Origin of the sequence: Oleiagrimonas citrea, assembly GCF_012395255.1 — a bacterium.
GTDB classification, from domain to species: Bacteria; Pseudomonadota; Gammaproteobacteria; order Xanthomonadales; family Rhodanobacteraceae; genus Oleiagrimonas; species Oleiagrimonas citrea.
In genome coordinates, this window is the sequence record NZ_JAAZQD010000003.1 from 110,888 (window position 1) to 167,561 (window position 56,674).

Annotated in this window: 54 protein-coding genes (2 of these 54 cut by a window edge); 37 read left to right on the forward strand and 17 right to left on the reverse strand. The window is 65.7% G+C overall.

The annotated features are described in order from the left end of the window. Positions 1–240, reverse strand: the 5' end (the start) of a protein-coding gene (locus HF690_RS07590) for a DUF2147 domain-containing protein (RefSeq protein ID WP_113063413.1). 285 nt of this gene lie to the left of the window's left edge; the window shows 240 of its 525 coding nt (coding positions 1–240); it begins with the start codon at positions 238–240; its stop codon lies beyond the left edge, outside the window. A 185-nt stretch (positions 241–425) separates the two neighbouring features. Between HF690_RS07590 and apbC the strand changes: the two genes are divergently transcribed. The 3 genes from apbC (at position 426) to HF690_RS07605 (ending at position 2,715) form a co-directional block, all read left to right on the forward strand. Next, entirely contained in the window at positions 426–1,523 is a 1,098-nt protein-coding gene (apbC, locus tag HF690_RS07595) for an iron-sulfur cluster carrier protein ApbC (RefSeq protein WP_168609026.1), read from the forward strand. Positions 1,524–1,607: 84 nt separating this feature from the next. Continuing rightward, positions 1,608–2,174 (forward strand): dCTP deaminase, encoded by a 567-nt coding sequence (dcd, locus tag HF690_RS07600; protein WP_113063971.1) that lies wholly within the window; start codon positions 1,608–1,610, stop codon positions 2,172–2,174. Between the two features lie 52 nt (positions 2,175–2,226). Further along, positions 2,227–2,715, forward strand: coding sequence for a hypothetical protein (locus tag HF690_RS07605; protein ID WP_240151679.1), 489 nt, complete (start codon positions 2,227–2,229; stop codon positions 2,713–2,715). Positions 2,716–2,743: 28 nt separating this feature from the next. Here the strand turns inward: HF690_RS07605 and HF690_RS07610 are convergent, their stop codons facing one another. Both HF690_RS07610 and HF690_RS07615 read right to left on the reverse strand, forming a co-directional pair. Continuing rightward, a complete protein-coding gene (locus HF690_RS07610) occupies positions 2,744–3,160 on the reverse strand; it encodes an HIT domain-containing protein (RefSeq protein ID WP_168609027.1) in 417 nt (138 codons plus the stop codon). A 14-nt stretch (positions 3,161–3,174) separates the two neighbouring features. After that, positions 3,175–5,280, reverse strand: coding sequence for a diguanylate cyclase (locus tag HF690_RS07615; RefSeq protein ID WP_168609028.1), 2,106 nt, complete (start codon positions 5,278–5,280; stop codon positions 3,175–3,177). Between the two features lie 109 nt (positions 5,281–5,389). Between HF690_RS07615 and rimO the strand changes: the two genes are divergently transcribed. Beyond that, a complete protein-coding gene (gene rimO, locus HF690_RS07620) occupies positions 5,390–6,706 on the forward strand; it encodes a 30S ribosomal protein S12 methylthiotransferase RimO (protein WP_113063410.1) in 1,317 nt (438 codons plus the stop codon). Positions 6,707–6,811: 105 nt separating this feature from the next. Beyond that, positions 6,812–7,330: a hypothetical protein gene (locus HF690_RS07625; protein ID WP_168609029.1), complete on the forward strand. Its 519-nt coding sequence runs from the start codon at positions 6,812–6,814 to the stop codon at positions 7,328–7,330. A gap of 37 nt (positions 7,331–7,367) precedes the next feature. On the opposite strand, the gene greB is transcribed toward HF690_RS07625, so the two are convergent. The 3 genes from greB to HF690_RS07640 are packed head-to-tail and all read right to left on the reverse strand — an operon-like array spanning position 7,368 to position 10,653. Beyond that, positions 7,368–7,880, reverse strand: a complete 513-nt coding sequence (gene greB / locus HF690_RS07630; RefSeq protein WP_168609030.1) for a transcription elongation factor GreB — start codon at positions 7,878–7,880, stop codon at positions 7,368–7,370. Continuing rightward, positions 7,877–9,151 carry a hypothetical protein gene (locus tag HF690_RS07635; protein ID WP_168609031.1) on the reverse strand — a complete coding sequence of 425 codons (1,275 nt, stop codon included), beginning with the start codon at positions 9,149–9,151 and terminating at the stop codon, positions 7,877–7,879. Before HF690_RS07635 ends, greB begins: the two co-directional genes overlap by 4 nt. Further along, positions 9,148–10,653, reverse strand: a complete 1,506-nt coding sequence (locus HF690_RS07640) for a helicase HerA-like domain-containing protein (RefSeq protein WP_168609032.1) — start codon at positions 10,651–10,653, stop codon at positions 9,148–9,150. The genes HF690_RS07635 and HF690_RS07640 overlap by 4 nt, the downstream gene beginning before the upstream one ends. 213 nt (positions 10,654–10,866) lie before the next feature. Here HF690_RS07640 and HF690_RS07645 point away from each other — a divergent pair, with 213 nt between their 5' ends. Then, positions 10,867–12,297 carry a transglycosylase SLT domain-containing protein gene (locus HF690_RS07645; RefSeq protein WP_240151680.1) on the forward strand — a complete coding sequence of 477 codons (1,431 nt, stop codon included), beginning with the start codon at positions 10,867–10,869 and terminating at the stop codon, positions 12,295–12,297. 60 nt (positions 12,298–12,357) lie between these two features. Here the strand turns inward: HF690_RS07645 and HF690_RS07650 are convergent, their stop codons facing one another. Next, on the reverse strand, positions 12,358–12,822 hold the full coding sequence (locus HF690_RS07650) for a hypothetical protein (RefSeq protein WP_193568435.1): 465 nt from the start codon (positions 12,820–12,822) through the stop codon (positions 12,358–12,360). Positions 12,823–12,955: 133 nt separating this feature from the next. Further along, the gene (gene asd, locus HF690_RS07655; protein ID WP_168609034.1) at positions 12,956–13,795 is read right to left on the reverse strand and encodes an archaetidylserine decarboxylase; all 840 of its coding nucleotides are present in this window, start codon (positions 13,793–13,795) and stop codon (positions 12,956–12,958) included. 103 nt (positions 13,796–13,898) lie between these two features. On the opposite strand from asd, the gene prmB reads away from it, so the two are divergent. From prmB to HF690_RS07695, 8 genes are all read left to right on the forward strand, one after another. Next, the gene (gene prmB / locus HF690_RS07660; RefSeq protein WP_168609035.1) at positions 13,899–14,828 is read left to right on the forward strand and encodes a 50S ribosomal protein L3 N(5)-glutamine methyltransferase; all 930 of its coding nucleotides are present in this window, start codon (positions 13,899–13,901) and stop codon (positions 14,826–14,828) included. A 63-nt stretch (positions 14,829–14,891) separates the two neighbouring features. Beyond that, a complete protein-coding gene (gene aroC, locus HF690_RS07665; protein ID WP_168609036.1) occupies positions 14,892–15,980 on the forward strand; it encodes a chorismate synthase in 1,089 nt (362 codons plus the stop codon). A 69-nt stretch (positions 15,981–16,049) separates the two neighbouring features. Then, positions 16,050–17,078 (forward strand): aspartate-semialdehyde dehydrogenase, encoded by a 1,029-nt coding sequence (locus HF690_RS07670; protein ID WP_113063401.1) that lies wholly within the window; start codon positions 16,050–16,052, stop codon positions 17,076–17,078. Beyond that, positions 17,079–17,366 carry a hypothetical protein gene (locus HF690_RS07675; RefSeq protein ID WP_113063400.1) on the forward strand — a complete coding sequence of 96 codons (288 nt, stop codon included), beginning with the start codon at positions 17,079–17,081 and terminating at the stop codon, positions 17,364–17,366. Positions 17,367–17,517: 151 nt separating this feature from the next. Beyond that, positions 17,518–19,983, forward strand: a complete 2,466-nt coding sequence (locus HF690_RS07680; protein WP_168609037.1) for a motility hub landmark protein FimV — start codon at positions 17,518–17,520, stop codon at positions 19,981–19,983. A gap of 95 nt (positions 19,984–20,078) precedes the next feature. Further along, a complete protein-coding gene (gene truA / locus HF690_RS07685) occupies positions 20,079–20,846 on the forward strand; it encodes a tRNA pseudouridine(38-40) synthase TruA (protein WP_113063398.1) in 768 nt (255 codons plus the stop codon). Then, positions 20,843–21,484 carry a phosphoribosylanthranilate isomerase gene (locus HF690_RS07690; RefSeq protein WP_168609038.1) on the forward strand — a complete coding sequence of 214 codons (642 nt, stop codon included), beginning with the start codon at positions 20,843–20,845 and terminating at the stop codon, positions 21,482–21,484. The genes truA and HF690_RS07690 overlap by 4 nt, the downstream gene beginning before the upstream one ends. Continuing rightward, complete coding sequence (locus HF690_RS07695) at positions 21,481–22,500, forward strand: cupin-like domain-containing protein (protein ID WP_338042890.1); 1,020 nt, start codon at positions 21,481–21,483, stop codon at positions 22,498–22,500. The genes HF690_RS07690 and HF690_RS07695 overlap by 4 nt, the downstream gene beginning before the upstream one ends. Positions 22,501–22,625: 125 nt before the next feature. Here HF690_RS07695 and HF690_RS07700 read toward each other — a convergent pair whose 3' ends face one another. Next, positions 22,626–23,525 (reverse strand): LysR family transcriptional regulator, encoded by a 900-nt coding sequence (locus tag HF690_RS07700; RefSeq protein WP_168609039.1) that lies wholly within the window; start codon positions 23,523–23,525, stop codon positions 22,626–22,628. Positions 23,526–23,626: 101 nt separating this feature from the next. Here HF690_RS07700 and trpB point away from each other — a divergent pair, with 101 nt between their 5' ends. The 5 genes from trpB to HF690_RS07725 all read left to right on the forward strand — a co-directional run bounded on the left by trpB (position 23,627) and on the right by HF690_RS07725 (position 29,038). Further along, entirely contained in the window at positions 23,627–24,847 is a 1,221-nt protein-coding gene (trpB, locus tag HF690_RS07705) for a tryptophan synthase subunit beta (protein WP_168609040.1), read from the forward strand. Beyond that, complete coding sequence (gene trpA / locus HF690_RS07710; protein ID WP_240601670.1) at positions 24,844–25,656, forward strand: tryptophan synthase subunit alpha; 813 nt, start codon at positions 24,844–24,846, stop codon at positions 25,654–25,656. Before trpB ends, trpA begins: the two co-directional genes overlap by 4 nt. A 54-nt stretch (positions 25,657–25,710) precedes the next feature. Continuing rightward, positions 25,711–26,577, forward strand: a complete 867-nt coding sequence (gene accD, locus HF690_RS07715; protein ID WP_113063395.1) for an acetyl-CoA carboxylase, carboxyltransferase subunit beta — start codon at positions 25,711–25,713, stop codon at positions 26,575–26,577. 342 nt (positions 26,578–26,919) lie between these two features. Then, positions 26,920–27,936, forward strand: coding sequence for a helix-turn-helix domain-containing protein (locus tag HF690_RS07720; RefSeq protein WP_168609042.1), 1,017 nt, complete (start codon positions 26,920–26,922; stop codon positions 27,934–27,936). A gap of 142 nt (positions 27,937–28,078) precedes the next feature. Continuing rightward, the gene (locus HF690_RS07725) at positions 28,079–29,038 is read left to right on the forward strand and encodes an OmpA family protein (protein ID WP_168609043.1); all 960 of its coding nucleotides are present in this window, start codon (positions 28,079–28,081) and stop codon (positions 29,036–29,038) included. Between the two features lie 83 nt (positions 29,039–29,121). On the opposite strand, the gene HF690_RS07730 is transcribed toward HF690_RS07725, so the two are convergent. Then, complete coding sequence (locus HF690_RS07730) at positions 29,122–30,228, reverse strand: hypothetical protein (protein ID WP_168609044.1); 1,107 nt, start codon at positions 30,226–30,228, stop codon at positions 29,122–29,124. A gap of 166 nt (positions 30,229–30,394) precedes the next feature. Here HF690_RS07730 and HF690_RS07735 point away from each other — a divergent pair, with 166 nt between their 5' ends. The 6 genes from HF690_RS07735 (at position 30,395) to HF690_RS07760 (ending at position 34,122) form a co-directional block, all read left to right on the forward strand. Beyond that, positions 30,395–30,826, forward strand: coding sequence for a DUF4399 domain-containing protein (locus HF690_RS07735; RefSeq protein WP_113063390.1), 432 nt, complete (start codon positions 30,395–30,397; stop codon positions 30,824–30,826). Between the two features lie 65 nt (positions 30,827–30,891). Next, the gene (gene gltX, locus HF690_RS07740; RefSeq protein WP_168609045.1) at positions 30,892–32,298 is read left to right on the forward strand and encodes a glutamate--tRNA ligase; all 1,407 of its coding nucleotides are present in this window, start codon (positions 30,892–30,894) and stop codon (positions 32,296–32,298) included. A gap of 39 nt (positions 32,299–32,337) precedes the next feature. After that, the gene (locus tag HF690_RS07745; protein ID WP_168609046.1) at positions 32,338–32,625 is read left to right on the forward strand and encodes a hypothetical protein; all 288 of its coding nucleotides are present in this window, start codon (positions 32,338–32,340) and stop codon (positions 32,623–32,625) included. 36 nt (positions 32,626–32,661) lie between these two features. Further along, positions 32,662–33,135, forward strand: a complete 474-nt coding sequence (locus tag HF690_RS07750; RefSeq protein WP_168609047.1) for a transcriptional repressor — start codon at positions 32,662–32,664, stop codon at positions 33,133–33,135. A 319-nt stretch (positions 33,136–33,454) separates the two neighbouring features. Next, positions 33,455–33,898 carry a MerC domain-containing protein gene (locus HF690_RS07755; protein ID WP_113063386.1) on the forward strand — a complete coding sequence of 148 codons (444 nt, stop codon included), beginning with the start codon at positions 33,455–33,457 and terminating at the stop codon, positions 33,896–33,898. A gap of 83 nt (positions 33,899–33,981) precedes the next feature. Further along, positions 33,982–34,122 (forward strand): 30S ribosomal protein THX, encoded by a 141-nt coding sequence (locus HF690_RS07760; RefSeq protein WP_113063385.1) that lies wholly within the window; start codon positions 33,982–33,984, stop codon positions 34,120–34,122. 106 nt (positions 34,123–34,228) lie between these two features. Here HF690_RS07760 and hutI read toward each other — a convergent pair whose 3' ends face one another. The 3 genes from hutI to HF690_RS07775 all read right to left on the reverse strand — a co-directional run bounded on the left by hutI (position 34,229) and on the right by HF690_RS07775 (position 39,009). After that, entirely contained in the window at positions 34,229–35,470 is a 1,242-nt protein-coding gene (gene hutI / locus HF690_RS07765) for an imidazolonepropionase (RefSeq protein ID WP_168609048.1), read from the reverse strand. A 9-nt stretch (positions 35,471–35,479) separates the two neighbouring features. Next, entirely contained in the window at positions 35,480–37,054 is a 1,575-nt protein-coding gene (locus tag HF690_RS07770) for a chloride channel protein (protein ID WP_168609049.1), read from the reverse strand. A 371-nt stretch (positions 37,055–37,425) separates the two neighbouring features. Further along, the gene (locus tag HF690_RS07775; RefSeq protein WP_113063381.1) at positions 37,426–39,009 is read right to left on the reverse strand and encodes a bifunctional GNAT family N-acetyltransferase/carbon-nitrogen hydrolase family protein; all 1,584 of its coding nucleotides are present in this window, start codon (positions 39,007–39,009) and stop codon (positions 37,426–37,428) included. A 74-nt stretch (positions 39,010–39,083) separates the two neighbouring features. Here HF690_RS07775 and HF690_RS07780 point away from each other — a divergent pair, with 74 nt between their 5' ends. Beyond that, positions 39,084–40,442 (forward strand): formimidoylglutamate deiminase, encoded by a 1,359-nt coding sequence (locus HF690_RS07780; protein WP_168609050.1) that lies wholly within the window; start codon positions 39,084–39,086, stop codon positions 40,440–40,442. On the opposite strand, the gene HF690_RS07785 is transcribed toward HF690_RS07780, so the two are convergent. Continuing rightward, positions 40,432–41,088 carry a hypothetical protein gene (locus HF690_RS07785; protein WP_168609051.1) on the reverse strand — a complete coding sequence of 219 codons (657 nt, stop codon included), beginning with the start codon at positions 41,086–41,088 and terminating at the stop codon, positions 40,432–40,434. The two genes, HF690_RS07780 and HF690_RS07785, sit on opposite strands and share 11 nt — an antisense overlap. A 73-nt stretch (positions 41,089–41,161) precedes the next feature. Continuing rightward, positions 41,162–42,073 (reverse strand): LysR family transcriptional regulator, encoded by a 912-nt coding sequence (locus HF690_RS07790; RefSeq protein WP_113063378.1) that lies wholly within the window; start codon positions 42,071–42,073, stop codon positions 41,162–41,164. Positions 42,074–42,254: 181 nt separating this feature from the next. Between HF690_RS07790 and HF690_RS07795 the strand changes: the two genes are divergently transcribed. From HF690_RS07795 to HF690_RS07825, 7 genes are all read left to right on the forward strand, one after another. Beyond that, complete coding sequence (locus HF690_RS07795) at positions 42,255–43,244, forward strand: aldo/keto reductase (RefSeq protein WP_168609052.1); 990 nt, start codon at positions 42,255–42,257, stop codon at positions 43,242–43,244. 65 nt (positions 43,245–43,309) lie between these two features. After that, positions 43,310–44,041 carry an SDR family NAD(P)-dependent oxidoreductase gene (locus HF690_RS07800; RefSeq protein WP_168609053.1) on the forward strand — a complete coding sequence of 244 codons (732 nt, stop codon included), beginning with the start codon at positions 43,310–43,312 and terminating at the stop codon, positions 44,039–44,041. Between the two features lie 188 nt (positions 44,042–44,229). Then, positions 44,230–45,480, forward strand: a complete 1,251-nt coding sequence (locus HF690_RS07805; protein ID WP_205300813.1) for an MFS transporter — start codon at positions 44,230–44,232, stop codon at positions 45,478–45,480. Between the two features lie 240 nt (positions 45,481–45,720). Further along, the gene (locus HF690_RS07810; protein ID WP_168609054.1) at positions 45,721–46,458 is read left to right on the forward strand and encodes an ABC transporter ATP-binding protein; all 738 of its coding nucleotides are present in this window, start codon (positions 45,721–45,723) and stop codon (positions 46,456–46,458) included. Continuing rightward, positions 46,455–48,821 carry an FtsX-like permease family protein gene (locus HF690_RS07815; RefSeq protein WP_168609055.1) on the forward strand — a complete coding sequence of 789 codons (2,367 nt, stop codon included), beginning with the start codon at positions 46,455–46,457 and terminating at the stop codon, positions 48,819–48,821. The genes HF690_RS07810 and HF690_RS07815 overlap by 4 nt, the downstream gene beginning before the upstream one ends. Before the next feature lie 16 nt (positions 48,822–48,837). Next, complete coding sequence (locus HF690_RS07820; protein ID WP_168609056.1) at positions 48,838–50,037, forward strand: efflux RND transporter periplasmic adaptor subunit; 1,200 nt, start codon at positions 48,838–48,840, stop codon at positions 50,035–50,037. Between the two features lie 229 nt (positions 50,038–50,266). Beyond that, positions 50,267–51,784 (forward strand): SulP family inorganic anion transporter, encoded by a 1,518-nt coding sequence (locus HF690_RS07825; RefSeq protein WP_168609057.1) that lies wholly within the window; start codon positions 50,267–50,269, stop codon positions 51,782–51,784. A 19-nt stretch (positions 51,785–51,803) separates the two neighbouring features. Here the strand turns inward: HF690_RS07825 and HF690_RS07830 are convergent, their stop codons facing one another. Then, on the reverse strand, positions 51,804–53,060 hold the full coding sequence (locus HF690_RS07830; protein WP_168609058.1) for an alkaline phosphatase family protein: 1,257 nt from the start codon (positions 53,058–53,060) through the stop codon (positions 51,804–51,806). 45 nt (positions 53,061–53,105) lie between these two features. On the opposite strand from HF690_RS07830, the gene HF690_RS07835 reads away from it, so the two are divergent. From HF690_RS07835 to HF690_RS07850, 4 genes are all read left to right on the forward strand, one after another. Continuing rightward, positions 53,106–53,474, forward strand: coding sequence for a hypothetical protein (locus tag HF690_RS07835; protein WP_168609059.1), 369 nt, complete (start codon positions 53,106–53,108; stop codon positions 53,472–53,474). A 90-nt stretch (positions 53,475–53,564) separates the two neighbouring features. Next, positions 53,565–55,235 carry a urocanate hydratase gene (gene hutU / locus HF690_RS07840; protein ID WP_168609060.1) on the forward strand — a complete coding sequence of 557 codons (1,671 nt, stop codon included), beginning with the start codon at positions 53,565–53,567 and terminating at the stop codon, positions 55,233–55,235. A gap of 124 nt (positions 55,236–55,359) precedes the next feature. After that, positions 55,360–55,593: a hypothetical protein gene (locus HF690_RS07845; RefSeq protein ID WP_168609061.1), complete on the forward strand. Its 234-nt coding sequence runs from the start codon at positions 55,360–55,362 to the stop codon at positions 55,591–55,593. 75 nt (positions 55,594–55,668) lie between these two features. Then, the gene (locus HF690_RS07850; RefSeq protein ID WP_168609062.1) at positions 55,669–55,818 is read left to right on the forward strand and encodes a hypothetical protein; all 150 of its coding nucleotides are present in this window, start codon (positions 55,669–55,671) and stop codon (positions 55,816–55,818) included. Positions 55,819–55,867: 49 nt separating this feature from the next. Here HF690_RS07850 and HF690_RS07855 read toward each other — a convergent pair whose 3' ends face one another. After that, positions 55,868–56,674, reverse strand: partial view of a GGDEF domain-containing protein gene (locus HF690_RS07855; protein ID WP_205300814.1) — the 3' portion only. It continues 354 nt past the right edge of the window; only the last 807 of its 1,161 coding nucleotides appear in the window; the start codon falls outside the window, past its right edge; it ends in the stop codon at positions 55,868–55,870.

Here is a 56,674-nt window from a genome sequence, read left to right on the forward strand (position 1 = left end):
GTGGCGCTTGCCGTCGCACTTCTTGCACAGCGGATGCGGGCCATCGTCGGACTTCAGCACCTGCAGGATCTTGCCTTCCAGCACGCCGTTGTGCTCGGTGAGCTGGACGATGGCCTTGGCCTGGCCGGTGTCGTCGTCGATGGTCTTCCAGGTGCCCACGGGCGAGTGGGTGGCGGCCAGGGCCGGAAGGCTGGCGAGCAGCAAAGCGGCGGTGGCGAGGGTTTGGCGCAAGGACAGCATGATCGTCTCCTCCCATACGTAGACGTATGGCTTCGAGCGTGCCCAGTGCCGGCGGCCAGGTCAAGCTGCATCGCGCCATGCGGCGAGGGCTGCTGCGATAGAAGTCGATGCCGGGTGCCATCCGTGCCTCTCCGGCTTGACGTCTGCGGCATAATGGAGAGTGAACTTCGCCTGTGAAACCTCCCATGACTGCTCTTGATCAAGACCGGGTTCGCAAGATCCTGGACGGTGTCGTCGATCCGCATACCGGCGCCGGCTTCGGCGGCTGTGTCCGCGCCGTGGGCGTGGACGGCGCGCGCGTGTCGGTGGATCTGCAACTGGCCTACCCCGTGCAGGGAGCGCGCGAGGATCTGTCGCGCCGGGCGCGCGAGGCGCTGGAAGCCGATGCCGCGATCGACAGCGCGGTGGTCTCGATCACCAGCCGTGTGCAGTCGCATCAGGTGCAGGGCAAGCTGGCGCCGCTGGCGGGGGTGAAGAACATCATCGCCGTGGCCTCGGGCAAGGGTGGCGTGGGCAAGTCCACGGTCAGTGCGAACCTGGCGCTGGCGCTGGCTGCCGAGGGCGCGCGGGTCGGTGTGCTGGACGCCGACATCTACGGCCCCAGCCAGCCACGCATGCTGGGTGCCGAGGGCCGCCCGGACTCGCCCGATGGCAAGACCATCGAGCCGAAGACGCCGCATGGTCTGCAGATGATGTCGATCGGCTTGCTGGTCGAGGAAGAGACGCCGATGATCTGGCGCGGCCCGATGGTCACGCAGGCGTTGACGCAACTGCTCAACGACACACGCTGGAACGCGTTGGACTACCTGATTCTCGATCTGCCGCCGGGCACCGGCGACATCCAGCTGACCATGGCGCAGAAGATTCCGGTGGCCGGCGCGGTGATTGTCACCACGCCGCAGGACATTGCCCTGCTGGATGCACGCAAAGCATTGAAGATGTTCGAGAAAGTCGAGGTTCCGGTGCTGGGTATCGTGGAGAACATGGCGACCCACGTGTGCTCGAACTGCGGTCACGAGGAGCACATCTTCGGCGAGGGTGGCGCGGCGCGCATGGGCGAGCAGTACGAAGTGCCGGTGCTGGGCAGCTTGCCGCTGGACATCCGCATCCGCGAGCAGGCCGACAGCGGCGCGCCGACCGTGGTGGCGATGCCGGAGTCCGACCTGACCGCGCGCTACCGCGAGATCGCACGCAACACCGCAGCGCGATTGTCGCTGCGGCCGCGGAACAAATCGCTGGGACTGGGCAAGGTGGTGGTGCAGGGCGCGCCGCCGCAGCACTGACCGGTTTCATTCTGGCGGCGTCTCGCGCGAGCAGGTATGTTGCGCGGATCGCCGCCGACCTTCATTGCACGGGACTTCGCACACGTGAGCATCAAATCCGACAAGTGGATCCGCCGCATGGCCGAGGAACACGGCATGATCGAGCCGTTCGAACCGGGTCAGATCAAGGATCGCGATGGCCGCAAGCTGGTGTCCTACGGCACCTCCAGCTACGGCTACGACGTGCGTTGCGCTGACGAGTTCAAGATCTTCACCAACATCAATTCCAGTGTCGTCGACCCCAAGTCGTTCGATGCCGGGAGTTTCGTGGACGTTAAGGCCGACGAATGCATCATTCCGCCGAATTCGTTCGCGCTGGCGCGCACGGTGGAATACTTCCGTATTCCGCGCAAGGTACTGACGATCTGCCTGGGCAAGAGCACGTACGCGCGCTGCGGCATCATCGTCAACGTGACGCCGCTGGAGCCGGAATGGGAAGGCCACGTGACGCTGGAATTTTCCAACACCACGCCGCTCCCGGCGCGGATCTACGCCAACGAGGGCGTGGCGCAGATGCTGTTCCTGGAGTCGGACGAAGAGTGCGAGACCAGCTACCGCGACCGCGGCGGGAAGTATCAGGGCCAGCGCGGCGTCACCCTGCCGCGTACCTGAGCCGCGCTACACTGCACACTGTATTGACGTTGCACCGTCGGAGAACATGCACATGAATCGAGTAAACCACCTGCTGTCGCGTGCCGCCCTGCTGGCGATGCTCGCCGCCGCCCTGCTCGTGAGCGCCTGCAGCAGCGGCGTGAAGGGTTCGGATGCGACCCAGGTCGCGAAGAATTTTCCGGTAACGGTGGAGGCGTACAAGAGCGGGCAGTTCCTGCTCGACGGCGCGGTGCTTTCGGCCATGGATCTGGGTAGCCATTTCGCCTACCTGCGCGATCAGGGCCAGCTGCCCAAGCGCGTGCTGCTCAAGCGCAGCGACAAAACCAAGATCCACAAGAAGCACCTGATGGCGATGGCGCGCATGGAACTCGATTACGGGTTTGCCGTGTACTACGAGAAGAAGGGCGAACTGATGCGCCTGGCGATTACGGACAAGAAGGACATCCCTCAGCTGCAGCAGCACGAGGACGGTCCTCCGCTGCCGGATCGCTTGAAGGGTCAGACCGCCCGCGGCGGAAATCATTTCCCGACCGGCAACTGAGCCAGTCTTCGGTAGACCGGGCAGCTCGCTAGGGCGAGGGTTTCAGCATCCCGGACAGGGCGCGGACGAGCGCCGACGCACGTTCCCGGTCATAGGGTCGGGACGTGCCGCTTCCCCACACCGGACCGGGCCAGGCGTCGTCGCCCTGCGTGCGCGCGACAACGTGCACATGCAACTGGCGCACGATGTTTCCCAGCGCGCCGACATTGAGCTTGTCCACCTGGACACAGGCGCGCAACGCGTGGCTGCATTGTCCGATTTCCTCGAGCAGCTGCATGCGCCGGTCGAGGTCGAGCTGGTCGATCTCTTCCAGGTCAGGCAAGGCCGGCACCAGAATCAGCCAGGGAAAGCGTGCGTCGTTCATCAGGCGAACGCTGCAAAGGTCGAGATCGGCGACAGGCAGCGTGTCCTGTTCCAGGCGTGTGTCGAGCGAAAAAGTCTTCATGAAGTGGGCTGTGCTCAGATGCTCTGCTGGCGGAAGATTCGGTTGCGGCCGTGCGCCTTGGCCTGGTACATGGCTTGATCGGCGGCGCCCAGCAGCGCCTTCAGCGTGCGTGGCTCGCACTCCGAAAGTGTGGCGATGCCGATGCTCACGGTGATCGGATTCTGCGCTTCGGGATTGATCTGCGCCATGGCGCGAGTCATGTGCTGCCGCAGGGTTTCGGCGATGCGCGCGGACTCGTCCGCGGAGAGGTCGAACAAGGCCACGAGGAATTCCTCGCCGCCGAAGCGACCGATCAGCTGTCCGGGTCCCAGGTGTTCGAGCACGCTGTGCGTGCCGGTGCACAGAACCTGATCGCCGAACAGGTGACCGAGGCGATCGTTGATCTGCTTGAAGTGGTCGAAGTCGATCAGGAGTACCGATACGTCGCGCCCGCGACCGATATGCCGCTCCAGCTTCTGCAGCATATGGCGTCGATTGCACACGCCGGTCAGCGGATCGCGCGTGGCCAGACGATACAGCTTGCGTGACTGCTCGCGCAGGGTGCCGTTGACCTCTTCGAGGGCATGGCGAGCGCTTTCGACCTCGCGGTGCTTGTGCGCGAGTTCGCGATTGAGCCGATAGGTGGCACGGTAGCGGTTCCAGATCACGGCGAGCAGGGCGATCAGGGACAGGGCCAGCGCTATGACCAGATCTCTTGTGCGGCGATGCTGCCGCGCGCGGGCCAGGTTTTCGGCATTGTCGCGGGTCAGCAGTTCAATGCGTTCATCGTAGTGTTGCCGTTGATAGAGACTCTTCAGCGCGGCGATGCGCTGCGCGCTGCGCGTGCCGACCAGGTCTTCGCGCAATTGCGTGTATTTGCGCAGCGCATGCAAGGCGCCAGCCTGGTCGCCGAGTCGGGTGGTGATGTGCTCGCGCAGATGCCAGGCGTCGGTCAACAGCGGCATCATGCGAGCGTCGTCGAGCAGGTTGATGGCTTCTTCGACGCGGGTGTTGGCCACTTGTACGGCATTGCCTGCGAGGTCGGTGCGCGCCAGCGTCAGCAGGGCTCCGGCGATCACCTCGGTTTGTGCGGTTTCGCGACCGGCTTGCAGGGCGGCTTGCAGTGGCGGGATGGCTTCGGCGTGACGACCGAGTCCGTTCAACGCGCGCCCCAGCTGCAGTCGGTCCAGCGCGACATAGGCGCGGTTCCCGAGACTTTGATCCATGCTGAGCGCCTGGCTGGCGTGAAGGCGCGCTTCGGCGTATTCCCCGATGTCGTTGAGGAAGACCGCGTAGCTGCCGAGCACGCTGGCCAGCGATGCGGGAATCGGGCGCATGCGTGCAGCCTCCAGCGCCTTCTGGAAGTGCAGGCGTGCCTGATCCGTGTCGGCCAGTTCGCGATACAGCAGCGCCAAGTTGCGGTAGGCGATATCGAGGTGCGCCCGATCCGGCTGTCGCAGACGGATCTGCAGGGCATCGTGCTGCAGGGCCAGGGCGCGGACGAACATACCCTGGTCACGTCGCGTGGTGCCGAGGTTGGCGAGCGACTCGGCTTCGCCTGCGCGATCGTCCAGTTTGCGGCGCAGTGTCAATGCGCGCTGATGATAGTCGGCCGCCTCGACCAGTCGGCCGTGCCGCCGCGCGGCCGTGCCCAGCAGGTTGTAGGCAATGGCGGTGTAGGCCGGAGCGTTCGCTTGCTCGGCCAAGCCCAGCATGCGGACGCCCAAGGCGTGCAGTTCGCGGTAGCTCCCATCCAGCGTGTGCAGCTCGCCCTGGGCATGCAATGCGGCCAGTTGCGTACGCTGATCGCCTCCCCGCGCGGCTTGTGCGTACAGGCGCTCCCAGGAGCGTTCCGCATCCAGCGGCGCGCCGAGCGCGGTCTGCAGCGTGGCTTGCAGATACAGGGCGTCGCGCTGCAGCGGCGGAAGGTCCCGCAACCATGGTTCGCAGGCGTCGATGAGCTGGATCAGAAGGGCGGAGGCCGGGCGTGCAGCGCGCGCAAAATCGACGCTGGCAGCCACCGGGTCGCTGGCGTCGGCATGGCTGCAGCACAGCATGCTCAGACCGATCAGCCACGCGCGAACACGTGCACGCAGTGGTGCGCGCGGTCGAGCGGGCAGGGCGAGAGTGGTGTCGTGCACGCTGCATCCCCTTCTAGGCGACTCGATTGTACTCGAGACGCAAGGCAGGAAGACCGGCCGAAACCCCTGTAGAATAAATCGTTTGCTTCCGCGCGACCAAAGAACGCTCATGTCGAGAGAACATCCGAAAGTCGGTTTCGTCAGCCTGGGTTGTCCCAAGGCCCTGGTCGATTCCGAGCGCATCCTGACCCAGCTTCGCGTCGAGGGCTACGACATCGTGCCCAGCTATGACGCCGCCGACGCCGTCGTGGTCAACACTTGTGGCTTCATCGATGCTGCCGTGCAGGAATCGCTGGACGCCATCGGCGAGGCGCTGCACGAGAACGGCAAGGTCATTGTCACCGGCTGTCTGGGCAAGCGCTCGGAACTGATCCGCGAAGCCTATCCGGAAGTGCTGGCGATCAGCGGTCCGCAGGACTACGCCAGCGTCATGGATGCCGTGCACACCGCGCTTCCGCCGCGCCGCGACCCGTTCGTCGATCTGATGCCGGACACCGGCGTCAAGCTGACGCCGAAGCACTACGCGTATCTGAAGATCGCCGAGGGCTGCAATCACAACTGCAGCTTCTGCATCATTCCGTCGATGCGCGGCCGCTTGGTCAGCCGTCCGGTGAACGAGGTGCTGAGCGAGGCCGAGAAGCTGGTGCGCGGCGGCGTGAAGGAGCTGCTGGTCATCAGCCAGGACACCAGCGCCTACGGCGTCGACACGCGCTACGCCGAGCACGTCTGGCGCGACAAGGCCTACCGCACGCGCATGACCGAGCTGTGCGAGGGGCTGGCCGAACTGGATGCGTGGGTCCGTCTGCACTACGTCTATCCGTACCCGCATGTCGACGAACTGATGCCGCTGATGGCCGAGGGCAAGATCCTTCCGTATCTGGACATTCCGTTCCAGCACGCCAGCCCGCGCATCCTCAAGCTCATGAAGCGACCCGGCAACATCGAGCGCACGCTGGAGCGCGTGCAGGCCTGGCGCCGCGAGGTGCCGGAGCTGACCCTGCGCAGCACCTTCATCGTCGGTTTTCCCGGCGAGACCGACGCCGAGTTCGAGGAGCTGCTGGACTTTCTGCGCGAGGCTGAGCTGGATCGCGTCGGCGCGTTCGCCTATTCGCCGGTCGACGGTGCGGCGGCCAACGCGCTGCCCGATCCGATCGACGAGGAACTGAAGGAAGACCGCCTGGAGCGCTTCATGCAGGTGCAGGCGGAGATTTCCGCCAAGCGTCTGCAGCGCCGCATCGGACAGACCATGCAGGTGCTGGTGGACGAGGTCGGCACGGGCGGCGCGCTGGCGCGTTCGGCGGCCGACGCGCCGGAAATCGATGGCGTGGTGCGCATTGCCGACGGCCATGACCTGAAGCCGGGGCAGTTCGTGCAGGTGCGCGTGGAAGATGCGGATCAGCACGATCTGGATGCGCGCCTGGTCTGACGGTCAGGCGCCCGTCGCGACGGGCGCCTACGGCGTTTAGGCGGACGTCATGATCGGGCGTCCGCACTCCGGTACAGTCGGCTTATTCCACAAGGAGTTCTGCCGATGCACGCACGCCACGCCCGTTTCCTTTCCGCCCACCGCGCCATGTTCCTGCTGCGTTGGGCGGCGATGCTTCTGTTGCTGGCGCCTGTGCTGGGCATGGCGCAGGGCGTCTCACAGCGCCTGAGCGCGTCCGACCGCGCCGAGATTTCCAACTTCCAGCTCAATCAGGACGTGCTGGCGCGCTTGCAGGCGGTGACCGCCGATGGCAAGGCCATGCACGTCAAGAAGTCGCAGCTCGACATGAGCAAGGTGCATACGCTGGACGACATGGCCGATCAGCTGGTCTCCGTCGACCCGCGCATCAAGCCGCTGCTGTCCAAGCACGGCTTCACGCCGCATCAGTTCGTGGTCGCCAATCTGGCGCTGGTGGGTACGGCGATGGCGGTGCGCATGGAGCGCGATCCGAAGATGGCCAAGTACATCGACACCAGCAAGCTCAATCAGCACAACGTGCAGTTCTACAAGTCCCACGAGGCGCAGATCCTGCGCATGATGCAGCAGAGCCAGGGCGACCAGTAAGCGCATCCGGACCGGCGCGGTGCGAGGCCGCGCCGGTTCAGCGATCCTCGCGGTCGTAGCGGACGTCGATCACGATGTAGGTGGTCACGCCAGCGGGCAGATGGGCCTCGAATTCGTCGTCCACGCGCTGCTTGAGCGCGGCGCGCGCCAGCGGCGAGTCGATGCTGATATGACCCAGTCGCGCGTTCGTCTCGTCCGGCCCGACGATGCGATAGCGCACGACATCCCCGCTTTCGGCGTTCTCCAGTTCGATGTGCGCGCCGAAGAAAATGGTGTCCGTGCGCGTCGGCACGGCATCGGCGACGCGCAGCGAAGGAATGCGCTTGCTCAGATACCGCACGCGCCGGTCGATCTCGCCGAGCTGCTTCTTGCGGTAGGTGTATTCGGCGTTCTCCGAACGGTCGCCCTCGGCGGCGGCCGCGGCCAGCGCCTTGACCACCTCGGGGCGCTTGCGGTGCCACAGTTCGTCCAGTTCGGCCTTCAGTCGCTCGAAACCTTCGCGAGTGATGATCGCCGTCGAGCGCGGCGGAGGGGGGCGCCAGCGGCTCATGCAGTCGCTCCGCCGCGGTTCGGGTGCAGGTCGTGGGCGTGCAGGAACGCTTCGATCTCGGCGCGTTCGGGGCGATCACCAAACGCCTGCAGCAGCTTGTTCGCAAGCACGCCTGCTTCGGCGGCCTGGCCCATGCGCTCGGCCAGTAGACGCGCCGCCAGCAAGCCGTAATACGGTGCTCGGCCATCACGCGGCCAGCGGTTGGGGTAGCCGCGCGCCAGTTTCAGCGCCAGTTGCGTCATCCCTTGTGCTGCCGCGGCGTCGGCCAGGCGCGCGGCGCTCTCCGGTTGGTCGGGCATGAAGTTCGGATCCAGGTGGATGCATTCGGTGGCCAGACGCAGCGCTGGGCGCACCTGGTCCTCATTCAGCAACAGGGCGAGATGGCTCTGTGCGTAGCGCAGCAGCGCGTCGCGATCTCCGCGCTGGCGCAGCAGGTTGCGATGCGCCTCGAACAAGCTCGCGGTGGGATGCCGCTCGCGAAGTCGGTCGCGCAGCAGGCTTTCGGCGGTGCCGTGCTCGTTGTCGGCGATCAGTTCGGCCACGTCGCGCAGCAGATCGTCGTCTTCATTGCGGCCGCTGGCGGCGGACAGCACGTCGGCGTCGGGCTGATGGCCGAGCTCTTCGTGATGTTTGTGTATCAGCACGCCGAGCAGGTGGAACTGCAGCAAGCACAGATAGATCACCAGCGTGAACCACAGTGCATGCCCAAGCCAGCTGCCTGCGACGATGTAGCCGATGTAGCTGAGGTACTCGAGCAGGCCGACAAACACCGGCAGCAGATAGGCCGGTCCGAAGACATAGATGGCGCGGCCCCAGCGTGCCGGATGCAGCGCGCCGAGCAGGCTGTCCTCGAAGGCCAGCGCAGTGGCGATGACGGGGAGCAGCACGATGAAGGCCAACAGCACCAGCCAGGCCATCGGGTGCGGCATCAGGGCGATGTAGAGCGCGGTGTAGCCCAGCTTCTGCAGCACCAGCATGGTGATGGCCGGGGCATAGTCGCCGTACATCGTGATTTCCGGTGGATCGGCGTAGCCGTCCGCGGTGCGGCGCAGACTTTCCATCGCGTACAGGATGATGCTGGCCCAGACCACCTGGCCGGCCGCGAAACTGACCAGGCCCGGCAGCAAGTCGGTGAGGATGTGCGCGATGCTCAGCGCCACCAGCGTCGGCAGCGCCGCGTTGCGCAACGGATACAGTGGCGAGCGGAAAAAGCGCTCGCTCAGCGGCGTGCGGGCATCGACGATGTCTGGATGCGTGGATCGGGCATTCATGAGCGGCGCGACCCGCCGAGGATGCCGCCCAGCACACCGCGCAGAATCTGCCGGCCCAGGCCGCTGCCGACGCTGCGAAGCATGGACTTGCCCATGGCCTCGAGCATGCCCTGACGCCGCCCGGTGCCCAGCATGGCGTCGCGCAGCGCGCCGCCCCAGCCGCCTTCTTCGGCCTGGGCCTTGGTCTGTTTTGCGGCTTTTTCAGGTTCGTCGGCGGCTTTCTCGTCGGCGCGCCGGGCCAGCATCTCGGCGGCGGAGTCGCGGTTGACCGGCGTGTCGTACTTCGGTCCCACCGGCGAGCGCGAAGCGACCTGTCTGCGTTCGTCCTCGGTGATCGTGCCGATGCGGCTGACCGGCGCGACCACCAGCACGGGTTCGACCGGACTCGGCACGCCGCGGTCGCGCAGCGTGGTCGCCAGCGCCTCGCCGACGCCGAGCGTGGTGATGACCTCGGCCACATCCACCTTCGGATTGACCGGGAAGGTCTCGGCAGCGGCCTTGATCGCCTTGCGGTCGCGCGGTGTGAAGGCGCGCAGGGCGTGCTGCACGCGGTTGCCGAGCTGACCGAGGATGTCGTTGGGCACGTCGTCCGGATTCTGCGAGCAGAAGTACACGCCCACGCCCTTGGAGCGGATCAGGCGGACCACCTGTTCCACGCGCTGCAGCAGGGCGGGGGGGCACTCGTCGAACAGCAGGTGCGCCTCATCGAAGAAGAACACCAGCTTCGGCGCCTCGGCATCGCCGACTTCCGGCAGCCGTTCGAACAGTTCCGACAGCAGCCACAGCAGGAAGGTCGAATACAGGCGCGGTTTCAGGATCAGCTGGTCGGCGGCGAGGATGTTGATGACGCCGCGGCCGGACATGTCCTGGCGCATCAGATCGGCGAGGTCCAGCGCCGGTTCGCCGAAGAACTGCGTGGCGCCGTCCTTCTCCAGCTGCAGCAGGCTGCGCTGGATGGCACCGATGCTGGCCTTGCTGATCAGTCCGTACTGTGCCGAGATCTCGCTGGCGTGCTCGGCGGCGAACTTCAGCAGCGAACGCAGGTCGTCCAGGTCCAGCAGCAGCCAGCCGTTGTCGTCGGCGACGCGGAACGCCACGTCGAGCACGCCTTCCTGGGTGTCGTTGAGCTCCATCACCCGCGCCAGCAGGGTCGGGCCCATTTCCGAGATGGTGGTGCGCACGGGATGGCCGAGCCGGGCATAGAGATCCCAGAAGACCACCGGGTTGGCGCTGGGCGACCAGCCGTCCAGCCCCAGCTTGTCCAGGCGTGCCCTGAGTTTTTCACCGGGTGCGGGGGCAGGCTGGGACAGACCGGCCAAGTCGCCTTTCACGTCCGCCAGGAACACCGGTACGCCGCGCCGCGAGAAGCCTTCCGCCAGCACCATCAGGCTGACCGACTTGCCGGTGCCGGTGGCCCCCGCGATCATGCCGTGACGGTTGCCGAAGCGCGGTTCGAGTTCTACCGCGGCGGCGTCGTTCTTGCCGATCAGTATGTTGTCCATCTGTCCGCCTCCCGGCTCGTGAGTCTTCGATTCTAGTCTGCTTCCGGTCGATGAAAACCCATCGGTTCACTTGAGCCGTTGTCGGAGGGCAGATACGGTAACGGGCTTTACGCCATGCCTGTTGTGTAGTTCATGATCCGATTGTCTCGGCTTGCCCGGTTTCTGCTTCCGCTCACCGTTTCGGGAATCACGCTGCTGTCCGGTTGCGCCGGAATGTCGTCGTCCACGCGTGCCTCGGGTGCGGATGGTGCGGCGAGCGCGCCGGTGAACGAGCAGCAGGTCAATGCGCTGTACGCGCAGCTCGATCAGGCCAGCGGGCAGTACGAGGATGCGCTGCAGTTGGCCCGCAGTGGCGACAAGAAACAGGCTGATCAGACGCTGGACGAGACCTTGGATCAGCTCAAGGATGCTGCCGCGAAGTGCGGCGATACGCCCGGCTGCGATCCGCAGCGTTTCTTCTCGGTGTTCGACCACCTGCTGCGTCTGAAGGACGGCAGCTTCATCGCCGGCGACGAAGGTGACACGCTGCCGGACACGCCCGATGCGGGAGTGGCCGGCGATGCCTCTTCTCCGGTCATCCAGGCGTTGCCGCGCGCGCAGCAGAGTGTCACATTGCTGCGTGGGCACAAGCTGTCCGACCTGATCGCGATGAACGGTCCGGTCAAGGCCGCGCTGGAAGAATGGTTGACCTGGCTGCGTCCGCAACTCATGAACGCGTACGTCAACTACGAATACATGCGCTACGAGATGTGGCCGGCCTACCGCAAGGCGGATCTGCCCGAGGCCATCCTGTTCGGCATTCTGGCCAAGGAGTCCGGCGGCAAGGTGCATGCAGTGTCGCGTTCCGGAGCTGCCGGGCCGCTGCAGTTCATGTATTCGACCGGCCGCCGTTTCGGCCTCGGCACGGTCGACGGTTTCGACCAGCGTTTCGACCCGGCGCTGTCGGCCAAGGCCAACGCGGCCTACATGGACGAACAGCTGAAGGTCTTCAACGACAATCTGGAGCTGACCCTGGCGGCCTACAACGGCGGTGAGGGCCGCGTGCGGCGTCTGGTCGACGGTCGCGACAACATCAGCTTCTACGACCCGAAGATCTATTTCTCGCTGCCGGCGGAGACTCGCGACTACGTGCCGATGGTGCTGGCGGCGGCATGGCTGTTCCTGCATCCGCACCGGTATCACCTGAAGTTCCCGCATCTGGACGTGCGTCCGGGTCATATCGTGCTGCAGCGTCCGGCATCGTTGTCCGAGCTGACCGTGTGTCTGGGCGAGGCCGGGGGCAAGCAAGACGGCTGGTTCCGCGTGCTGCGCAATCTCAATCCGCGTCTCAATCCGCAGAAGGCGCAGCCCGAGGGCGCGCGCCTGAATGCGCCGAAGGTGCTGGAAAAGGCCTATGCGGCCAGTTGCACGGGTGGGCACTGGCCCGAGCTGGCGGCCGATCTGCATGCCGCGAGCGACCCGACGATGCCGGCCTGGATGCGGATGCGCCATTATCGCGTGCGTCGCGGCGACACGCTCAGCGGCATCGTGCGACGTCTGGGGTGCTCGAATCTGCGGACAGTGGCGCGCATGAACCATCTGCACCCGCCGCATTACGCGATCCGTGCCGGACGCAGGTTGAAGCTGCCGCGCTGCAGGCGCTGATATTGCCTGGCATGGCCCCCTCTCCCTGGCGGGCCATGCGCAGCGCGAACGCCGGGGAGATCAGGCCACGGCGGCAGAAGTCGAAGAGGAATCGGAAGCGGCGGATTCCGTCGTGGCGGTGGATTCGCCGAGCCGCTCCTTGAGTTGTCGAACCACGCGCATGACCTGGCGGTGCAGGTCGGCGGCGCCGGGTGCGTCAGAGGCATTCGTCTCGTGGTAGATCACTGCCAGCCAAAGCCCGATGCCGCGCATGCGCACCTGCGGATTGTCCGAGCGTACGCGGGTGATGCCGATGTCGGCGCCGGAGCCCCAGGCGGTGGTTTCGTCCTCGGGCGGGGTGCCGTACATCCACGGTGGATCGCAGCGCGAGGCGAGTTCCAGTTCGCGAGCCGTGATGCTGGCGACCTGACGCCCCATCGGGGCGGGCAGGGCGAAGATCGCGTTCTCGATCTCGCGCAGTTGGCGACCCAGCTTCATCATTCGAGTCATCGCGAGAATGCGATTGACGACCTGTATCGGCTTCACCCCGGTGTTCCTCCACGTGCCAACGCCAGCAGGCGCATATCAAGCGTGAAAGCCGAGCATAGCCAGAGCTGAGCGGGAAATCTATCCCTTTGCGTCACAAACTGACGCGTTACGTCAGTTTGAGGGCGTGGGTCTACACGTGGCCGATCCGTTGACGGACCTGGACCGGTTGCTGGCTGTGCAGCGCCGGATCCAGTTCGCCACTGCCTTCAGGCAGCAGAACGATGACTGTCGATCCCATGTTGAAACGGCCCATTTCCTGGCCGCGCGCGAGCCGGATGCCGCGACCGCTGGCGTCGCGATCGGTGATGCGGCTGGCATAGGGCGGGATGGTCAGACCGTCCCAGACCGTGGATACGCTCGAAACCAGGATCGCGCCGACCAGGATTACCGCGAACGGGCCGTGTTCGCCGCGGAAGTGGCAGATCAGGCGCTCGTTGCGCGCGAACAGGCGCGGAATCGCCTCGACCGCGAACGGTGCGACGCTGAAGATGCGCCCCGGCACGTGGCGGGTCGAGACCAGCTCGCCGTCCATCGGCATGTGCACGCGGTGGTAATCCCGTGGGGACAGGTACACGGTGGCGAAGTGACCGTGGCGGTAGGGGCCGGCTGCGGCTTCGTCGGCGAGCAGTTCGGCGGCGGTGTAGGACTGCCCCTTGGCCTGGAAGATGCGGCCCTCCTCGATACGCCCGGCCTGGCTGATGCGGCCGTCGGCCGGCGAGACGATGCTGCGCGGGTCGGCGTCCAGCGGCCGTGCATCCGGTTTCAGCTCGCGCGTGAAGAACTCGTTGAAGTGCGCATAGGCGCGAGGATCGGGCTGTGCGGCCTGACGCATGTCGACGCCGTATCGCCGCACGATCTGGCCGATCAGGAAGTTCTTCCAGGGCGCCCATGTCCAGCGCGTCGCCCAGTAGACGATGCGCGACAGGAAGCGGTGCGGGAGCAGGTATTGGAGCAGGACCTTGGATTTCATCCGCGAAGTATAGGGGCTGGGCGGCGCGCGCGGTCGGTTCGGTGCCTGTTTCGCGCGCCCGGCTCCTCTATACTTGTGCGTCGTTTTTCTAGGGCTGCGCCGCGTGACCGCCGAACTCGCCACCATCGTCGACTTCATCCGCTACGGCGCCAGCCGTTTCTCCGCTGCCGAGCTCATGTACGGCCATGGCCAGGACAGCGCCATCGACGAGGCTACGCAGCTGGTGCTCGCGGCGCTGCACCTGCCGCCGGATCTGCCGCCAGCCTATGGCGCCGCGACCCTGACCGCGCAGGAACGCACGGAAGTACTGGCGTTGATTCAGCGCCGTCTGCACGAGCGCGTGCCGGTGGCCTATCTGGTCGGTGAGGCCTGGTTCGCGGGGCTGAAGTTCAAGTCCGACGCGCGCGCCCTGGTGCCGCGCTCGCCGATCGCCGAGCTGATCCAGAACGGCTTCTCGCCCTGGCTGGATGGACGCGAGATCGAGCGCGCACTGGACATGTGCACCGGGTCGGGCTGCATCGGCATCGCCATGGCGGCGTACCAGCCGGACTGGCGCGTGGACCTGGTCGATGTCAGCGAGGATGCACTGGCGCTGACCCGCGAGAATATGGCTTTCCAGCATGTCGATGCGAATCGTGTCCGTGCCGTCCAGTCGGACCTTTTCGATGCGCTGGACGGCGAGCGTTACGACCTCATCGTTTCCAATCCGCCGTATGTCAGCCAGGCCGAGTACGACGCGCTGCCGGGCGAGTACGCGCACGAGCCGCAGTTGGGTCTGACCTCGGGCGAGGACGGACTGAACCTGTGCCTGCGCATGCTCGACGAAGGCGCCGAACACCTCACCGAGCAGGGGCTGATGATTGTCGAGGTAGGCAACAGCGAACATGCGCTGAGCGCATTGCTGCCCGAGGTGCCGTTCGTGTGGCTGGAGTTCCAGACCGGTCCCATGGGCGTGTTCGCGATCGAGCGCCGCGACCTCGTCGAGCATGCCGATGCGATCCACGCGGCCGCCGCAAAGCGCGCGAAGGCATAAGCGGGGCTTGCAAGCGCGCGCGGAACGACCGACGCTAGCGTATTCGCGCCACTCGAATCAGCCATGTCCAGCAACGCATTCGGCAAACTGCTCACGGTGACGACCTTCGGCGAAAGCCACGGGCCGGCCATCGGCTGCGTGGTGGACGGTTGTCCGCCGGGTCTTGTGCTCGACGCCGGCGATTTCGCGTCCGATCTGGCGCGGCGCGCCACGGGCAAGTCGCGCTACACCTCGCAGCGCCGCGAGGCGGACGAAGTCGAGATCCTGTCCGGCGTGTACGAGGGCGCGACCACCGGCACGCCCATCGCGCTGCTGATCCGCAACACGGACGCGCGTTCCAAGGACTATTCGGAGATCGCGCGCACCTTCCGTCCCGGCCATGCCGACTACACGTACTGGCACAAATACGGCGTGCGCGATCCGCGCGGCGGCGGACGCAGCTCGGCGCGCGAGACCACCATGCGCGTGGCGGCGGCGGTGATCGCCAAGAAATGGCTGGCCGAGCATCACGGCGTGCGGGTGCGCGGGCATCTTTCCGCGCTCGGCGAGCTGACCCCGCGCGCGTTCGACTGGGACGCGGTCGAGGCCAATCCGTTCTTCTGGCCCGACGCCGGCATGGTGTCGGAGCTGGAGGCTTACATCACCGCGTTGCGCAAGTCCGGCGATTCGGTCGGTGCGCGCGTGGACGTGGTCGCCGAGGGCGTGCCGCCGGGCTGGGGTGAGCCGGTCTACGGCAAGCTCGACGCCGAGCTTGCGTCGGCGCTGATGAGCATCAACGCGGTCAAGGGGGTGGAGATCGGCGACGGTTTCGCGGCCGTGTCGCAGAAGGGCAGCGAGCATCGCGACGAAATCACCGCCGACGGATTCCTGTCCAACCACGCTGGCGGCATTCTCGGCGGCATTTCCAGCGGCCAGCCGGTTCGCGCCTCGATCGTCCTGAAACCGACGTCCAGCATCCTGATTCCCGGCCGCAGCGTGGATCTCGACGGCCAACCCACCGAGGTGGTGACCAAGGGCCGTCATGACCCTTGCGTCGGCATCCGTGCCACGCCCATCGCCGAGGCGATGATGGCACTGGTGCTGATGGATCACGCCCTGCGCCATCGCGCGCAATGCGGCGACGTCGGCGACATCCGGCCTCGTATCGCCTGAATGTCGCCCCACGCCCGCCCGCACCCGTTTGTACGCTTCCCCTGAAAATCTCCGAGATGTCCTGAACCCATGAGTCGCAAGAGCAGCTACAACATTGCCGTCGTGGGCGCCACCGGCGCCGTGGGCGAAACCCTGCTGGCCCTGCTGGCCGAACGCGAAGTGCCCGTGGACACGCTGGTGCCGCTGGCCAGCGAGCGCTCGGCAGGCGGCACAGTCGAGTTCGGCAGCAAGGAAATCATGGTTCGCAATCTGGCCGACTATGATTTTGCGGATATCGATATCGCCTTCTTCTCCGCCGGCGGTGCGGTCAGTCGCGAGCACGCACCGCGTGCGGCGGCGGCTGGCGCGGTGGTCATCGACAACACCTCGGAATTCCGCAATGACGAGGACGTGCCGCTGGTGGTCAGCGAGGTCAATCCGCACGCCATCGCCGAATACGAGCGCCGCCGCATCATCGCCAATCCCAACTGCTCGACCATGCAGATGATGGTCGCGCTGGCGCCGATCCATCGCGCTGTCGGCATCGAGCGCATCAATGTGGCGACCTATCAGTCGGTGTCCGGGGCGGGGCGTTCGGGCATGGAAGAGCTGGGGCGTCAGACCGCTGCGCTGCTGAACTTCCAGAAACCCGAGATCGACAAGTTCAGCAAGCAGATCGCGTTCAATGTGATCCCGCACATTGACGTGTTCATGGACAACGGCTACACCCGGGAAGAGATGAAGATGGTCTGGGAGACGCGCCGGATTCTGGAAGACGCGTCGATCCAGGTGAACCCGACCGCCGTGCGGGTGCCGGTGTTCTACGGCCATGCGGAAGCCGTGCACATCGAGACCCGCGACAGGATCACCGCCGAGCAGGCGCGTGAACTGCTGGCGCAGGCGCCGGGCGTCGTGCTGATGGATCAGCGCAAGGACGGGGGATATCCCACGCCGGTCGGCGACGCCGCCGGCAAGGATCCGGTGCTGGTCGGCCGCATTCGCGAGGACATTTCCCACCCCAACGGACTGGACTTATGGGTGGTGGCCGACAACATCCGCAAGGGCGCGGCGCTGAATGCCGTGCAAGTGGCACAGATTCTGATCGAGGAGTACCTGTAAATGATGTCAGGCAAACGTTGGGGATGGATGCTGCCCGGACTGCTTCTGGCGGGCGCGTGCATGGCACAGGCCGGGAGCGGTTCGACGCAGACGCAGCTGAAGCAGATGCAGAAGAAGGTGGCCCAGCAGCAGGCGCAGGCCAAGGATCTGCAGCAGCAAGTCGAAGATCTCAAGCAGCGTAATGCATCCGAGCAGGCCGACCTGGCCAAGCGCGACCAGGAGATCGCGCGTCTGAAGGCGCTCCTGTCCAAGCAGAAGGGCGCAGCGCCCGCGACTTCGTCCAAGTAGGCGAAGAACTTCTCGTTTCATCGCTCCGGACACGGAATCTGGTGTGTCCGGGTTGGTGGAAATCGTATTTGTGAACTAAAGTTACGATATTGTTGTAAAGTCGCGTCGAGATTGCTGACGTGTCTTTGACGTCGTGAGTGGGGAGCACTCGATGAACCGGTCCTTGAAGCTGTCGATCCTGGTGGCTTTGACGTTGAGCAGTACCCAGGCGCTTGCGCTTGGTCTGGGTCAGATCCGTGTCAAATCCGCATTGAACAAGCCGCTGGTGGCGGAAATTCCGCTGCGCACCGATTACCCGGGCGAGGCGGACAAGATGCAGGTCTCGCTGGCCTCGAACGACCAGTTCGCGCGCGCAGGCCTGGACCGCATGAGCCTGACGGTCCAGCTCAAGTTCAAGGTCACCACCAATGCGGCGGGGCAGAAGGTCATTCTGGTGACCTCCGACCAGCCGGTGCGTGAATCGTTCCTCGATTTTCTGGTCAAGGTCACCTGGCCGCGTGGTCAGCTGCTGCGTGAATACACGGTGCTGCTGGATCCGCCGGAAGCCGTGGCCACGACGCGCCTGCAGGGGGCGGTTGCACCGTCTGCGCCGGCGCCCGCTCCGCGCAAGCCGGTGCCGAAACCGGCGCCGCCTGCGGCACCTGCACCGAAACTGGCGGCCCCTCGCGCTGCCAGCGCGCCGCCGGCACACAAGCCAGCACCAGCACCAGCACCTGCACCTGCACCTGCACCTGCGCCTGCGCCGTCCGCGCCGCAGGGCGGGCAGTACGGTCCGGTGCATGCCGGACAGACGCTGTGGGGCATCGCAACCAAGATGCGTGACGCCAATGTGAGCGTCAATCAGATGATGCTGGCTCTGCAGTCGGCCAATCCGGACGCGTTCTACAAGAACAACATCAACGCGCTGAAGCGCGGTGCGGTGCTGCGCATTCCGACGCGTGCCCAGCAGCAGGCCATGACCGCTGCGGCGGCCGTGGCCGAGGTGCGTCGACAGAATCGGGACTGGAGCGCGGCCGCTCCCGGGCATCCGACCATGATCGGATCCGCGGGTGGAGCGAATACGACGGCATCGAGACGATCGAATGCCGCGCGCGGCTCGGCCGCTGCGGGTGCGGGCGGCGATCAGCTGAAACTCGTGCCGCCCAGCCAGGGCGGCGAGAGCACCGGCGCGCGTGCCGGTTCGGCCAAGGGCAGTGATCAGGTCACGGTCGCGCAGCTGCATCAGGACATCGCGCGAACCAAGGAGGCGCTGTCCAGCGCCAAGCAGCAGACGGCCGATTTGCAGACGCGCCTGAAGAGTCTGAAGGACATCCAGGACAAGAACGACCGCCTGATGAGCCTGAAGAACGCCGAGATCGCCGAACTGCAGAACAAGCTTGCCGCCGCTGGCCAGCCGGTGCCGGGCGCGTCGAGCGCCATGCCGGCCATGAGCGGAAGTGTGGCCGGCGCCGCCAAGGCATCCACGGCCATGACGCCAGTTGCGGCCGCTTCGGTTGCTGCTTCGTCGAGCGCGATGAAGACGTCTGCGGCCAGCAAGCCGGTGCCCGCCAAGAAGGCGGCCGCCAAGCCGGCGCCGGCTCGTGCCGTGGCACAGCCCTGGTATGCCTCGCTGCTGGGGTCGCTGTGGGCGAAGGTCGCCGCCGCGATCGTGGTCGTGCTGGCTCTGCTGATGCTGCTGCTGCGCAGCCGGCGCGGAAAGAAGGTCGAGTCGGTTGCGGGTTCGTCGTCGCTGGCGGACCAGTTCGGCGATTCGCCGCTGGGCGATGCGCCGGCCGACGATTTCGACGAAGAGCAGGATGCACTGCTGCGCGAGTTGGCGGAGAGTCCCGACGACATCGGTCTGCATCTGGAGCTGGTGAGCCTGTACTACGCGCGTCGTGACGTCGAGCATTTCGAAGCGGCGGCCGAGGCGATGTACACGCACGTCAGCGATCCGCAGCAGCCGGAGTGGCAGGACGTGGTGACGATGGGCGAAGAGCTTTCGCCGGACTACCCGCTGTTCGCTGGCGGCGCCGAAGCCTATGCGCCGGTGGTGCCGGACGATGCGCCTTCCCAGCAGGATGAAGCGCCGCAGGATGCTGCGGCGGCCGAGGAGCCGATTTCCGAATACTCCTACGATTTCGACCTCACGCCGGAAGCGGCCGAAGCGCCCAAGCCGGAACCGGAGGCTCCCAGCGAGGATGAATACGACGCGCTGCCGCCTTTGCCCGGCGAGGAGACGCCTGCGCCTGTAGCCGACCTGGGCGACGAGATCGAAGGCTTCGAATTGCCGGAGATCGAGCCGGAACCGGAGGCCGACGTGTCGCCGGTGACCGAGCCGGACATGACGCTGGATCTCGAGTCCGTGCCCGGACTGGAGCCGGAGCCGGAATCCGCGCCGGAACGCGAGTCCGAGCCGATGATGGAGTCGTTCGATCTGGATATCGACGAGGAAGAGAGCGACGCACCGGCCCCGGGGCTGGGCGGCGATGCCGTCGACACCAAGATCGATCTGGCTCGCGCCTACATGGACATGGGTGACCCGGACGGCGCTCGCGCCATGCTCGAAGAAGTGCTTGCCGAGGGCAGCGGGCCGCAGCGCGATGTCGCGCAGAAGCTGCTCGACGAGCTCGACTGATTCCATCGCGCTCTGTGGATTTCGACGCCGGCCCGCCGACACGGAGCCGGCGTCGTTGTATTCTGGCGCGCTGATTCCGCACATCACGGTTACACATGCGTATTGCCCTGGGTATCGAATACGACGGCACCGACTTCATGGGCTGGCAACGGCTGAGCCACGGTCCGACCGTGCAGTCCGCTGTCGAGAAGGCAGTGTCGACCGTGGCCGACACCCCGCTCGACGTCACCTGCGCCGGCCGAACCGATGCAGGCGTGCATGCGCGCTGTCAGGTTGTGCACATGGATACCGAGGTCCAGCGCAGCATGCGCGGATGGGCGTTGGGTGGTTGCGCCAACCTGCCGCGCAGCGTGGCGGTGTTGTGGGCGCAGCCTGTGGCTGACGATTTTCATGCGCGCCATAGCGCTCGCGCCAGGCGCTACCGCTACAGCATTCTGAATCGCCCGGTGCGCGCAGCGCTGGAAGCGCGCTACGTGACCTGGGAGCGTCACCCGCTGGATGCCGAGGCCATGCATGCCGCAGCACAGGCCCTGGTCGGCGAACACGATTTCAGCGCGTTTCGCGCCATCGCCTGTCAGGCCCGGCATGCGCGCCGTGAGGTGCGCGAGGTGCGAGTCTGGCGCGATGGCGAACATGTGCATGTCGAGATCGAGGCCAACGCCTTTCTCTACCATATGGTGCGCAACATCGTCGGCTCGCTGCTGCCGATCGGTCGCCACGAACGTCCGGAAGCGTGGATGGCCGAGCTGCTTGCCGGCCGCGATCGCGATGTCGCGGGACCGACGGCACCCGCTTCCGGATTGACCTTCATCGGCCCGCGCTATCCTGCGGACTGGATGCTGCCCGAGGAAGTGACCCTGTGACACGTACACGCGTAAAGTTCTGCGGCATGACCCGGGTCGCGGATGCGGTAGCGGCTGCCGAACTGGGCGTGGACGCCATCGGCATGGTCTTCACGCCGCGCAGTCGACGCTGCGTGGCCATCGCGCAGGCCAAGGTGATGCGCGAGGCTGTGCCGCCCTTCGTGGATGTCGTGGCGCTGTTCATGGATGACGATCCCGTCTACGTCCAGAGCGTGATCGAGGCGGTGCGGCCGGATCTTCTGCAATTTCATGGCAGCGAAACGGTCGCCGATTGCACGCGATACGGGCGGCGTTATCTGAAAGCGGTGGCCATGGGCGAGGGGGCGGACGCCGCTTCGGCACTCTCGGCGCATCCACGCGCATCGGGCCTGTTGCTGGACGGCCACGCGCCGGGTGCGGTGGGGGGCAGCGGCCAACGATTCGATTGGTCGCGCATGCCGCGACGGCATGCTCAGCCGCTGATTCTGGCCGGCGGCCTCTCGTCGGAAAACGTCGGCGATGCCATCGCTGCGGCGAGGCCCTGGGGCGTGGATGTCGCCAGCGGCATCGAGTCGTCGCCGGGCGTCAAGGATGCGGCGAAGATGCATGCTTTCATGCAGGCCGTTCGCACTGCGGACCGGAAACGGGACGAGGCGTGAGGATCGAGGTGCCGGCGGCGATCGAGGAGCGCGACCTCGCGCACCGCCCGCTGACACCGGACGATCTGAAACATCGGACGCAACCGTTGGTGTTGCGCGGGCTGGTGTCCGACTGGCCCATGGTCGAAGCCGCGCGAGTCTCCGATACCGCGTTCGCCCGTCTGCTGGCGCAGGCGGATTCGGGCGAGGAGGTCGATGTCCTGCTGATGGCGCCCGAGGAAGAGGGCGTGATCGGTTACAACGCGGCGCTGGATGGCTTCAATTACGAACATCACCGTGTCCCGGTGACGCAGGGATTGAAGCGCCTGGCCGCCTACAGCCGTGAATCGGGCGAGGTGCCGGGACTTGCGGTGCAGAGCGCATTGATGCGGCGTTGCACGCCCTCGCTGCTGGAGACGCATCGTCTGCCGTTTCTGGCACCGGCCATCGAACCGCGCCTGTGGATCGGCAATCGCGTCACGACACCGGTGCATTTCGACGAGTACCACAATATCGCATGCGTGACCTGCGGCCAGCGCCGTTTCACGCTGTTTCCGCCCGAACAGGTGGGCAACCTCTACATCGGTCCGCTGGATTTCGCGCCGACCGGCGCGGCGATCAGCGTGGCGCGTCCGGATCGCCCGGACGATCCTCGGTATCCACGCCTGCGCGACGCCCTGAAGCATGCGCAACAGGCGGAGCTTTCGCCGGGTGATGCTCTCTATATTCCGCCGATGTGGTGGCATCACGTGGCTTCGTTGCAGCGCATCAATGCGCTGGTCAATTTCTGGTGGCGGCCGGTGCAGACCGAAGGCGCGTCGCCGCAGACCGGCCTCGGCGCCTTGCTGCACGCCATAGTGGCGTTCCGGTCGCTGCCGGATGCAGAGCGCGCGGCATGGCGCACGCTGCTGGATCATTACGTGTTCGACGATGCCGACCCGCTTTCGCATGTGCCGGATGCCCGAAAGGGCGTACTGGGCGAGCCGACGGCGGAAGACATTGCGGCGCTGCGCGAGCGCATACGCGACTACCTCTGAACGCGTGGTTGCCTCCTGAGCGTATAGGCATGGGGAACGACATGACGAGTCATCGACTGGCAAGGCCGTGCCACCATTTCGCGCTGTCGTGCCGGCCTCGTGGACCGTCGGGGCATGCCGCTCACTCAGTGCGTTTCGGTGAGCTGCGCATGCAGCCATCCAGCCAGACGCGGTATGCGCTCGTCGGGATGGCCGGCGCGTGAGCACAGCACCCATTCGGCCGATGTCGGCGTGAATCCCCATGGAGCCACCAGGCGACCCGCGGACAGGTCGTCGGCCACCAGTTGCTGTGGCGCGATGGCGACGCCGAGTCCCGCGACGGCGGCTTCGAGCAGGTAATACAGATGCTCGAAGCCCTGACCCATACGCAGCGCGTCGGTCTGCATGCCCTGCGCGCGCGCCCAGGTTGGCCAGGCCTGTGGCCGTGACGCGGTATGCAGCAATGGCTGTCGCAGTAACGCCCGGGGCGAGGCGTCCTGCGCGGAAAGCGCCTCCGCGATCACGGGCGCCATGACCGGACCGATGTGTTCGGTTGCCAGGGAGTGCACGGTCCATGCGTCCGGCCACGGCGGTTCGGCGATCAGCAATGTGGCGTCCAGGCCGTCCAGCGTCGGCCCGGGCGGTTTTTCGCTGGCGGACAGGTGCAGTTCGAGATCCGGCTGCTCGCGACGGAGCTGTTCCAGGCGCGGGATCATCCATCGCGCCAGGATGCTGCCGGGGCAGGACAGTACCAGTGCGGTGGCCTGAATCTCGCGGCGCAGCCGCTGGCGTGCGCCGCGCAGCAGTTCGAGGGCCTCGGTGCTGACGTCGCGCAGGTGCCGACCCGCATCGGTGATGACCAGGCCTCGCCCGCGGCGCTCGAACAGCGCGCACCCGAGATCCTCTTCCAGCAGTCGCAATTGGCGACTGACCGCGCCGTGGGTGACATGAAGCGCCAGCGCAGCTTGACTCACACTTCCATGCTTCGCGATGGCCTCGAATGCCCTGATGGCATTGAGCGGTGGGAGTTTGGCTTGAGAGATCATATGTGAGAAAAGCTTACATGTCGGCGATATCTTATCGCTTTTCCCGAACGCATGGGGGACGGTAGGCTGTGCTTCTTCCGCACATGCATGGCCCGATATCGATGAATGCTTCATCCCCCGTCGAAGACTTCCACGCCTGGCCCGATGCGCAGGGTCGTTTCGGCGACTACGGCGGCAGCTTCGTCGCCGAGACCCTGATGGCGCCCCTGGCCGAATTGACCGAGGCCTACACGCGTCTGCGCAGCGACCCCGAGTTCGTGGCCGAGCTGGATCGCGATCTGGCGCATTACGTGGGGCGTCCGAGTCCGATCTACTACGCCGAGCGGCTGTCGCGCGAGGTCGGCGGCGCGCGCATCATCCTCAAGCGCGAGGATCTGAATCACACCGGCGCGCACAAGATCAACAACACCGTGGGTCAGGCGCTGCTGGCTCGGCACATGGGCAAGCCCCGCGTGATCGCGGAGACCGGCGCCGGCCAGCACGGCGTGGCGACGGCTACCGTGGCCGCGCGGCTGGGCCTGAAGTGCGTGGTGTACATGGGCGCGACGGACATCGAGCGGCAGAAGATCAACGTCTATCGGATGAAGCTGCTGGGCGCCGAGGTGGTGCCGGTGACTTCCGGATCGAAGACGCTCAAGGATGCGCTCAACGAGGCGCTGCGCGACTGGGTGACGAATGTCGCCGATACCTTCTACATCATCGGCACGGTGGCCGGTCCGCACCCGTATCCGATGATGGTGCGCGACTTCAACGCCATCGTCGGACGCGAGGCGCGTGCGCAGATGCAGGAACAGTTCGGTCGTTTGCCCGATGTGGTCACGGCCTGTGTCGGCGGCGGCTCCAATGCCATGGGTATCTTCCACGCTTTCCTCAATGATCGCGACGTGCGTCTGGTCGGCGCCGAAGCGGCGGGCGAAGGACTGTCCAGCGGCCATCACGCGGCCTCGCTGGCAGCCGGTCGGCCGGGTGTGCTGCATGGCAACCGGACCTATCTGTTGTGCGACGACGACGGTCAGATCACCGAAACGCATTCGATCTCGGCCGGACTCGATTATCCCGGCGTCGGGCCCGAGCATGCGTTCCTGAAAGACGCGGGGCGCGCGGAATATCTGGGCATCAGCGACGACGAGGCCATGGAGGCATTTCATCGCCTGTGCCGCACCGAGGGCATCTTGCCGGCGCTGGAATCCAGTCATGCCGTGGCCCAGGCAATCAAACTGGCACGCGAACTGCCCAAGGACGGCCTGGTGCTATGCAACCTGTCCGGCCGGGGCGACAAGGACGTGCACACCATCGCCGCGCGAGAGGGCATCGAACTGTGAGCACTGCCATCGACAACCGCCTGGATCGCCGTTTCACCGCTTTGAAGGCGGCTGGGCGTACCGGACTCGTTCCCTTCATTACGGCCGGCGATCCCGCTCCGGAGCTGACCGTTCCGGTGATGCACGCACTGGTGGCCGCCGGCGCCGATGTGATCGAACTGGGCATGCCGTTTTCCGATCCCATGGCCGATGGTCCGGTCATCCAGCACGCCAGCGAGCGCGCCCTGCGTCACGGCGTGAGTGTGGCGCAAGTGCTCGAATGGGTCCGTGCATTCCGCCGTGACGATGCGGAAACGCCGGTGGTGCTGATGGGCTATCTCAATCCGGTCGAGATCATGGGCGTCGAGCGTTTCGCGGCAAGCGCGGCGGACGCCGGCGTCGATGGCGTCCTGCTGGTTGATTGTCCGATCGAGGAGGATGCGACGGCTGCACCGCTACGCGAAGCCGGTCTGCGGCGCATTCTGCTGACCGCGCCGACCACAGCCGAAGCCCGCCTGCAGCGGGCGTGCGAGTTGGCCGAAGGTTTCCTGTACTATGTATCGTTTGCGGGAATTACCGGTGCGGCCCGCCTGTCGGTGGACGCCATCGCCGAGCGCGTGGCGGACATCCGCAAGCGTTCTCGCGCACCGGTCGCCGTCGGGTTCGGAGTCAGGGATGCCGACAGCGCGCGGGCCATCGCGGCCTTTGCCGATGCAGTGGTGATCGGCAGCGCGCTGGTCGAGTCGCTGGCCGGGTCCGAGGACGCAGGGCAGGTCGAGCAACGGGTACGGACGTTCCTGGAGCCGATCCGTACGGCGCTGGACCGATGATTCCCGCAGCGAGCAACTGGATGTACGGGTCCGCACGAATCCCGGAGAGCGAAGATGAACTGGCTGCAGAAACTCATGAATCCCCGTATCCGTACGGAGTCCGGCAACAGCAAGAGCAAAGTGCCGGAAGGCGTGTGGGAAAAGTGCAAGGGATGCGGCGCGGTGGTCTATCGGCCCGAGCTTGAGCGCCAGCTGATGGTTTGTCCGAAGTGTGGGCACCATCATGCGATCGCCGCGCGCACGCGCCTGCAGGAGCTGTTCGATGAGGGTTCGACGGCGGAATTGTTCGCCGATCTGGAGCCGGTCGATCCGCTCAAGTTCAAGGACTCCAAGAAATACAAGGATCGCATCGTGGCCGCGCAGAAGGCCACGGGCGAGAAGGATGCATTGATCGTCCTGCGTGGCCTGCTGAAGTCGCGTCCGTTGATTGCCGCGGCATTCGAGTTCCGCTACATGGGCGGTTCGATGGGATCGGTGGTCGGCGAGAAGTTCACGCGCGCAGCCGAACGCGCGCTGGCGGAACGGGTTCCCTTCGTGTGTTTCACCGCGACCGGCGGTGCACGCATGCAGGAAGGTCTGTTCTCGCTGATGCAGATGGCCAAGACTTCGGCGGCGCTGGGGCGTTTGCGCGATGCTGGCGTGCCGTACATCTCGGTGCTGACGCACCCGACCACCGGCGGTGTGTCGGCCAGCTTCGCGATGCTGGGCGATCTCAACATCGGTGAGCCGAAGGCGCTGATCGGCTTTGCCGGACCGCGCGTGATCGAGCAGACGGTGCGCGAGACACTGCCGGAAGGCTTCCAGCGTTCGGAATTCCTGTTGGAACACGGTGCGCTGGACATGATCGTTGATCGTCGCGAGATGCGTGACAAGCTGGCCGACGTTCTTGCTCTGTTGACGCGCTCCGATCGCGTGGCTTGAGACTCGGCGCGTGTAGCGTCGATACCAACGCGTATTGGGGGGATACGCATTGGGGCACAAAGCGTCGTGCAATCGTCTTCATGGGCGATGTGCTTGAGCTAGATGGCGGTAAGTGCTAGGTATGAAAGCGGTTCGTTGTGCGGATTTGTGCCGCAAGGAGCATTTTTGCTCCGTTCGAACCCATACAGTGAGGTCGTCGCCATACGCAGTGTGCGATGGCGTCGGTCGGGTACATCCCGAGGGGAGGCTCATGTCGAAAGCTGAAGTCATGCATTTGCATTGTGGTGCGTCATGGAACGTACGCCCCTGTGCCGCTCGTTCCAGTCTGGGCGGGGGCGCTGCATGAACGCGATGATCTCGAACGAATGGCGCCGCGACATGAGCGATCCAGATCTGCATGCGCTCGGCAGCTTGCTGCGTGTGTGCGGCATGGCCGTCACGCCGCTTACGCCGGCACCGATGCGCGCTGTGTTCGGTTCCGACGAGCATGACGACAACGTGTTCAGCAGCGCGCGTTACGACTTTCCGCTGCGCACCCGCTTCCGGCTTCCCGAGGATCGTTTCCTGATTGCCTATGTCCATGCGGCGGGCGAGGGCAGCTGGGTCGGCGGCGAGAAGCTCGAGACCGGCATGGTGTTGGTGGGCATGCCGGGCAGCCGCGGTGAATTGCGCTTCGGTGAAGGCACCAGCTGGAGTCTGCTGGTTTCCTCGGGGCAGCATCTGCGCCGGGAGCTTTCACGCCTCGGCCATTACGCGGAGTCCACCTCCCGTCGCCTTCAACGCTTGATCCCGGATGAGGAATCGGAAGCCGGCGAGCGTCTGCGCAGTGCCTTCGAGTGCATGCGTCTGCGTTTCATCGATCAGCGTCGTGACATCAATCTCAAGGCGATGCTGGAAAATCTGAAATCGCATCTCTTCGGCGATGTGGCTTCGTTGTTCCCCGGCGTGCCTGACACGTCACGGACACGCCATTCGCACTACCTGGTACTGCGTCGCGTCGAGAACTTCATCGCCGCGAATCTGCGGCACGAGATCCGCCTTCGCGATCTCTGCGATGCCGGCTCGGCGAGCGAGCGAAATCTGCGCTATATCTTCGACGAATTTCTAGGAATTTCTCCTAACCACTACCTTTCCACCCTTCGTTTGTGCGAGGCCAGGCGGCATCTCAGTGAGGCTCAGCCTGAGCACAATACGGTGCGTGCAATCGCATTGGAATGCGGTTTGTGGGACCTCTCCCGCTTTGCCGAAAGTTACCGGCAACTGTTCGGCGAACTGCCCAGCGAGACCCTCAAGGTGTGCAAGACATCTTTGCCGGAAACGCGCACGCCCTACCTTTCCCCGAGTATCCAATACACCTGAAGGCCGGAGTGTCCGGCGCGTGCCGCATCACGTGGCGCGGATGACTGCAGGCGGTTCATACCCGTTTCGAGCAGTGCATACGGGTTGAGCTACCGACAGTCGACAACGGGCATGGATGTGCGTTGGTTGACGGAGGGGCGACATGGATGTGTTGGGCAGGATGCTTGACGGACTGCTGTGTCGATGGAAGCCCGTTCACGCGGGTCCTGTTCGTGATGCGGTGCGACTCCCCCTGAAGGATCGCGCGTGCGCCACGAAGGTGTCGGTACAGTCCCGTGCCTTGTACTGGGGAGTAGCGGTCGTACTCGGATTCACTCTGTTCATGGGGGCATTCGGTACGGCGAGGGCCAGGGATGGCCGACCTGCTTCATCGCCTTCTTCGGACAAGGCGGGCGAAACGACTGCCTCGAGGCATCTGAAGCTTGCCGACGATGCCGATATCCGGGCCGTACTGAAGGCCCGGTCCGTTTCTTCTACGCGAGATCTTTCCGACTTGTCCGGATACAGCGCCTTGCAGGCGGTACGAGCCGAGCAGTCGCCGTCGCGGCGGCCGGCTTCCAGCATGCGTTCGCGTCAACGCGTTCGCCAGGTTGCACGCGTCAACACGAAAAAGGATTCGCTGTCCGACAACGAGGACGATCTTCCTGGTGACCCGGCGCGGTCCGAGCGTCATGTCGCCGATGACTTGACTGCTTCAACGTTCTGGGGGCGCTCTCTCCGCAGTGGCGTTTTGTGGGTCTGCCTGTCTCCTTTGATGTCAGGGCGACGCAAACACTGGCCGCTGCGAGGTCGCCCGCTTCGCCGGTCGGCCGCAGTCGGTCAGTATCAGCTGGACAGCATGCTGCAGCGCATCCGGCGACATGGCGCGGTCGATGCCATGCGGGTGGCCGGATACACCGACCGCATCGGTTCGTCCCGCTATAACCTCGATCTCTCACGCAAGCGCGCGCAAAGCGTACGAACCTATCTCGTCCGCGAGGGCGTCCCTGGTGCGGTCATTCATGCACAGGGGGGGGCGAGCGCGATCCGCTGGTCACCTGTACGGACACCAATCGTGCGCGTCTGGTGCGTTGCCTGGCGCCGAATCGGCGCGTCGAAGTAATGGCCGAAGTCACTCAGCAACAAGGCCCGCCATGAGAGACGAGCCTTGCAGGAAATGATGCATGGATTCTAGCGAGCGTCGAATCAGGCCGACGCCTCGCGTGCACCACGCGAGAACGAGCGGCGCAGGCGCCCGAGCACGCTGGAGGTGGAGTTGACCGCGTCGCCCGTGTCGCTGTCGCCATCCGGAGCCACGTAGCCGGCCACGTAGTAGGCGTTGATGAAGGCGGCCACGTCCTCGACAGGCGACTTGGCCGCCTCGGCGATGGCTTCCAGTGTGGCTGGTTGCTTCATCATCGCCGTGGCGATGCGGAAGTGGCGCGGGAACTCGCGTTCGATCTGCGGCCAGCGTGTCAGGCGCCAGCTTGCCGACGGATCCAGGTGCGGTGCCAGTTTGCCGTGGCTTGCGCAAAGGGCGGCGAACCACAACAGGCGCACGATCGGCTGTTCGGGACCGGCATGCTGCACTTCGGCATCGTCGCTGCTGACGGAGCGGATGCGGCTGGCCGGCATGTCGAGAAGCTTCTCGATGGTTTTCAGTTGCGGCGGCGCACGGTAGATATTGTTGGCCGGGTCGATGGCCAGTTTGGCATCGCCGGCGTTGCCTTCGATGAGTACCGTATGGGTCATCGCGCCATCGAGAAGCATCGAACCCAGGGTCTCGTTGCGCGCCGGTTCGGCCGGGGCGCTCTGAACCGTCTCGGGCGCTGGCGTCGGGGTTGCGGGCTTGGTCGCGACGGGAGTCGGCTTCTCGGCGGGCTTGGGGGCCGGCTCGGCCTTCGGTGCAGCCTCGGGAGCGGAAGGCTTGGCCTCGGCTCGCGGCGCCGTGGATTCGCTGCGTTGCGGTGCGGGCGAGGTGGCGGGTGCGTCGGACTTGGACGGAGCTACGTTGTTCTGGATGTCCAGCAGCATCTGGATCAGCTTGTCGCCATCGAACGGTTTCTGCAGCAGCAGGTCGCAATCGCGCATGGAGGGCTGTTCGGTATACGCGGCGCAGAGTCGATCCTCGGCGACGGCACGCAGCCAGTCCATGTGGCCCCAGACGCTGTCCACGTCCACGATCAACAGATCGCTGTTGCCACCTTCGGACAGATTCCATTTGCCCAGCTTCGGCGATTCCAGGGCGGCAAGAACCTGCTTGGCGTCAGCCTCGGAAAGCCCGGACAGGGCGATGCTGTAGAAAGTCTTCAATGAAATTCCCCCTGCGAATGGCCGCGGGAAATGAGAGGCGGCCAAGCGATCAGACGCCACATTGTGGCCTTATTTGCGCTCGGGTCAATGGTGGGCGCTGGACAGCAGCGTGAATTTGTCCCAGAAAGGACCTGTCCTCGGCCACTCTAAGAAGGAGACGGGAACCATGAAACGATTGCTCTTGGGAACGATCTCGCTGCTTGTCTGCATCGGCGTCCAGGCGGCGCAACCCACCCTGCAGGCGCAATCCCGGCCGGATGACGCACGGGTGTACATCCTTTCGCCCGCCGACGGTGCCACTGTGCCGCGCACGTTCACGGTACGGTTCGGCCTGCACGGCATGGGCGTGGCGCCGGCCGGCGTGGATCGCAAGGACACGGGCCACCACCATCTGCTGATCGACGTGGCCAAGCTGCCGCCCGCCGGGCAGCCGATTCCTGCCGATGCGCACCATCGTCACTTCGGCGGCGGCCAGACCGAAACCACGCTGACCCTGACGCCGGGCACGCACACGCTGCAGCTGGAACTGGCCGACAGTCGTCACGTGCCGTTCGCACGGCCGCTGATCTCACGTCGGATCACGGTGCACGTGAAATAGGCGAGGGCCGCGCGCAGGCTTGGGTCTGGTATCCTGACGGGCTTGTTCCACGGCCCTTTGCGATCATGAGCGTGCGCACCCGATTCGCCCCTAGTCCGACCGGTTTCCTGCATATCGGCGGAGCCCGGACGGCCCTGTACTGCTGGCTGGAAGCCCGTCACCACGGCGGCCGCTTCGTGCTGCGCGTGGAGGACACCGATCGCGTGCGTTCCACCGACGAGGCGGTGCAGGCCATTCTCGACGGCATGCGCTGGTTGGGCCTGGACGCCGACGAAGGGCCGATCTACCAGACCGGGCGTCTGGATCGTTACCGCGAGGTCGCCGAGCAGTTGCTGAAGGCGGGCAAGGCGTACTACGCCTACGAGACGCCCGAGGAAATCGAGGCGATGCGCGAGGCCGCGCGCGCCAAGGGCGAGAAACCGCGCTACAACGGCTATTACCGCGACCGCAACGAGCCGTACCGCGAGGACCCCAATCGCGTCATCCGCTTCAAGAATCCGTTGAACGGATCGGTGGTGTTCGAGGACAAGGTCAAGGGCCGCATCGAGTGGTCCAACACCGAGCTCGACGATTTCGTTCTGTTCCGCTCCGACGGTTTCCCGACCTACAACTTCGCGGTGGTGGTGGACGATCTGGATATGGGCATCACCGAGGTGATCCGCGGTGACGACCACGTCAACAACACGCCGCGCCAGATCAATGTCTACGAGGCGCTGGGTGCGCCGGTGCCGACGTTCGCGCATCTGCCGATGATTCTCGGCGAGGACGGCCAGAAGCTGTCCAAGCGCCACGGCGCGGTGGGCGTCATGCAGTACCGCGAGGACGGCTACCTGCCGCACGCGCTGCTGAACTACCTGGTGCGGCTGGGCTGGTCGCACGGTGATCAGGAGATCTTCTCCATCGGGGAAATGATCGAGCTGTTCGACATCGCCGACGTCAACGCGTCCGCGGCGCGGTTCGACATGGCCAAGCTGGGCTGGCTCAACCAGCAGTACCTGAAGAACGAAGACCCGGCCAGCATCGCTCCGGAGCTGGAGTGGCATCTGCGCCGCATCGGCATCGATCCGTCGACCGGCCCTGCGCCCGCCGAGGTGGTGACGGCGCTCTGCGATCGAGTGCAGACGCTCAAGGACATGGCCGAGCGTGCGCGCGTCTGGTACGCGCCGATCGCCGAGTGGGACGAGAAGGCCGTGGCCAAGCATCTGAAGTCGGTCACCGCGCCGGCGGTGCTGGAGGCGGCGCGCGACGGTCTGCGCGCGCTCGATACCTGGAAGCCCGAACCCATCCACGAGCTGGTCAAGCAGATCGCCGAGCGCCTGGAGCTGGGCATGGGCAAGGTCGCGCAGCCGCTGCGTGTGGCGCTGACCGGAACCCAGGTCTCGCCCTCGATCGATCACACCGTCTATCTGGCGGGGCGCGAGGAAGCCGTGCGTCGTGTCGAGCATGCGCTGGCGCTGAGCCGCGCCGACTGATCGTGCGCAGGCGTCTCGCGATGCAGGGGGCAGGCCGTCATGGGTGAGCTCCTGCAACGCGCGACCCGCGGCGTCGATCTGTCCTCGCCGGATGCCGCCTGGCAGATTTTCCACAACCTGATGGTCATGCTGCCGTGGGCGGTGTTGCTGTGGTTCACGCTGCTCAGCGTTTTGCTGGGCGCCGTCGTGGGCTGGTGGCGCGGCCGCCTCTGGACCGGCATCGGCATCAGTCTGGTGATCGGACCGCTCGGCCTGCTCATTCTGTGGGCCTTGCCTTCCCGCCGGGGCCGCCCCACATCGGAAGACGAGTCACCGCCATCGCAATGATACGATGGCCCTCGGACAGGCAAGGCACGCGCAGCCATGAGCGTTTTTTCGCACAAGCCGCATCATCACGACCACGATGCCGAGCATTTCGTGGAGCAGGTCGTGCGTGCCAGCGAGGAGCGCGGTTTGCGCCTGACGCCGTTGCGTCGCGAGGTGCTGGAGCTGGTGGCCACGTCGGAGAAGCCCGCCAAGGCCTATGACCTGCTCGACCGCTTGCGTGAGCGGCACGGCAATGCCGCGCCGCCGACGGTCTACCGCGCGCTGGATTTCCTGCTCACGCAGGGCTTTATCCACAAGCTCGAATCCATCAATGCCTACGTGCACTGCCCGCATCCGGCGCAGTCGCATCAGGTACCGTTCCTGATCTGCGACAAGTGCGACAGCGCGGTCGAGGTCTGCGACGGGCGGGTCGCCGAGCTGATCGCCGCGCAGGCCGATGCGCTCGGCTTCACGCCGCAGGACCAGACCCTGGAAGTGCACGGCGTCTGCAAGGGTTGCCGAGAGCGCTGATCCCGTCGAGCGGGTGCTTGTTTCGATAGATAAAAGAGGGCGTGGCAGAGACTGCCACGCCCTGGGTCGGCGTGGGCGGGGAGAGAGAGGAGTGCCCCGCCGACGAGTGCCTGTACCGATGCCTGGTTTTGGGGAACGACCGATACATGTTGCAGGCACGAGGAGTGCCTTGGCACGCTCTATACGTTATAATGTAACAACGGCGGTGTAAATACTCCGTCTGAGGATTTATCGGCGGACGTGAAGTGTGTCGCTCCGCCCGTGTCGAGTCGGCCATGATCGGCGCGTTTCGATGCATGACTGTCTGGAGATCATGTAGATGCAGTGCGAGAACCCGAGCGTTTGCGATGTCGATTCCAAGTCCCGGGGTTGGTGGCTCGTTGCCGATCGTCTGGGTGCGACGGCCTCGTTCCTGTGCGCGGTGCACTGTGCGCTGCTGCCCTTCGTGATCGCGCTGCTGCCGTTGGTCGGACTCGAATTTCTGGCCGATCACGCGTTCGAGCGCGGTTTCGTGCTGTTCGCGGCCGCGCTGGCCACGACTACGCTGGTGACCGGAAATCGCAAGCATCGGCAGCGTCTGCCGATGGTGCTGGCTGTGCCCGGCCTGATTCTTCTGGTGCTCGGTGTGACCGTGGTCGACCTGTCCGCGCATACGACGCTGCACAGCATCATGGTCACCTGCGGCGGCCTGCTGGTGGCCTCTGCGCACGTTGTGAATCTGCGACTGGTTTATCGCGCACACGCCTTGCAGCACGCACACTGAACGACGGATGCGGGCGTGGATGCGCCGCGCTCGGCGACGCACTACCATGGAGTGAACTCATCACTCACCAAGGAGCGACGCACATGGGCAAGGGCGACAAGCGCACGCGCAAGGGCAAGATCTACCGCGGCTCGCATGGCAACACGCGTCCCCGCAAGGGCAAGACGACGGCAGCCACGGCTCCGGCGCCAGCACGCAAGGCCACACGCAAGAAGGCTTCCTGAGCTATTGCGCGGCACGTTTCGAGAAAGGCTCCGCCAGTCGGGGCCTTTTTCATGAGCGCGGTTTGGAACGGCCGATGTGCGTGCAGCTCCATCGTGAGGCGGCGTCTCAGCCGGTTTGCGTGGCAGTGCGCCCCGCGACGAAGATCCGGTCCGCGAGCGATCCACCGATCCAGTAACTCAGTTCGGCCGGGTGACGTGCATGCCACAGCACCATGTCAGCGCGTGCTCCGTTGCGGAGTACGCCGCGATCATGCAACCCCAGCGCCTGCGCGGCGTGTACGGTCGTGCCGCGAAGCGCTTCCAGCGGTGTGAGCCGGAACAGCGTGCAGGCCATGTTCGCAGCCAGGCGCAGTGAACGCAGCGGCGCGGTGCCGGGGTTGAGATCGGTGGCGACCGCCATGGGCACGTTGTGCTCGCGGAGTGCATCGATCGGCGGAAGTTTCGTTTCACGCAAGGCGTAGAATGCACCGGGAAGCAGCACGGCGACGGTGCCGGCGTCGGCCATGGCGCGCACGCCGTGTTCGCTCAGGTATTCGAGATGGTCTGCGGATAGTCCGTCGAACGATGCAGTCAGCGTGGCACCGTCCTGGTCCGACAGCTGCTCGGCATGCAACTTGACCGGCAGTCCCAGCGCGCGGGCGCGCTCGAACAGCCGCTGTACCTGGTCGCGGGTGAAGCCGATGGTTTCGCAGAAGGCGTCGACGGCGTCGATCAGTCCTTCCTCGGCCAGAACAGGAAGCATGCGGTCGCAGACTTCGGCGACGTAGCCTTCCGCATCCTCGGCGAATTCGGGGGGCAGGGCGTGCAGGCCGAGGAAACTGGTTCGCACGGTGAGGCCCAGCGCCTCGCCGATGCGTCGTGCGACGCGCAGCATGCGGCGCTCGCTGTCCAGATCGAGGCCGTAACCGGACTTGATTTCCAGCGTGGTTACACCGTCGGCGAGCAGCGCCTGCGCGCGGGGCAGGGACTGCTCGAACAGTTCGTCTTCGCTGGCCGCGCGCGTGGCGCGTACGCTGGAGAGAATGCCGCCGCCGGCGCGGGCGATTTCCGCGTAGTCGGCACCTTCCAGGCGCATTTCGAATTCATCGGCGCGATCGCCGCCGAAGACAAGGTGGGTGTGGCAGTCGATCCATCCCGGCGTGAGCAGGCGGCCTCCGGCATCGACGACGCGCGCGGCGTCCCGCTGACCGCTCGTCAGTTCGGCAGTCGGGCCGATCCAGGTGATATGGCCGTCGACGCAGCCGACGGCGCCGTCTTCGATGAGACCGTAGCCATCGTCGCGCGCGGCATCGAGAGTCGCGATGCAGGCGTGGGTCAGCAGCAGGTCGAAGCGGTCGCGGGCAGTCATGCGGCCAGCTTAGCGCCGTTCGGGATCGTCGGGCGGCTTGTCTTCGGGTGCCGGCGTTGCGGCGTCGGATGCGTCATCGGAGGTCTCGTCCTTGTTGGCCGGTTCCGCGGAGACTTCTTCGAAAGCGGTGGTGCGATTGGTGGCTTCCGGTGCGGCGGCCTGGCTGTCTTCGGTGTCGATGCCAGCGAAGTGTTCGCGCTGGCGCTCCTGTTCGGCCTTTTCCTCGGCTTCGCGCAGCTGCTTCTGACGTTCCTCGAAGTCGCGTACCAGCCGTTCGGCGAAGTCCTTGTACACCGGCGTAGGGCTGAACAGCGAGGCGGCGGCGCGCGCCAGCAGGCAGGAGGCCATGATCGGAATGATCATGCTCTGGTTGTCGGTCAGCTCCATCGAGATCACCGCCGAGGTCAGCGGTGCGCCGGTGACGCCGGACAGGTACGAACTCATGCCCAGCAGCACGACCGCAGCCACCGGCACGTGCGGCAGGAAGTGGGCGATGTTGTGCCCCAGGCCCGCGCCCACGGCCAGCGCCGGCGAGAACAGGCCGCCGGGGATGCCGGCCCAGTACGAGACCACGTTGGCGAGCAGCTTGTTGATGCCGAACCAGGCGCCGGCGGTTTCCGGCGCACCCTGCACGAAGGCGCGCGCCTGGTCGTAGCCGGTGCCGTAGACGTTGTTGTGCGAGATCAGGCCGAGCACGCCCAGCGCCAGGCCGCAGCCGACCGCGAACAGCACCGGCCAGCGGGCGCGCACGCGACCGATATAGGCCAGCGGACCACGCCGGCTGAGCAGCACCAGTCGCGCGAACAGACCGCCGAGCAGGCCGCCGACGATGCCCGTGGCCAGCACGGCCAGCCAGGCGTTGCCGAACGGCAGGTCGACGTCGACTGCGCCGAAGTAGGAGTAGTTGCCGAGTACGCCCAGCGAGACCACGCCGCCGACGATGACCGAGGTCAGCAGCAGACCCGAGAAGCGGTGCTCGAACGCGCCGGCCAGTTCCTCGATGGCGAACACCACGCCGGCCAGCGGCGCATTGAACGCTGCGGCGATGCCGGCCGCGCCACCGGCGAGAATGAATCGCGAGGCGGCCTTGGGGTCGGTGTAGCCGAAACGCCGGCCCAGCGAATGGAACAGGCCCGCGCCGACATGCACGGTCGGTCCCTCGCGGCCGATCGACGCGCCGACCATCATCGCCAGCAGCGTCATGAACATCTTGCTGACGGCGATGGGCAGGGCCAGCATGCGCTCGCGGAAACCGGCGTCCTCCACGTGCAGCGTGCCGATCACCTGCGGAATGCCGCTGCCGCGGGCCGCGCGCAGCTTGCCCTCGGTGGCCCAGGCCAGCAATCCGAACACCACCGGCGTCACGCAAAGTGGCAGCCAGGCCTTGTAGGCGACCATGCGCTGGAACAGACCGAACGACCAATCGCTGGCCTTGGCGAACACGATCGCGGCCAGCGCGACCAGCACGGCACCCAGCCACAGGGCGATGCGTCGTTTCCAGTGATGCGGGGCGAAGAACTCGTGACCGAGCAGCGCTTCGAGACGCGGATTGGTGGATTTGCGGGGGGCGGGGGCGTCGGGCATCCGCCCATTATCGCAAATCTTCGAGCCTGCGTCCGTGGCGGATCGCCGCGATTTTGTGTCGGGTTTGTCTTGCAGACAGGTTTTCGGACGTTCGGACCGGGTTGGGCGGCTCATGAAACGTCATCAATGGGCCTGCGGGGCAGGCGGGTGCCGGTTCGATCACGTTGAATGCAGCCGAATCATCGGAGCCGTTTTGAGTCCGTCAGGGGTGATGACTGCAGAGCGCTCCCGTTTTCTCCACTTGGTCGGCTGTGAAGGATGCAAGCGCACAGATTTCCATTGTGCGCCGGCGAGGGCTTCCATGTTGCTTGCTTGTATCGGCGCGCGTGGCGTACCCAGGCCTGTTCGAACGTCGTTCTGCCAAGGCGCGCTCAATCGTGCGTCATGTCGGGCAGGCCGCGCCGGCGCCAGCGCGTTTCGTACAGGTCGAAGCGGCGATCCTTGAGATTGGTCACCGTGCCGGAATTGCGGGCGCGTGCCAGGTTGTCCAGGCTGAGGTCGGCAAACAGCACGGTTTCGATGTTCGGCGTCGAGTCGGTCGCCACGCCATCGCGTGCGAAGGGGAAATCGCAGGGCGTGAGGATGCAGCTCTGGCCGTACTGGATGTCGAAGTTGTGCACGCCGGGCAGATTGCCGACGTTGCCGGACATGATGACGTAGCACTGGTTTTCGATGGCGCGTGCCTGGCAGCAGTAGCGCACGCGCAGGTAGCCTTCGCGCACGTCGGTGCAGAAGGGCACGAACAGCATCAGCGCGCCCTGGTCGATCAGGTGGCGTGCGACTTCGGGGAACTCGGAGTCGTAGCAGATCATCACGCCGATCGGACCGCAGTCGGTCTGGATCATGCTCGTGGTGTCGCCGCCGGTGATGCCCCACACATTGCGCTCGGACGGCGTCGGGTGCAGCTTCTCCTGCTCGTGCATGGTGCCGTCGCGCAGGCAGATGTAGCACACGTTGTGGATGTCGCCGTCGTCCATCCGTGTCGGATGCGAACCGCCGATGATGTTGATGTTGTAGCGCACCGCCAGGTTGCCGAAGAGTTCGCGCACCTGAGGCGTCCATTCGCTGAGCCGGCGGATGGTGTCGTTGGGCGACAGCTCCTCGTTCTCGATCGACAGCAGTTGCAGCGTGATCAGTTCGGGAAAGGTCACGAAGTCGGCGTCGTAGTCGGCGGCGATGTCGGTGAAGTACTCGACCTGCTGCGCGAATTCCTCGAACGAGCGGATACGGCGCTGCTGGTACTGCACGGTGGCCACGCGCACGGTCGACGGCATCGGCAGGCCGCCCGAGGCGTGCGGCACGTCGGGCTGGTCGTGCAGGGCGGGGTTGCGCCAGACCATGTGCGTGGCGTAGCCCAGCGACTGGTGATCGCCCGGTTCGTAGTTGTGCAGCAGACCGAGGACCTCGAAGCCGTTGCGCAGCTGGAAGCTCAACGTGGGGTCGCGGCGACGTCCCTCGATCACGGCCTGGACGTAGTTCTCGGCGCTGCTGAAGCGCTTGATGGCCTTGGACAGCCCGGGAATGCGGCCGCCGAAGACGATACCGCGCAGCTTCAGGTCGGTGCACAGCTTCTTGCGCGCGGTGTACAGGCGCTGGCCGATGCGCATGCCGCGCATCTGCGGGTGCACCACGACTTCCATGCCATACAGCCAGTCGCCCTCCGGGTCGTGGCGCGAGCCGAAGCCGCCACCGGTGATCTCGGTCCAGGTGTGCGGCTTGAGCGCGGTGCCTTCGTCGATGCGGAACGTGGCGCAGTAGCCAACGATTTCGCCATCGTATTCGGCCACGAACTGGCCTTCGGGGAAGTGGGCCTGCTGGCCGCGGAGCATTTCCGCCGAATGCCCCCATTCAGGGGTGTAGACCAGGGCGGTCAGTTCGACCAGTCGGGGCACGTCGTCCAGGCGCGCCTGGCGGACGAGCAGGCGGCGTTTGTCGCGAGAATTCGTCTTGGTCATGGGATGATTATGCCGCACACTGAGGCCCGAATTTTTAACCGTAGCCGGCTCACTGCGCCGGCGAGGAGTCGGCAATGGACAGGACGACACTGCGCGTCGACCAGTTGTGGCGCGATGGCGCCTGGCAGCATGACGTGCGCATCGGCGTCGAGGAGACGGGCATGCTGGGCGTTCCGGACGAGCACACGGAGCAGCATCTGGGCTGGGTGCTTCCGGGCATGCCCAATCTTCATTCGCATGCGTTCCAGCGCGCCATGGCAGGGTTGGCCGAACGCCGTGGCCCCGGCGATGACAGCTTCTGGACCTGGCGCGAGGCCATGTACGCCTTCGCTTCGCGAATCGGGCCCGATGATTTGAAGGCCATCGCGACGCAGTTGTACGTGGAAATGCTCAAGGCCGGCTACACGCATGTCTGCGAATTCCACTATCTGCATCAACGTCCGGATGGCCGTCCATACGAGGATGCCGCGGCGATGTCGCGCGCACTGATCGAGGCCGCCGACGAGGCGGGTATCGGCATGACGCTGCTGCCGGTGTTGTATCGGAGCGGTGGGTTCGACAGTCGTCCGTTGAACGAGCGCCAGCGGCGTTTCGGTCTGACGGTCGAGGCCTATCTGCGTCTGATCGAGCAGCTGCGCGCCGAGGAGAGTCCTATGCTGCGCATCGGCGCGGCGCTGCACTCCCTGCGCGCAGTGCCGGAGTCGGCGCTGCGCGAGGTGCTGGCGGCCGAGCCGTTGCGGCAGGGGCCGATTCATATCCACATCGCCGAGCAGGTCGGCGAGGTGCAGGACTGCCTTGCGTTGCGCAACGTGAGGCCGGTGCGCTGGCTGCTCGATCACGCGACGGTGGATGCGCGCTGGTGCCTGGTGCACGCCACGCATCTGGACGAGGACGAAGTGACCCGCCTGGCCGGGAGCGGGGCGGTGGCCGGTCTGTGTCCGACGACCGAAGCCAATCTCGGCGACGGACTGTTCGCGCTGGCCGATTACCTCGATGCCGACGGTCGTCTCGGGATCGGGTCGGACTCGCACATTTCGGTGTCACCGGTGGAGGAGTTGCGCTGGCTCGAATACGGGCAGCGCCTGCGCGCCAGGCATCGCAACATCGCTTCGCGGCAGCGCGGGGCCAGCGTTGGCGAGCATCTGTGGCAGGCCGCGTTGGCGGGCGGTGCGCAGGCATCGGACCTGCCGCTCGGCGCGTGTGAAATCGATGCCCGCGCCGACCTGCTGGTGCTCGACGAAGATGCACCGCAACTGGCGGCGCGCGACGGGACTTCGATGCTCGACAGCTTCCTGTTCGCCGGCAATGCGCCACTGGTGCGCGATGTCATGGTCGGCGGAGCGTGGGTCGTGCGGGATTTCCGTCATCGCGACGAAGCGCGCATCGCCGCACGCTATCGCAGCGCCGTCGAGGCACTGCGCGCTACAGCGTGAAGTGGAAGCCCTGCAGCGCTTTTTGCAGGGTCGCGAAAGCGGCGCTCTTGGTGAATGGCGGCGTCCGTGGCGGGCTGTAGACCTGCGGATTGGTGCCCGTGACCATCAGGTCGATGGCGATGCACGCTCCGTCGTGCACCAGACGGTAGCTGTGTGTGTGCATGTAGTGGTTCATGGCCGCATCACCTGCCTCGAAGTAGGTGAAACGGGCGCCGTTGACCGTGCGCGTGCCATGGTCCCCGCGCGCATTCGGCGGTGCAGTCAGGCAATCGTTCACGGCCTGCGGGTCGCGGCTGGCGCCGATGCGTAGCGCTGCGCGGGTGATGTCGTCGGAGCCGGGCACGATCAGGGCGACGATCGGATGTCCCGGGCTGCCCGGAGGCGCCCAGGCCTTCCAGGCGTCGTTGCGCATGTAGCCGTCGGCGAAACTGCGCCGCGCGATCATGTCCTGCGGGTAATCCACGCGGAAACCGTAGGCGGAACTCTGGAAGTGAGCGAGTGGGGCGCTGCGCGTGCTTACCGGAGACGCCTGGCTGGCGTCGTGTCTGGACGCGGCGTTCTGTGTCGCGGCCCGGTCGGGCGATGAAGGCGAGCAGCCTGCGAGCAGCGTGAGCAGGCCAGTGGCGAGAGAAATCCATGGGCGCATGATGTGCTCCTTGCGTGACGCGGTCCCAGTGTCGGCTTCGGTGTCCCGGGAGGTCAACCTTGGCGCATATGGATCATTCGCCGCCATTCAGTTTCTCGCGCATGAAATCGATGAACACGCGCAGCTTCGGTGGGACCTGGAACCGGCTTGGGTAGTACAGGTACCAGCCGTCGTACGGCGGCAGCCAGGTATCGAGCACGCTGACCAGCCGGCCGCTGGTCAGGTCGTCGGCGACATGTTCCTCGAACACCTGCGCGAGCGCCGCGCCCTGGCGCGCCGCTTCGACGATCGTGGCGTGGTCGTTGACGATGAGGTTGCCATCGACGTGCACATCGAACCAGCGGCCGGCGTTCACGCCGCCGCGTTCGGCGAATTCCCACTGATGAATCGGGCCGCCGGGACGGAAACGGAAGCGGACACAGTTGTGTGCGGACAGCTCGCGCGGATGCATCGGCGTTCCGTGCCGGCGGAAATACGCCGGCGAACCGACCACGCGCGAGCGGTTCGGTCCGCCCAGCGGTACGGCGACGACGTCCTTCTGCAGACTCTCGCCGAGGCGGATGCCCGCGTCGAGTCCCTCGTCGATGAGGTCCACCAGACGCGTCTCGACGCGCAGATCCAGCGTGATGTCGGGATAGGCATGCATGAACGCCGGTATCAGGTGGCTCAGAATCCGGGGATTGGCCAGCGTCAGGCGCAGGGTACCCGCCGGGCGCTGGCCGTGCTGGCGGGCGTTTTCCATGGCGTCGTCGATCACGGCCATGGCCGGCGCGATACGGGCGAGGAAGTCGCGCCCGGCCTCGGTCAATCCCACGCGTCGCGTGCTGCGCTGCAGGAGTCGCACGTCGAGTTTTCGTTCGAGATGGCGCAGGCTCTGGCTCAGGGCCGAAGGCGTGACATCCAGCTCTCTGGCGGCGCGGGTGAAGCTGCCGTGCTGGGCGATCAGCTGGAAGTTGCGCAGGGCGGCAGTGGGGTCGTCACGCATGCGAGAAGTCCAGAGCGGCATCGATGGAGATATCGATTAATTAGCATAACTTAACAGAACATCAAGAAATAGTCGCTTTTTACCGGCAATGCTTTTCGCGACACTGGCTGCGTTGTCCGTGCGGGATGCCGTGATCGGGGTTCTGTGCGGTTCGTCGATTCATTGCCGAGGAGGGCATCGCATGAAAAAGCGCACGCTGGGTTCCAAGGGGCCCGAGGTTTCGGCTATCGGTCTGGGCTGCATGGGCATGAGCGAGTTCTACGGCGCGCACGACGACGCCGAGTCGACCCGCGTCATCCATCATGCGCTGGATGCAGGGCTGAATGTCCTGGACACCGCCGATGTCTACGGCCCGCACACCAACGAGGTGCTGGTCGGCAAGGCCATCCGCGATCGTCGCAATGCGGTGTTCCTGGCGACCAAGTTCGGCATCGTGCGCGATCCGGATGACCCGACCAAGCGCGGCGTCAGCGGTCGTCCCGAATACGTGCGCGCCAGCTGCGAGGCGAGCCTGAAACGCCTAGGCGTCGATCACATCGACCTGTACTACCAGCACCGTGTCGATCCCGACACGCCCATCGAGGAGACTGTGGGGGCGATGGCCGACCTGGTGAAGGAGGGCAAGGTGCTTTATCTGGGCCTGTCCGAAGCGGCAGAGGCAACCATCGAGCGTGCGCACGCGGTGCATCCGATCACGGCAGTGCAGAGCGAATATTCGCTGTGGACGCGCGACCCGGAGAATGGCGTCCTGCAGACCTGTCAGCGTCTGGGCATCGGTTTCGTGCCGTACAGCCCGCTGGGGCGCGGCTTCCTGACCGGTGCGATCCAGCGTCCGGATGATTTCGATGACGACGACTACCGTCGCCACAACCCGCGCTTTCAGGGCGAGAATTTCCAGCGCAATCTGACACTGGTGGACAAAGTGGCCGAGCTGGCGCGCGACAAGAACTGCGCGCCTGCGCAGCTGGCGCTGGCCTGGGTGCTGGCGCAGAGCGAACACATCGTGCCGATCCCGGGTACCAAGCGGATCCAGTATCTGGATCAGAACATCGGCGCGCTTGATGTCGGGTTGTCGGCCGAGGAGTTGGCGACGGTCGATGCGGTCTTTCCGCACGATGCCGCGTCGGGCACGCGCTATCCGCAGGCGATGATGTCGCTGCTGCACGGTTGATCGGATGATGGCATGAAGCGGTGTGTTCCCGGTGGGCCGGAAGCCAGGACATTCAAGGAAATCGCATGGATCTTGCACTGAAGGGTTTGACCGCCGTGGTCACGGGTGGCAGTTCGGGCATCGGCGCCGCGATCGTGGAGGCGTTCGCTCGGGAGGGATGCCATGTCCGGTTCTGTTCGAGAACGGCCGAGAAGAATGCGGCGATGATCGAGCGGCTTGCACCGTATGGCGTTTCAGTCGATGCAGCGACGCTCGACGTGTCGGCGCCGGATGCTCTCGACTGGATACGGAGTCTGGGCGACTTCGATGTGCTCGTGCCGAACGTGAGCGCTTTGTCGGCCGACTGGGATGCCTCGTTGCAGCTCGACGTGTCGGCCACGGTCGATCTGATCGAATGCGCGACAGAGACGTTGAAGCGGAGTGCGCATCCCGCCATCACGTATGTCGGATCGAAAGCGGCGACGTTCGCGACCCCCGGCCTTGAAGCCTACGGTGCGGCCAAGGCGGCCATGGTGCATTACATGAAGTCCCTGTCCCAGCGGCTCGGGCCTTCCGGCGTGCGCGTGAACGTGGTGGCTCCCGGCGACACCCTGTTTGCGGGCGGCATGTGGGATCGGATACGCGGGCACGATCCGGTGCTTTACGAGCGCACGCGGACGGGGAATCCGATGCAGCGCTTCGCGGCGCCGGAGGAAGTGGCTCGTGCGGTAGTATTTCTGTCCAGCCCGGCCGCGTCGTTCGTCAACGGAGCGCATCTCCTCGTCGATGGCGGAGCGACGACCCATGTTCACGGTTGAAATGCGTAGTGCTTGAACGAGGCGAAGTGTCTGGCTTTTTCTTCCTTCCGCTCCATGCCGATCGGCGATGGGTAACGAAGTGATCCATGCATTCGAGCATGCGAGCGCGGAGGAAGGTTTCCACGAGGCCGAACCGATGCTCGGCCGGGAACATGTGCCGAGAGGCCGGAGACAGGAAAAGGTTGCGCATGAGCACACAGGGTAGCGATGAGACGATGCGCATCAGGCATGGTACGAAAGACTTCCGTCGCACCAATCTCGCCCTGTTCGCCGCCGGCTTCTGCAACTTCAGTCTGATGTACTGCGTGCAGCCGCTGATGCCGACGTTTTCGGCGACCTTCGGCGTGCATCCGGCGGAAGCCAGTCTTTCGCTGTCGCTGACCACCGGGGTGCTGGCCTTCGCGATGCTGGTGTGTGGAGCCTTGTCGGATGCGCGGGGACGCAAGCAGGTGATGAAGGTGTCGCTGCTGGCGTCGTCGCTGCTGACGCTGGTCACTGCGCTGATGCCGAGTTGGCACGGTCTGTTGCTGATGCGCACGTTGATGGGCCTCTCGCTGAGCGGCGTGCCGGCCGTGGCGATGGCCTACGTCAGCGAGGAGATGCATGTCGATTCGGTGGGGCTGGCGATGGGGTTGTTCATCGGCGGCTCGGCCGTTGGCGGCATGGGTGGACGTCTGCTGACCGGCGTGTTCACGGATGTATTCGGATGGCGCGCGGCCATTGCCTGCATCGGCGTCATCGGTCTGGCAGCGGCGCTGGTCTTCTGGCGCACGCTGCCCGAGTCGCGCCATTTCCAGGCGCGCAGGCTGCGCGCCGGCGCATTGGCGCGCACGCTGGGCGAATTGTTGCGCGAGCGCGGTCTGCGCTGGCTGTTCATCGAGGGCTTCCTGCTGATGGGCACCTTCGTCACGCTGTACAACTACATCGGCTATCGACTGCTGGCGCCGCCGTACAGCCTCAGCGTCAGTGCCGAGGGCGCGATCTTCGCGGTGTACCTGGTCGGCATTTTCAGCTCGACCTGGATGGGCCACGTCGCCAACCGCATGGGCCGGCGCAAGTGTTTCTGGAGCGCGTTCGTGCTGCTGCTCGCCGGCATGGGCCTGATGCTGCTGCAGCCGCTGGCGGCGGTGGTGCTGGGGCTGGCCGTGGTCACGTTCGGGTTCTTTGCCGGACACTCGATGGCGGCCAGCTGGGTCGGCCGTCGCGCACCGCATTCGAAGGCGCAGGCGTCGTCGCTGTATCTGTTCGCGTACTACATGGGGTCGAGCCTGGCCGGCGTCGCGGGCGGCCTGTTCTGGAGCCGGGACGGCTGGCTCGGCGTGACGCTGTTCACGGCGGTGTTGACGGTCGTGGGCCTGTTCGGCGCGCTGCGCCTGATTGCCATTCCGCCCCTGGCCACTTCGCGTAACACACCGATCCACGGCGGCGCCGCGCAGTAGAGGCGTCACTCTGGCCGGTCGTGCCGGCCGGTGCATCCGGGCTGCTGTCGCCGCAAGCGGCGACGGCTTTCGAAAAAGTGCGCCATGCCGTGTCTTGCATGAACGGGCTGCGTCGATCGTGGCGGCGACTGGCTCATGGACGAGATGGTGCGCTTTTCGACCTGCGCCCTATACTGTCTTTGCGCGGGCCAATGCCGCATCGACCCGCGCACGCCAATGTGCGAACACGGAACCGCGCCGATGATCGAGCCGTCCCCGCACGTGGCCCATGCGCTGGAAGCGGTCTTCCGCGCGCGTGGGCTGACCAAGATCTATCGCATGGGCGAAGTCGAGGTCCAGGCGCTTCGCGGTGTGGATCTCGATCTGTATCGCGGCGAGTTCATTGTGCTGCTGGGCCCCTCGGGCAGCGGCAAGTCGACCCTGCTCAACATCCTCGGTGGCCTGGATGCGCCCAGCGACGGTGAGGTCTGGTACGAGGGTCATCACCTGACCGGTGCCAGCGAGCGCGAACTGACGCAGTTCCGCCGCGAGCACGTCGGCTTCGTGTTCCAGTTCTACAACCTGATCCCGAGCCTGACTGCGCGCGAGAACGTGGCCATCGTCACGGAGATCGCCGAGCAGCCGATGGCGCCGGAGGAGGCGCTGGCCCGCGTCGATCTTGCCGACCGTATGGATCATTTCCCTGCGCAGTTGTCGGGCGGCCAGCAGCAGCGCGTGGCCATCGCGCGCGCCATTGCCAAGCGTCCCGCCGTGCTGTTGTGCGACGAACCCACCGGTGCCCTCGATTCGGCCACTGGCGTGCGTGTGCTGGAAGCGCTCGAACGGGTCAACGACGAACTCGGCACTACGACGGTGGTGATCACACACAACGTCGACATCGCTCGCATGGCCGGGCGCGTGCTGTATCTGGGCGATGGCCGCATCGTGCGCGAGGAGCGTCCCGCCCACCGTGTCCCGGCTCGGGAGCTGCGCTGGTGAGCGCGCTGACACGCAAGGGTTGGCGCGATCTCTGGTATCTGCGTGGGCAGGCCCTGGCGATCGCGCTGGTGATCGCGGGGGGCGTGGCGACGCTGGTGATGTCGCAATCGACCTACGAGTCGCTGACCGCGACCCGTGCGCAGTTCTATCGGGAAGGCGCGCTGGCCGATCTGTGGGCGCCGCTCAAGCGGGCGCCGGACACGCTGTTGCCTCGGATTCGGGCGGTTCCGGGCGTGCAGGCTGCGCAGCCGAGATTGCAGGCTGCGGCCACGCTGTCGCTGAAGGGATTCGGCGAGCCGGTGCGTGCCGAGGTGGTCTCGCTGCCGCTGCACGGCGGGCAGCCACTCCTCAATCGCGTGCAGTTGCGAAGCGGACGGCTGCCGGACCCCGGCGTCGACGATGAGGTCGTGGTGGGCGAGGCGTTCGCCAGCGCACACGAACTCCACACGGGCGATCGTCTGGACATGATTCTGCGTGGCCGTGAACGCCGGGTGCGCGTGGTCGGCATCGGCACGTCGCCGGAGTATGTCTATCAGTCGCCGCCGGGCGCGGTGTTTCCGGATTTCGAGCGTTACGCGGTGCTGTGGATGAACCGTCATGCCATGGAGCGGGCGCTGAACATGGATGGGGCGTTCAACAATGTCGTGCTGCGCCTGGAGCCCGGCGCGCGTCCCGCGGCGGTGATCGCCGCGCTCGATGCGCTGCTGGCCCGCTACGGCGGTATCGGCGCGTACGGCCGGCACGAACAGGTTTCTGCGCGCTACCTGGAAGAGGAATTGCGTCAGCTGCAGACCATGGCGCGCCTGTTTCCGGCAATCTTCCTGGGTGTGGCCGCGTTCCTTCTGCACGTGGTGCTGATGCGGCTGCTCGGTACTCAGCGCGAGCAGATCGGGGTGCTCAAGGCGTTCGGCTACCGCAACCGCACGCTGGCCGCACACTATCTGGGCATGGCCGGCGGCATTGCCTGTGGTGGCACGCTCATCGGCATAGCGCTGGGGGCGTTGCAGGGGCATTGGCTGGCCGGGGTGTACCAGGACATCTATCGGTTTCCCTTCCTGGCCTACCACCTCAGTTTGCGCGCCGTCGTCATGGGTTTCGCGGTGAGCCTGGCGGCCGCCTGGGCCGGTGCGGCGATGGCGCTTCGCGCAGCGGTCCGCCTGCCGCCGGCCGAGGCGATGCGCCCACCGGCGCCGCCGCGATTCCGTCCCACGTTGATCGAACGCCTGGGCCTGCAGCGATGGTTGTCGCAGCCCGCGCGGATGGCGCTGCGGGATCTCGAGCGCCGACCGGGGCGCGCGGTGCTGACCGTATTCGGGCTGGCGATGGCTTGCGCGGTGATGATGGTTGGACGCTTCCAGGACGACGCCATCGAATGGATGGTCGACACGCAGTTGGGCGTCGCCCAGCGCCACGACCTGTCGGTGACCTTCATCGAGCTGACGCCGCGCCGCGCGATCTTCGAACTGGCCGCCTTGCCGGGCGTGCGCGAGGCGGAGCCGGTGCGCTCGGTCCCGGTGCGACTGGTGCACGGACATCGCAGCTACCGGACCGTGATCGAAGGGTTGCCGGACCCGGCGCGTCTGAAGCGGACGCTGGATACCCGACTGCAGCCGGTGCAGCCCGCGGGAGGTGGTCTGCTGCTGACCGACTATCTGCGCGGCATGTTGCAGCTTGCTCCTGGCGACGAGGTTGAGGTCCAGGCGCTGGACGGCCATCGGCGTCGCCGCTCAGTGCGCGTGGAGGGATTCGTGCACGAGTACATCGGGGCACAGGGATACATGAATCTGGATGCGCTCAATCGCCTGCTGGGCGACGGCGATGTCGTCTCGGGCGCGTTGCTCGGCGTCGAATCCGGCGCCGAGAGCGAGGTCTACCGGCGTCTGAATCGGCGATCCAGAGTGGCCGGCATCGGTTCGCGGCTGGCGTCGGTGCACAGCTTCTACACGACCATGGCCGAGAGTCTGCTGGTGTTCACGCTGGTGGCCGCGCTGCTGGGGGCGGTGATCAATTTCGGTCTGGTCTACAACGCGGCCCGGATCAGTCTGTCCGAGCGCGGTCGCGAGCTGGCGAGTCTGCGCGTGCTGGGCATGACCGGCGGGGAGGTCGGCATGGTGCTTCTCGGGCAGCTGGGATTGCTGGTGCTGCTGTCGCTGCCGTTCGGGTTCGCCGCGGGCGTGGGGCTGTGCTGGCTCATGGCGACGGGGTTCCAGTCGGAGCTGTTTCGCGTGCCGGTGGAGTTGTCCACCTCCACATTCGCCTTCGCGGGACTGGTAGTGCTGGGAGCCAGCGTGGTGTCGGCGTGGCTGATACGCCGTCGTATCGCGCGGCTGGACCTGATCGCGGTGCTGAAGACTCGCGAATGAGGGAGAGGGAACGAGTATGGGTCGTCGACACTGGATTGTGCTCACGCTGGCTGGCATCGCGGTGGCGGCTGTCGCATTCTGGGCACTGCAGCCTTCGCCGCGCCCGGTGGATGCGGCGCGGGTGACGCGCGGCGATCTGGTGCAGCGTTTCGAGGAGGAGGGACGCATGATGCTGCCGCGTCGATGGGTGCTCTCGGCGCCGATCGCGGGGACGCTGCGTCGCATCGAGTGGCTGCAGGGCGATGCGGTGAAGGCCGGTCAGGTTCTGGCCGTGGTGGATCCGGCGCGCGGGGTGCTTCTGGACCCGGCGAGCCGCGCACGCATCGAGGCCGAGCAGCATGCGGCGGAAGCGTCACTCGAGGCCGCCGGGCAGCGTCTCGCGGCGGCGCGTGCCGACGCCGATCTGGCCGAGCGGGACGTGCGACGCATGCGCGAGCTTTCCACCACCGGCGCAGTCAGCGTTGCGGCCCGCGAGGAAGCCGAGGCGCGGGTGGCCCGGGCTCGGGCCACGGTGCAGGCTGCGGTCGCTGAGCAACGCGCGGTCGCACAGCAGCGTGCCGCGCTTGCTGCCGTGCTCGGCGGGCAGGGGCGTGCCGGCGGGACCGCCGTCGAGATTCGCGCGCCGGTCACGGGGGTGGTGCTGCATCGTTATCAGCAGAGTGCGGTGCCGGTACAGGCCGGGCAGGCGCTTCTGGAGATCGGTGATCTGCGCACCCTGCAGGTCATGGTGCAGGCGCTGTCGCAGCAGGCGCTCGCATTGCGACCGGGGACGCCCGCGCGGATCCTGCGCTGGGGGGGCAACCAGGCACTGCCGGCACGGGTCGTGCGCATCGAGCCCGGCGGTTTCACCAAGATCTCGGCGCTGGGCGTGGAGGAGCAGCGGACCCAGGTGTGGCTCGAGATCACCGCGCCACGGGCGCAGTGGCGCGGACTCGGTGACGGCTTCCGCGTCGAGGTCGAATTCGAGGTCGCGCGTCGTCACGATGTGCTGCAGGTTGCGGCAAGCGCGGTCTTCCGGGACGGAAGGCGCTGGGCGGCGTACCGCATTGAGGACGGCCGCGCGCGGTTGGTCCATGTCGAGTTGGGCGCACGTGCCGATGACGCTGTGGAGGTGCTCGGCGGTCTGCGCAAGGGCGACGCCGTGGTGGCCTTTCCCGACGACCGTCTGCGCGACGGTTTGCGCTTGCGTGTGCTCGGCGATGCTCCGGGAGCGTGATGTGGCACGGGGTCCCGGCGGTGGTCGGCTGTGGCCGGGCATGCGACAATAGAACGCTCGGCCGCGCCGTTCTGCGCGCGAAAGCCGGTTTCCATTGACGAATATCTGTGTGGCGCGCGCCCCTGCGGATGCGCGTCTTCGTGCTGCCGCTCACCGCGGTGGCGTCGCGTGTCCCGTATCCGGCATGGCAAAGCGTCGTGCCGGGCGGCTGTTATCGAGTCCCCGATCGATGTCCCTGCCTGTTCGTGAAATCCGCAACAACACTCTGTCCGGTCTGACTGTGGCCCTGGCGCTGGTGCCCGAGGCGCTGGCCTTCGCGCTGGTCGCGCATGTCAATCCGCTGACCGGTCTCTATGCCGCCTTCGTGATGTGTCTGGTGACGGCGCTGTTCGGCGGTCGGCCGGGCATGATTTCCGGCGCGACCGGCTCCATGGCGGTGGTGATGGTGTCGCTGGTGGTCACGCATGGCGTGGAGTACCTGTTCGCTACCGTGGTGCTACTGGGGTTGATGCAGCTGGTCTTCGGCGCGCTGAAGTTCGGCAAGTTCATCCGCATGGTGCCGCATCCGGTAATGCTGGGCTTCGTCAACGGTCTGGCCATCGTGATCTTCATGGCGCAGCTGAGCCACTTCAAGGAGAAGGGCGCGGACGGTGCGCTGCACTGGCTGCATGGCACGCCGCTGCTGGTGATGCTGGGTCTGGTGGCGTTGAGCATGGCGATCATCTACCTGCTGCCGAAGTTCACGCGAGCGATCCCGTCGGCGCTGGCGGCGATCATCGCGGTGGCGCTGCTGACCCAGTTCGGCGGCATCGCCACGCGCACGGTCGGCGACCTGGCCTCGATCAAGGGCGGATTCCCGCCGTTCCACATCCCCAGCGTGCCGTGGAACTTCGACACGCTGCGCATCGTGTTCCCGTACGCGCTGATCCTGTCGATCATCGGCCTGACCGAATCGTTGCTGACGCTGAACCTGATCGACGAGATGACCGAGACCCGCGGCCAGCCCAACCGCGAATGCATGGCGCAGGGCGCGGCCAACGTGCTCAGTGGTTTCTTCAGTGGTATGGGCGGCTGCGCGATGATCGGGCAGAGCATGATCAACGTGAACGCGGGCGCGACCAGGCGCCTGTCCGGTGTGGTCGCCGGCGTCGCGCTGCTGTGCTTCATCCTGTTCGCCTCCGACCTGATCGAGCGTATTCCGCTGGCGGCGCTGGTCGGCGTGATGTTCGTGGTCTCGGAAAAGACTTTCGAGTGGGGCAGTGTGCGCGTGTTCGGCAAGGTGCCACGCGCCGACGCGCTGGTGGTGGTCGCGGTGACTGCGGTGACGGTGTTCACCGACCTGGCCATCGCGGTGGTTGTCGGCGTGGTGATCTCGGCGTTGGTGTTCGCCTGGAAGCACGCCAAGCACATCGGCGTGGAGACCTCGACCGATCGCGATGGCTGCAAGATCTATGCGCTGCACGGCACGTTGTTCTTCGCCTCGGTCAGCGGTTTCGCCGATCTGTTCACGCCGCGCGAGGACCCGAAGGACGTGGTTGTCGAGTTCAAGGACGCCAAGGTCATGGACCACTCGGCCATCGAGGCCATCGACGCCCTGGCCGAGCGCTATCAGAAGATCGGCAAGCGCCTGCACCTGCGCCATCTCAGCCCGGACTGCGCCGAACTGCTGCACAAGGCGCGCAAGATGATCGAGGTCAACGTGCTGGAAGACCCGAAGTACCATCTCGCCGACGACCAGCTGGGCTGATCGCCGGCGCGGGCGCGCCTCAGCGCGCGTCGGGTCGCAGCATGACCTTCATGGTGTCGTAGTCGCCGTCGTTCGGCTGCGCGGGCAGGCCGAGCAGGTGCGTCATCAGCGGGTAGACGTCGACGTTGGGGAATTCCGGCACCACCCGCCCATCATCACGGAACGACGGGCCGTGCGCGATGAACAGCGCACGCATCAGCGGATTGGCGTTGTCGTAGCCGTGCGAACCCATACTGGGTGTGTGCGTGGCCAGCCAGCCGCTGGTGCTGACGGTCCAGCCGGTCTGCGGCGAGCACACGATGGGCGGCACGCGCGGGTTGCTGCCGTAGTGGAAGCGCGCCGGAATGTTCTGCTTCTTCCAGCATTGCATGTGCGGATGCGGCTTCAGCAGCGCGGCTTCCACCGCGGTCGTGCGACCGGGCTTCGGAATCAGGCTGGCCAGTTCGCCCATCGACACCACGGTGACGTCGTGCATGTCGATCAGCTTGTCCATCAGGATCGTGTGGCTGGCCGGCGACGGAGCCATGCCGTGGTCGGACACCACGATGATGTTCATGTGCCGGTACAGGCCGCGCTGCTTCAGACCCGTGATCAGTTTGCCGATGGCCGCGTCGATGCGGTGCATGGCGGCGTTGACCTGCTTCGAGTCCGGGCCGTATTCGTGGCCGTCGTGGTCGACGCGGTCGAAATACAGCGTGAGGAAGGTCGGGCGCTTCTGCGCCGGCAGATCGAGCCACTCCAGAACCTGGTCCACGCGCTGCGTTGGCGTCAGCTTGCCGTTGTAGGGCCGCCAGTGATCGGGGCGGTAGCCGTGGATTCTGGTCGCCGAGCCGGGCCAGAACATGGTTGCCGTCTTCAGACCGTGCTTGTCCGCCGTCACCCAGATCGGTTCGGCCTCGTTCCACCAGCGCGGATCGGCCACGGCCTTGCGGTCGCCGAGGCTGAAGCGACCCAGCTTCGGATCGATCATGTTGTTGTTGACGATGCCGTGATGGTCCGGATACAGCCCGGTGACCAGGGTGTAGTGGTTGGGAAAGGTCAGCGACGGGAACGAGGGTTCCATCGCCTTGGCGCGGACGCCGGTATCGGCCAGGTGCTGCAGATTCGGCGTGATGCCGCGTTGCAGGTAGTCGGCACGAAAGGCGTCGATGGAGATCAGCAGCAGCGGGGCAGGGCGTGTCTGCGGCTGCAGGGAGGCTGAGCGCGGTGAAGGCCCTGCGCAGCCGGCAAGTACAAGGAAAAACAAAGATAAAACAAGGAGAAGGGTACGCTTCATGTCGTTCAGGATGGTGCAAGAAACCATGGAGTATGGTGGACAATCATGACAGTACGCATCTTTTTCCTCTGTGCTTTTTCGGCAACCCTGCTTCTGGCTGGCGCGTCACCGGCGCTGGCACAGACCCAGGGTGTGGAGCGGGTGCGCCAGCAGTCGCAGGTCAACCACCTGCGCGACACCGTGCGAGGCAACGCGCTGCGCGAGCAGCAGCGCCAGCAGACCAGCGCCACCACGGCGAAGGCCTTCCAGAATCCACGCGCGAAGTCGCAGCTGCAGTCTGCCGATCAGGCCCGCTACGACCGCTATCGCGCCCGGCAGCGCACGGCGATCGACGATTTCGCCAGCAAGCAGGCTGCGCAACCCGCGGACGATCAGCGCCGCACCGAACCGGCTCACGCTGCCAGCAGCCACTGACGGTCGCGGTCCCGTGACCGGCTGACGGATTCCGGCCCGGTCGGAAGCATGGCCTATACTCCGTGGCATTTGCGTACCCGGAGAACCTGCATGGCCGCACCGACCCGCATCGACACCGCGCGCGAGATCCATCCGCCGCGCGGTAGCGAGCTTTCCTGCAAGAACTGGCTGATCGAAGCGGCCTACCGGATGATCCAGCACAACCTCGACCCCGAGGTGGCGGAAAATCCGGCCGAGCTGGTGGTCTACGGCGGCATCGGTCGTGCCGCGCGCAACTGGGAATGCTTCGACGCGATCCTGAAGTCGCTGCGCGAGCTGAACGAGGACGAGACGCTGCTGGTGCAGTCCGGCAAGCCGGTCGGCGTGTTCCGCACGCATGCCGACGCGCCGCGTGTGTTGATTGCCAATTCCAATCTGGTGCCGGCCTGGGCCAGCTGGGAGCATTTCCACGAGCTCGATAAGAAGGGCCTGATGATGTACGGCCAGATGACGGCCGGTTCGTGGATCTACATCGGCTCGCAGGGCATCGTACAGGGCACCTACGAAACCTTTGTCGAGATGGGCCGCCAGAGCTATGGCGGCGACCTGACCGGCAAGTGGATTCTCACCGCCGGTCTCGGCGGCATGGGAGGCGCGCAGCCGCTGGCCGCCTCGCTGGCCGGCGCCTGCTCGCTGAACATCGAGTGCCAGCAGAGCCGCATCGATTTCCGTCTGCGCACCAAGTACGTCGACGAGCAGGCCGACGACCTCGACGATGCGCTCGCTCGGATCGAGAAGTACACCAAGGCAGGCGAGGCCAAGTCCATCGCCCTGCTGGGCAACGCTGCGGAAATCCTGCCGGAGTTGGTCAAGCGCGGCGTGAAGCCGGACGCCGTCACCGATCAGACCAGCGCGCACGATCCGGTCAACGGCTATCTGCCGCTGGGCTGGACTGTCGAGGAATGGTTCGAGCGTCGCCAGTCCGATCCCGAAGGCACCCGCGACGCCGCCAAGCGCTCCATGAAACAGCACGTCGAGGCCATGCTGGCGTTCCATGCGCAGGGCATCCCGACCTTCGACTACGGCAACAACATCCGTCAGATGGCCAAGGACGAAGGCTGCGCCAACGCCTTCGATTTCCCCGGCTTCGTGCCCGCCTACGTGCGTCCGCTGTTCTGCCGCGGCATCGGTCCGTTCCGCTGGGTGGCGCTGTCGGGCGACCCGGAGGACATCTACAAGACCGACCAGAAGGTGAAGGAGCTGATTCCCGACGATCCGCACCTGCACAACTGGCTGGACATGGCCGAGCAGCGCATCAGCTTCCAGGGCCTGCCGTCGCGGATCTGCTGGGTCGGGCTGGGCCAGCGCCACAAGCTGGGCCTAGCCTTCAACGAGATGGTGCGCAACGGCGAACTGAAGGCGCCTGTCGCCATCGGCCGCGATCATCTGGATTCCGGCTCGGTCGCCTCGCCCAACCGCGAGACCGAAGCGATGAAGGACGGCAGCGACGCCGTGTCCGACTGGCCGTTGCTGAATGCGCTGCTGAACACCGCCAGCGGTGCGACCTGGGTCAGCTTCCACCACGGTGGCGGTGTCGGCATGGGATACAGCCAGCATGCGGGCCAGGTCATCGTCTGCGACGGCAGCGAGGCCGCCGACAAGCGGCTCGAACGCGTGTTGTGGAACGATCCGGGCACCGGTGTGATGCGCCATGCGGACGCCGGTTACGATGAAGCCATCGACTGCGCCAAGGCTTGCGGTCTGAAACTGCCCATGGTCTGAGAGGTCCATAAAAATCGGCACGATCCGTCGTTTCGGCGATGGATCGTGCCGCTCGCGCACTCCATGACGGAGGGCGCCGGTGCACTCGAATCGAGTGTCCATCCATCACAAGGAGGTTTCGCCGATGAAATTGCGTTCGCTGATCGTTCTTTTCCTGCTGCTCTGGCTCGGCTGGGCTTTCATGGTGCCGAGGGTCTTCGACAACCTGGAAATCGCGGGCGGTTACGGCGACAGCTTCGGCGGCATTTCCGCGCTGTTTTCCGGACTGGCCCTCGCATTGGCGATCTACTCGATGGTGCTGCAACAGCGCCAGTCGGCCGAGTTCGAACGCGCCACGCTCGGTGCGTTGGCGCAGTAGTCCAAGGCAATCAAGCTGATCGAAGACGGCCTGCTCGCGCAAGCCAATCAGGCGCGTGTCACGGCGGTTCTGTATTTGATCGAATCGGAAGGAAAGCGCATCGACCAGTTGCGCGAATGGGGCGAGAAGAAGGGCGATGAAAATCGCTATCAAGGAGGTATCGATGCCGCGCAGCGACGCATCGATGAGTACCGGGAGCAACTGAAGCGATACGCCAGTCAGTGATGAATCGGCTCGGTGGCGCTGGATGAAGCGCTGTGCGGTCGATTCAGATCTACTCGCCGCGCCCTGCGGCCTTGGCGTCGTACATGGCCTGATCGGCTTCGCGCAGGGCGACTTCGGGATCGCCATCGGGGTGCAGTCGGGCATGACCGACGGAGAAGCGCAGGGCAGGGACGTCGGCGTCGGCCTGCCGGACCTTTTCGCGCACGCTGCGCACGCGCTCCTCGATGACCGTGGGATCCATGTCCTGCGCCACGACCACGAACTCGTCGCCGGCATAGCGGATCACGCGGTCGCCGGTGCGGAAAGATTCCTGTAGCGCGCGGGCGAAGCGGGTCAGGCTCGCGTCGCCGGTGTGATGACCCTTCACGTCGTTGATCTTCTTGAAGTCGTCCAGATCGAAGAACAGCACGGTCGCTCCGCTTCCACGTGCTTCATCGAACATCGCGGGCAGGGCGCGCCGGTTGAACACGCCGGTCAGGTGGTCGCGCTTCAACAACTGCTGCATCTGTTTCTGCGCGACACGCAACTCATTGTTCGAGGCGGTCAGTTCATGCTGGATCAGGCGGTAGGAAGTCAGCAGGCAGCCGAGTGCGATGATCCATTCGGCGGCGGTGTCGAAGGAGGAGTGTGCGGCCACGAGCACGGACAGTGCCGACCCAGCGGAGGGCGGCGTGGACCAGATGTGCAGCCCGTAGGTGTACACCGAGACCAGCGACAGCGCCGTGCGTAGGGTGAATCCCGCAGTGACCCAGCCGAAGCGCCCGCCATAGCGCAGCAGGTAGATCGTGCCGGCACCGAAGCTGAGTGCGATCACGCTTTCCTGGATGATTCCGAGTTGCTGCAGCGTCTGACTCGC

Excerpts from the sequence above, each read along its gene's own strand:
- apbC (WP_168609026.1), top strand. The coding sequence starts at position 426 with ATGACTGCTCTTGATCAAGACCGGGTTCGCAAGATCCTGGACGGTGTC.
- HF690_RS07605 (WP_240151679.1), top strand. The coding sequence starts at position 2,227 with ATGAATCGAGTAAACCACCTGCTGTCGCGTGCCGCCCTGCTGGCGATG.
- HF690_RS07610 (WP_168609027.1), bottom strand. The coding sequence starts at position 3,160 with ATGAAGACTTTTTCGCTCGACACACGCCTGGAACAGGACACGCTGCCT.
- rimO (WP_113063410.1), top strand. The coding sequence starts at position 5,390 with ATGTCGAGAGAACATCCGAAAGTCGGTTTCGTCAGCCTGGGTTGTCCC.
- HF690_RS07625 (WP_168609029.1), top strand. The coding sequence starts at position 6,812 with ATGCACGCACGCCACGCCCGTTTCCTTTCCGCCCACCGCGCCATGTTC.
- greB (WP_168609030.1), bottom strand. The coding sequence starts at position 7,880 with ATGAGCCGCTGGCGCCCCCCTCCGCCGCGCTCGACGGCGATCATCACT.
- HF690_RS07635 (WP_168609031.1), bottom strand. The coding sequence starts at position 9,151 with ATGAATGCCCGATCCACGCATCCAGACATCGTCGATGCCCGCACGCCG.
- HF690_RS07640 (WP_168609032.1), bottom strand. The coding sequence starts at position 10,653 with ATGGACAACATACTGATCGGCAAGAACGACGCCGCCGCGGTAGAACTC.
- HF690_RS07645 (WP_240151680.1), top strand. The coding sequence starts at position 10,867 with ATGTCGTCGTCCACGCGTGCCTCGGGTGCGGATGGTGCGGCGAGCGCG.
- asd (WP_168609034.1), bottom strand. The coding sequence starts at position 13,795 with ATGAAATCCAAGGTCCTGCTCCAATACCTGCTCCCGCACCGCTTCCTG.
- aroC (WP_168609036.1), top strand. The coding sequence starts at position 14,892 with ATGTCCAGCAACGCATTCGGCAAACTGCTCACGGTGACGACCTTCGGC.
- HF690_RS07670 (WP_113063401.1), top strand. The coding sequence starts at position 16,050 with ATGAGTCGCAAGAGCAGCTACAACATTGCCGTCGTGGGCGCCACCGGC.
- HF690_RS07675 (WP_113063400.1), top strand. The coding sequence starts at position 17,079 with ATGATGTCAGGCAAACGTTGGGGATGGATGCTGCCCGGACTGCTTCTG.
- HF690_RS07680 (WP_168609037.1), top strand. The coding sequence starts at position 17,518 with ATGAACCGGTCCTTGAAGCTGTCGATCCTGGTGGCTTTGACGTTGAGC.
- truA (WP_113063398.1), top strand. The coding sequence starts at position 20,079 with ATGCGTATTGCCCTGGGTATCGAATACGACGGCACCGACTTCATGGGC.
- HF690_RS07700 (WP_168609039.1), bottom strand. The coding sequence starts at position 23,525 with ATGATCTCTCAAGCCAAACTCCCACCGCTCAATGCCATCAGGGCATTC.
- trpB (WP_168609040.1), top strand. The coding sequence starts at position 23,627 with ATGAATGCTTCATCCCCCGTCGAAGACTTCCACGCCTGGCCCGATGCG.
- accD (WP_113063395.1), top strand. The coding sequence starts at position 25,711 with ATGAACTGGCTGCAGAAACTCATGAATCCCCGTATCCGTACGGAGTCC.
- HF690_RS07720 (WP_168609042.1), top strand. The coding sequence starts at position 26,920 with ATGAACGCGATGATCTCGAACGAATGGCGCCGCGACATGAGCGATCCA.
- HF690_RS07725 (WP_168609043.1), top strand. The coding sequence starts at position 28,079 with ATGGATGTGTTGGGCAGGATGCTTGACGGACTGCTGTGTCGATGGAAG.
- HF690_RS07735 (WP_113063390.1), top strand. The coding sequence starts at position 30,395 with ATGAAACGATTGCTCTTGGGAACGATCTCGCTGCTTGTCTGCATCGGC.
- gltX (WP_168609045.1), top strand. The coding sequence starts at position 30,892 with ATGAGCGTGCGCACCCGATTCGCCCCTAGTCCGACCGGTTTCCTGCAT.
- HF690_RS07745 (WP_168609046.1), top strand. The coding sequence starts at position 32,338 with ATGGGTGAGCTCCTGCAACGCGCGACCCGCGGCGTCGATCTGTCCTCG.
- HF690_RS07750 (WP_168609047.1), top strand. The coding sequence starts at position 32,662 with ATGAGCGTTTTTTCGCACAAGCCGCATCATCACGACCACGATGCCGAG.
- HF690_RS07755 (WP_113063386.1), top strand. The coding sequence starts at position 33,455 with ATGCAGTGCGAGAACCCGAGCGTTTGCGATGTCGATTCCAAGTCCCGG.
- HF690_RS07760 (WP_113063385.1), top strand. The coding sequence starts at position 33,982 with ATGGGCAAGGGCGACAAGCGCACGCGCAAGGGCAAGATCTACCGCGGC.
- hutI (WP_168609048.1), bottom strand. The coding sequence starts at position 35,470 with ATGACTGCCCGCGACCGCTTCGACCTGCTGCTGACCCACGCCTGCATC.
- HF690_RS07770 (WP_168609049.1), bottom strand. The coding sequence starts at position 37,054 with ATGCCCGACGCCCCCGCCCCCCGCAAATCCACCAATCCGCGTCTCGAA.
- HF690_RS07775 (WP_113063381.1), bottom strand. The coding sequence starts at position 39,009 with ATGACCAAGACGAATTCTCGCGACAAACGCCGCCTGCTCGTCCGCCAG.
- HF690_RS07780 (WP_168609050.1), top strand. The coding sequence starts at position 39,084 with ATGGACAGGACGACACTGCGCGTCGACCAGTTGTGGCGCGATGGCGCC.
- HF690_RS07785 (WP_168609051.1), bottom strand. The coding sequence starts at position 41,088 with ATGCGCCCATGGATTTCTCTCGCCACTGGCCTGCTCACGCTGCTCGCA.
- HF690_RS07790 (WP_113063378.1), bottom strand. The coding sequence starts at position 42,073 with ATGCGTGACGACCCCACTGCCGCCCTGCGCAACTTCCAGCTGATCGCC.
- HF690_RS07795 (WP_168609052.1), top strand. The coding sequence starts at position 42,255 with ATGAAAAAGCGCACGCTGGGTTCCAAGGGGCCCGAGGTTTCGGCTATC.
- HF690_RS07800 (WP_168609053.1), top strand. The coding sequence starts at position 43,310 with ATGGATCTTGCACTGAAGGGTTTGACCGCCGTGGTCACGGGTGGCAGT.
- HF690_RS07805 (WP_205300813.1), top strand. The coding sequence starts at position 44,230 with ATGAGCACACAGGGTAGCGATGAGACGATGCGCATCAGGCATGGTACG.
- HF690_RS07810 (WP_168609054.1), top strand. The coding sequence starts at position 45,721 with ATGATCGAGCCGTCCCCGCACGTGGCCCATGCGCTGGAAGCGGTCTTC.
- HF690_RS07820 (WP_168609056.1), top strand. The coding sequence starts at position 48,838 with ATGGGTCGTCGACACTGGATTGTGCTCACGCTGGCTGGCATCGCGGTG.
- HF690_RS07825 (WP_168609057.1), top strand. The coding sequence starts at position 50,267 with ATGTCCCTGCCTGTTCGTGAAATCCGCAACAACACTCTGTCCGGTCTG.
- HF690_RS07830 (WP_168609058.1), bottom strand. The coding sequence starts at position 53,060 with ATGAAGCGTACCCTTCTCCTTGTTTTATCTTTGTTTTTCCTTGTACTT.
- HF690_RS07835 (WP_168609059.1), top strand. The coding sequence starts at position 53,106 with ATGACAGTACGCATCTTTTTCCTCTGTGCTTTTTCGGCAACCCTGCTT.
- hutU (WP_168609060.1), top strand. The coding sequence starts at position 53,565 with ATGGCCGCACCGACCCGCATCGACACCGCGCGCGAGATCCATCCGCCG.
- HF690_RS07845 (WP_168609061.1), top strand. The coding sequence starts at position 55,360 with ATGAAATTGCGTTCGCTGATCGTTCTTTTCCTGCTGCTCTGGCTCGGC.